This window comes from Variovorax davisae (genome assembly GCF_030316845.1).
GTDB lineage: Bacteria > Pseudomonadota > Gammaproteobacteria > Burkholderiales > Burkholderiaceae_C > Variovorax > Variovorax davisae.
Genome location: NZ_JASZYS010000001.1, coordinates 442,390 through 497,266 on the forward strand (window position 1 = coordinate 442,390; position 54,877 = coordinate 497,266).

The 54,877-nt window shown below is 69.9% G+C and carries 55 protein-coding genes, 1 pseudogene and 1 riboswitch (2 of these 57 running past the window's edge); of the genes and pseudogenes, 24 read left to right on the forward strand and 32 right to left on the reverse strand.

Translation table 11 applies throughout. From position 1 onward, the window contains the following. From QTI33_RS02175 to QTI33_RS02240, 14 genes are all read left to right on the forward strand, one after another. Positions 1-218, forward strand: partial view of an alpha/beta fold hydrolase gene (locus tag QTI33_RS02175; protein WP_286504532.1) — the 3' end only. It extends 640 nt beyond the left edge of the window; only the last 218 of its 858 coding nucleotides appear in the window; its start codon lies beyond the left edge, outside the window; the stop codon is at positions 216-218. 28 nt (positions 219-246) lie between these two features. Next, positions 247-1,095 (forward strand): IclR family transcriptional regulator, encoded by an 849-nt coding sequence (locus QTI33_RS02180; RefSeq protein ID WP_286504113.1) that lies wholly within the window; start codon positions 247-249, stop codon positions 1,093-1,095. 10 nt (positions 1,096-1,105) lie between these two features. Further along, positions 1,106-1,945 carry an SDR family oxidoreductase gene (locus QTI33_RS02185; protein ID WP_286504114.1) on the forward strand — a complete coding sequence of 280 codons (840 nt, stop codon included), beginning with the start codon at positions 1,106-1,108 and terminating at the stop codon, positions 1,943-1,945. Continuing rightward, positions 1,938-3,635: a thiamine pyrophosphate-binding protein gene (locus QTI33_RS02190; protein WP_286504115.1), complete on the forward strand. Its 1,698-nt coding sequence runs from the start codon at positions 1,938-1,940 to the stop codon at positions 3,633-3,635. The genes QTI33_RS02185 and QTI33_RS02190 overlap by 8 nt, the downstream gene beginning before the upstream one ends. 14 nt (positions 3,636-3,649) lie before the next feature. Further along, positions 3,650-4,459, forward strand: a complete 810-nt coding sequence (locus QTI33_RS02195) for an aspartate dehydrogenase (protein ID WP_286504116.1) — start codon at positions 3,650-3,652, stop codon at positions 4,457-4,459. 14 nt (positions 4,460-4,473) lie between these two features. Continuing rightward, the gene (locus QTI33_RS02200) at positions 4,474-5,949 is read left to right on the forward strand and encodes an aldehyde dehydrogenase (RefSeq protein WP_286504117.1); all 1,476 of its coding nucleotides are present in this window, start codon (positions 4,474-4,476) and stop codon (positions 5,947-5,949) included. 13 nt (positions 5,950-5,962) lie between these two features. Beyond that, on the forward strand, positions 5,963-6,934 hold the full coding sequence (locus QTI33_RS02205; RefSeq protein WP_286504118.1) for a VOC family protein: 972 nt from the start codon (positions 5,963-5,965) through the stop codon (positions 6,932-6,934). A gap of 11 nt (positions 6,935-6,945) precedes the next feature. Then, a complete protein-coding gene (locus QTI33_RS02210; protein WP_286504119.1) occupies positions 6,946-7,941 on the forward strand; it encodes a Bug family tripartite tricarboxylate transporter substrate binding protein in 996 nt (331 codons plus the stop codon). A 21-nt stretch (positions 7,942-7,962) separates the two neighbouring features. Next, on the forward strand, positions 7,963-9,111 hold the full coding sequence (locus QTI33_RS02215) for an FAD-dependent monooxygenase (RefSeq protein ID WP_286504120.1): 1,149 nt from the start codon (positions 7,963-7,965) through the stop codon (positions 9,109-9,111). Positions 9,112-9,163: 52 nt separating this feature from the next. Continuing rightward, positions 9,164-9,382 carry a recombinase-like helix-turn-helix domain-containing protein gene (locus tag QTI33_RS02220; RefSeq protein ID WP_286504121.1) on the forward strand — a complete coding sequence of 73 codons (219 nt, stop codon included), beginning with the start codon at positions 9,164-9,166 and terminating at the stop codon, positions 9,380-9,382. Positions 9,383-9,422: 40 nt separating this feature from the next. Beyond that, positions 9,423-10,445 carry a Rieske 2Fe-2S domain-containing protein gene (locus QTI33_RS02225; RefSeq protein ID WP_286504122.1) on the forward strand — a complete coding sequence of 341 codons (1,023 nt, stop codon included), beginning with the start codon at positions 9,423-9,425 and terminating at the stop codon, positions 10,443-10,445. 65 nt (positions 10,446-10,510) lie between these two features. Beyond that, positions 10,511-11,479, forward strand: a complete 969-nt coding sequence (locus QTI33_RS02230; protein ID WP_286504123.1) for a PDR/VanB family oxidoreductase — start codon at positions 10,511-10,513, stop codon at positions 11,477-11,479. Positions 11,480-11,517: 38 nt separating this feature from the next. Beyond that, complete coding sequence (locus tag QTI33_RS02235; protein ID WP_286504124.1) at positions 11,518-12,624, forward strand: porin; 1,107 nt, start codon at positions 11,518-11,520, stop codon at positions 12,622-12,624. Positions 12,625-12,648: 24 nt separating this feature from the next. Next, complete coding sequence (locus QTI33_RS02240) at positions 12,649-13,944, forward strand: MFS transporter (RefSeq protein ID WP_286504125.1); 1,296 nt, start codon at positions 12,649-12,651, stop codon at positions 13,942-13,944. A gap of 18 nt (positions 13,945-13,962) precedes the next feature. Here the strand turns inward: QTI33_RS02240 and QTI33_RS02245 are convergent, their stop codons facing one another. Both QTI33_RS02245 and QTI33_RS02250 read right to left on the reverse strand, forming a co-directional pair. Beyond that, a complete protein-coding gene (locus QTI33_RS02245) occupies positions 13,963-14,730 on the reverse strand; it encodes a class II aldolase/adducin family protein (RefSeq protein WP_286504126.1) in 768 nt (255 codons plus the stop codon). Between the two features lie 23 nt (positions 14,731-14,753). After that, on the reverse strand, positions 14,754-15,350 hold the full coding sequence (locus QTI33_RS02250) for an HD domain-containing protein (RefSeq protein ID WP_286504127.1): 597 nt from the start codon (positions 15,348-15,350) through the stop codon (positions 14,754-14,756). Positions 15,351-15,460: 110 nt separating this feature from the next. On the opposite strand from QTI33_RS02250, the gene QTI33_RS02255 reads away from it, so the two are divergent. Further along, a complete protein-coding gene (locus tag QTI33_RS02255) occupies positions 15,461-16,183 on the forward strand; it encodes a Crp/Fnr family transcriptional regulator (protein ID WP_286504128.1) in 723 nt (240 codons plus the stop codon). A gap of 4 nt (positions 16,184-16,187) precedes the next feature. On the opposite strand, the gene QTI33_RS02260 is transcribed toward QTI33_RS02255, so the two are convergent. Next, positions 16,188-17,108: a hypothetical protein gene (locus QTI33_RS02260; RefSeq protein ID WP_286504129.1), complete on the reverse strand. Its 921-nt coding sequence runs from the start codon at positions 17,106-17,108 to the stop codon at positions 16,188-16,190. A gap of 141 nt (positions 17,109-17,249) precedes the next feature. After that, positions 17,250-18,413 (reverse strand): ABC transporter substrate-binding protein, encoded by a 1,164-nt coding sequence (locus QTI33_RS02265; protein WP_286504130.1) that lies wholly within the window; start codon positions 18,411-18,413, stop codon positions 17,250-17,252. 228 nt (positions 18,414-18,641) lie between these two features. Between QTI33_RS02265 and QTI33_RS02270 the strand changes: the two genes are divergently transcribed. Next, positions 18,642-19,079 carry a hypothetical protein gene (locus QTI33_RS02270; protein WP_286504131.1) on the forward strand — a complete coding sequence of 146 codons (438 nt, stop codon included), beginning with the start codon at positions 18,642-18,644 and terminating at the stop codon, positions 19,077-19,079. A 16-nt stretch (positions 19,080-19,095) separates the two neighbouring features. Here QTI33_RS02270 and trmB read toward each other — a convergent pair whose 3' ends face one another. From trmB to QTI33_RS02290, 4 genes are read right to left on the reverse strand one after another with little or no spacing between them, the layout of a single operon-like run. Continuing rightward, positions 19,096-19,875, reverse strand: coding sequence for a tRNA (guanosine(46)-N7)-methyltransferase TrmB (trmB, locus tag QTI33_RS02275; protein ID WP_286504132.1), 780 nt, complete (start codon positions 19,873-19,875; stop codon positions 19,096-19,098). Beyond that, a complete protein-coding gene (gene gluQRS, locus QTI33_RS02280; RefSeq protein WP_286504133.1) occupies positions 19,845-20,759 on the reverse strand; it encodes a tRNA glutamyl-Q(34) synthetase GluQRS in 915 nt (304 codons plus the stop codon). Before gluQRS ends, trmB begins: the two co-directional genes overlap by 31 nt. 16 nt (positions 20,760-20,775) lie before the next feature. After that, a complete protein-coding gene (locus tag QTI33_RS02285; protein ID WP_286504134.1) occupies positions 20,776-21,846 on the reverse strand; it encodes an NAD(P)/FAD-dependent oxidoreductase in 1,071 nt (356 codons plus the stop codon). 42 nt (positions 21,847-21,888) lie between these two features. Next, a complete protein-coding gene (locus tag QTI33_RS02290) occupies positions 21,889-22,842 on the reverse strand; it encodes a LysR family transcriptional regulator (protein WP_286504135.1) in 954 nt (317 codons plus the stop codon). A 145-nt stretch (positions 22,843-22,987) separates the two neighbouring features. On the opposite strand from QTI33_RS02290, the gene QTI33_RS02295 reads away from it, so the two are divergent. The 4 genes from QTI33_RS02295 to QTI33_RS02310 are packed head-to-tail and all read left to right on the forward strand — an operon-like array spanning position 22,988 to position 25,707. Beyond that, entirely contained in the window at positions 22,988-23,689 is a 702-nt protein-coding gene (locus tag QTI33_RS02295) for a pirin family protein (protein ID WP_286504136.1), read from the forward strand. A gap of 36 nt (positions 23,690-23,725) precedes the next feature. Beyond that, positions 23,726-24,163 carry a DoxX family protein gene (locus tag QTI33_RS02300; RefSeq protein WP_286504137.1) on the forward strand — a complete coding sequence of 146 codons (438 nt, stop codon included), beginning with the start codon at positions 23,726-23,728 and terminating at the stop codon, positions 24,161-24,163. A 49-nt stretch (positions 24,164-24,212) separates the two neighbouring features. Next, positions 24,213-24,764, forward strand: coding sequence for a flavodoxin family protein (locus QTI33_RS02305; protein WP_286504138.1), 552 nt, complete (start codon positions 24,213-24,215; stop codon positions 24,762-24,764). Between the two features lie 28 nt (positions 24,765-24,792). Next, entirely contained in the window at positions 24,793-25,707 is a 915-nt protein-coding gene (locus QTI33_RS02310) for a pirin family protein (RefSeq protein WP_286504139.1), read from the forward strand. A 3-nt stretch (positions 25,708-25,710) separates the two neighbouring features. Here the strand turns inward: QTI33_RS02310 and QTI33_RS02315 are convergent, their stop codons facing one another. Continuing rightward, positions 25,711-26,496, reverse strand: a complete 786-nt coding sequence (locus QTI33_RS02315) for a sulfurtransferase (protein WP_286504140.1) — start codon at positions 26,494-26,496, stop codon at positions 25,711-25,713. 62 nt (positions 26,497-26,558) lie between these two features. Here QTI33_RS02315 and dnaE point away from each other — a divergent pair, with 62 nt between their 5' ends. Next, positions 26,559-30,059: a DNA polymerase III subunit alpha gene (gene dnaE, locus QTI33_RS02320; RefSeq protein WP_286504141.1), complete on the forward strand. Its 3,501-nt coding sequence runs from the start codon at positions 26,559-26,561 to the stop codon at positions 30,057-30,059. A gap of 8 nt (positions 30,060-30,067) precedes the next feature. After that, a complete protein-coding gene (locus tag QTI33_RS02325) occupies positions 30,068-30,622 on the forward strand; it encodes a phosphatase PAP2 family protein (protein ID WP_286504142.1) in 555 nt (184 codons plus the stop codon). 51 nt (positions 30,623-30,673) lie between these two features. On the opposite strand, the gene tolA is transcribed toward QTI33_RS02325, so the two are convergent. The 19 genes and pseudogenes from tolA to QTI33_RS02415 form a co-directional block, all read right to left on the reverse strand. Then, a complete protein-coding gene (tolA, locus tag QTI33_RS02330; protein WP_286504143.1) occupies positions 30,674-31,636 on the reverse strand; it encodes a cell envelope integrity protein TolA in 963 nt (320 codons plus the stop codon). Beyond that, complete coding sequence (locus QTI33_RS02335) at positions 31,637-32,074, reverse strand: ExbD/TolR family protein (protein ID WP_286504144.1); 438 nt, start codon at positions 32,072-32,074, stop codon at positions 31,637-31,639. It abuts the gene before it with no gap. 16 nt (positions 32,075-32,090) lie between these two features. Further along, positions 32,091-32,804 (reverse strand): protein TolQ, encoded by a 714-nt coding sequence (gene tolQ, locus QTI33_RS02340; RefSeq protein WP_286504145.1) that lies wholly within the window; start codon positions 32,802-32,804, stop codon positions 32,091-32,093. Further along, the gene (ybgC, locus tag QTI33_RS02345; RefSeq protein WP_286504146.1) at positions 32,801-33,253 is read right to left on the reverse strand and encodes a tol-pal system-associated acyl-CoA thioesterase; all 453 of its coding nucleotides are present in this window, start codon (positions 33,251-33,253) and stop codon (positions 32,801-32,803) included. The genes tolQ and ybgC overlap by 4 nt, the downstream gene beginning before the upstream one ends. A 4-nt stretch (positions 33,254-33,257) precedes the next feature. Continuing rightward, the gene (locus QTI33_RS02350) at positions 33,258-34,457 is read right to left on the reverse strand and encodes a pyridoxal phosphate-dependent aminotransferase (protein ID WP_286504147.1); all 1,200 of its coding nucleotides are present in this window, start codon (positions 34,455-34,457) and stop codon (positions 33,258-33,260) included. Beyond that, complete coding sequence (gene nusB / locus QTI33_RS02355) at positions 34,454-34,987, reverse strand: transcription antitermination factor NusB (RefSeq protein WP_286504148.1); 534 nt, start codon at positions 34,985-34,987, stop codon at positions 34,454-34,456. The genes QTI33_RS02350 and nusB overlap by 4 nt, the downstream gene beginning before the upstream one ends. Further along, positions 34,984-35,448: a 6,7-dimethyl-8-ribityllumazine synthase gene (gene ribH / locus QTI33_RS02360; protein ID WP_286504149.1), complete on the reverse strand. Its 465-nt coding sequence runs from the start codon at positions 35,446-35,448 to the stop codon at positions 34,984-34,986. The genes nusB and ribH overlap by 4 nt, the downstream gene beginning before the upstream one ends. Then, positions 35,448-36,608: a bifunctional 3,4-dihydroxy-2-butanone-4-phosphate synthase/GTP cyclohydrolase II gene (gene ribBA, locus QTI33_RS02365; RefSeq protein ID WP_286504150.1), complete on the reverse strand. Its 1,161-nt coding sequence runs from the start codon at positions 36,606-36,608 to the stop codon at positions 35,448-35,450. Before ribBA ends, ribH begins: the two co-directional genes overlap by 1 nt. Then, positions 36,605-37,258: a riboflavin synthase gene (locus QTI33_RS02370; protein ID WP_286504151.1), complete on the reverse strand. Its 654-nt coding sequence runs from the start codon at positions 37,256-37,258 to the stop codon at positions 36,605-36,607. Before QTI33_RS02370 ends, ribBA begins: the two co-directional genes overlap by 4 nt. Positions 37,259-37,301: 43 nt before the next feature. Further along, complete coding sequence (gene ribD, locus QTI33_RS02375) at positions 37,302-38,447, reverse strand: bifunctional diaminohydroxyphosphoribosylaminopyrimidine deaminase/5-amino-6-(5-phosphoribosylamino)uracil reductase RibD (RefSeq protein ID WP_444814792.1); 1,146 nt, start codon at positions 38,445-38,447, stop codon at positions 37,302-37,304. Between the two features lie 16 nt (positions 38,448-38,463). Next, positions 38,464-38,892 (reverse strand): type IV pilin protein, encoded by a 429-nt coding sequence (locus tag QTI33_RS02380; RefSeq protein WP_286504152.1) that lies wholly within the window; start codon positions 38,890-38,892, stop codon positions 38,464-38,466. Beyond that, positions 38,889-39,617, reverse strand: a complete 729-nt coding sequence (locus QTI33_RS02385) for a pilus assembly protein (RefSeq protein WP_286504153.1) — start codon at positions 39,615-39,617, stop codon at positions 38,889-38,891. The genes QTI33_RS02380 and QTI33_RS02385 overlap by 4 nt, the downstream gene beginning before the upstream one ends. A gap of 13 nt (positions 39,618-39,630) precedes the next feature. After that, positions 39,631-40,188: pseudogene (locus QTI33_RS35065) on the reverse strand (pilus assembly PilX family protein); the annotation flags it as partial. A 9-nt stretch (positions 40,189-40,197) separates the two neighbouring features. Continuing rightward, on the reverse strand, positions 40,198-40,971 hold the full coding sequence (locus QTI33_RS02390; RefSeq protein ID WP_286504154.1) for a prepilin-type N-terminal cleavage/methylation domain-containing protein: 774 nt from the start codon (positions 40,969-40,971) through the stop codon (positions 40,198-40,200). Further along, on the reverse strand, positions 40,958-41,512 hold the full coding sequence (locus tag QTI33_RS02395; protein WP_286504155.1) for a prepilin-type N-terminal cleavage/methylation domain-containing protein: 555 nt from the start codon (positions 41,510-41,512) through the stop codon (positions 40,958-40,960). Before QTI33_RS02395 ends, QTI33_RS02390 begins: the two co-directional genes overlap by 14 nt. Continuing rightward, complete coding sequence (locus tag QTI33_RS02400) at positions 41,506-42,060, reverse strand: GspH/FimT family pseudopilin (protein WP_286504156.1); 555 nt, start codon at positions 42,058-42,060, stop codon at positions 41,506-41,508. The genes QTI33_RS02395 and QTI33_RS02400 overlap by 7 nt, the downstream gene beginning before the upstream one ends. A 140-nt stretch (positions 42,061-42,200) precedes the next feature. Further along, positions 42,201-42,644, reverse strand: coding sequence for a transcriptional regulator NrdR (gene nrdR / locus QTI33_RS02405; RefSeq protein WP_286504157.1), 444 nt, complete (start codon positions 42,642-42,644; stop codon positions 42,201-42,203). Positions 42,645-42,659: 15 nt separating this feature from the next. After that, a complete protein-coding gene (gene glyA / locus QTI33_RS02410) occupies positions 42,660-43,904 on the reverse strand; it encodes a serine hydroxymethyltransferase (RefSeq protein WP_286504159.1) in 1,245 nt (414 codons plus the stop codon). A gap of 42 nt (positions 43,905-43,946) precedes the next feature. Beyond that, positions 43,947-44,074, reverse strand: a riboswitch (ZMP/ZTP riboswitch). A gap of 38 nt (positions 44,075-44,112) precedes the next feature. Continuing rightward, positions 44,113-44,955 (reverse strand): lytic transglycosylase domain-containing protein, encoded by an 843-nt coding sequence (locus QTI33_RS02415; protein WP_286504160.1) that lies wholly within the window; start codon positions 44,953-44,955, stop codon positions 44,113-44,115. 597 nt (positions 44,956-45,552) lie between these two features. On the opposite strand from QTI33_RS02415, the gene QTI33_RS02420 reads away from it, so the two are divergent. Continuing rightward, positions 45,553-49,371 carry a DUF748 domain-containing protein gene (locus tag QTI33_RS02420; protein ID WP_286504161.1) on the forward strand — a complete coding sequence of 1,273 codons (3,819 nt, stop codon included), beginning with the start codon at positions 45,553-45,555 and terminating at the stop codon, positions 49,369-49,371. Between the two features lie 90 nt (positions 49,372-49,461). Further along, on the forward strand, positions 49,462-52,266 hold the full coding sequence (locus QTI33_RS02425; RefSeq protein ID WP_286504162.1) for a DUF349 domain-containing protein: 2,805 nt from the start codon (positions 49,462-49,464) through the stop codon (positions 52,264-52,266). A 33-nt stretch (positions 52,267-52,299) separates the two neighbouring features. Here the strand turns inward: QTI33_RS02425 and QTI33_RS02430 are convergent, their stop codons facing one another. The 4 genes in view from QTI33_RS02430 to QTI33_RS02445 are tightly spaced (at most 17 nt apart) and all read right to left on the reverse strand, a layout consistent with a single transcriptional unit that may run on beyond the window. After that, entirely contained in the window at positions 52,300-53,094 is a 795-nt protein-coding gene (locus QTI33_RS02430) for a M90 family metallopeptidase (RefSeq protein WP_286504163.1), read from the reverse strand. After that, entirely contained in the window at positions 53,094-53,852 is a 759-nt protein-coding gene (locus QTI33_RS02435) for a UDP-2,3-diacylglucosamine diphosphatase (protein ID WP_286504164.1), read from the reverse strand. Before QTI33_RS02435 ends, QTI33_RS02430 begins: the two co-directional genes overlap by 1 nt. Before the next feature lie 17 nt (positions 53,853-53,869). After that, positions 53,870-54,379, reverse strand: a complete 510-nt coding sequence (locus tag QTI33_RS02440) for a peptidylprolyl isomerase (RefSeq protein ID WP_286504165.1) — start codon at positions 54,377-54,379, stop codon at positions 53,870-53,872. 16 nt (positions 54,380-54,395) lie between these two features. Next, positions 54,396-54,877: the 3' portion of a peptidylprolyl isomerase gene (locus QTI33_RS02445; RefSeq protein ID WP_444814793.1), read on the reverse strand. The gene runs 106 nt beyond the window's last position; 482 of the gene's 588 nt are visible here — the last part of the coding sequence; the start codon falls outside the window, past its right edge — the gene reads right to left on this strand; its stop codon occupies positions 54,396-54,398.

Genomic DNA, 54,877 nt, shown 5'->3' on the forward strand with positions numbered 1-54,877 from the left:
TGCTGTGCGGCGGCGACCTGCTGGCCGACCTGCCGCCCGCCATGCCGGTGCGGGTGGCCTGCGGCGCGCTCGACGTCGTCACGCCGCCGGCCGGCTGCGCCGAGGCGGCCCGCCGGTGCGGCGTTGTGCTCGAGCTGATCGCCGACGCCGGGCATGCCAGCTACGTCGAGCGGCCGGAAGCCGTGGCGGCCCTGCTGCGCGACGCGCTCGCCGCCTGACCGATCCCAGATCCAACAAAGAGACACCATGGCAACCAACGACATCGAATCGATCGAAGAGGGCGCGGACCGCTACAACGTGCCGGCGCTGGAGCGCGGCCTGCGCCTGCTGTGCGAGTTCAGCCGCGAGCACCGCTCGCTGTCGGCGCCCGAACTCGCGCGCCGCTTCGACCTGCCGCGCTCGACCGTGTTCCGGCTCCTGACCACGCTCGAGAACATGGGCTTCCTCGAGCGCGCCGAAGGCGGCCGCGACTACCGGCTCGGCCTGGCCGTGCTGCGGCTCGGCTTCGAATACCTGGCCTCGCTCGAACTGACCCAGCTCGGCACGCCGCTGCTGCAGCGCCTGTGCGACGAACTGCGCACGCCCTGCAACCTGGTGGTGCGCGACGGCCGCTCGATCGTCTACGTCGCCAAGGTCGCGCCGCCCACGCCTTTCGCCAGCTCGGTCACGGTCGGTACGCGGCTGCCGGCGCACGCCACCGTGCTGGGCCGCATCCTGCTCGAGGACCTGACGCTGGTGCAGCTGCGCGCGCTCTATCCGGAAGACAAGCTCGAGTCCTTCTCGCCGCGCACCCCGGTCTCGGTCGACCAGCTGTTCGACATGGTGCAGGCCGACCGCCAGCGCGGCTACGTGCTGGGCGAGGGCTTCTTCGAATCCAACATCTCGACCATCGCCGCGCCGGTGCGCGACCACAGCGGCCACATCGTGGCGGCGCTGGGTGCCACCATCACCTCGGGCCACATCGAGGAAAGCCGCATGGACGAGATGGTGCAGCGCGTGCGCCAGACCGCCGACGAGATCGCCGGCCTGCTCAACTACGCGCCGGCCGCCAAGGGCCAGGTGATTCCGCTGCGCGGCGGCGACCTCGCAGCCTGAGTCGACGACCATGACGACACCCCGACTCTCCCCCAACCTGTTCGCCGCCGATGCGCTGGCGGGCCGCGTGGCCGTGGTCACGGGCGGTTCCTCCGGCATCGGCCTCGCAACCGTCGAGCTGCTGCTCGACAGCGGCGCCGCCGTGGCGCTGTGCGGCCGCGATGCCGGGCGGCTCGACCGCGCGCTGGCCGGCCTGCTCGCCACGCGTCCCGAAGCGCGCCTCTTCGCCCGCACCTGTGACGTGCTCGACGCGGCGTCGGTGCAGCGCTTCGCCGCCGACAGCGCAGCCGCGCTGGGCCCGGCGTCGATGCTGATCAACAACGCCGGGCAGGGCCGCGTCTCCACCTTCGCCGACACCGACGACCAGGCCTGGAGCGACGAGCTGCACCTGAAGTTCTTCTCGGTCATCCATCCGACCCGTGCCTTCCTGCCGCAGCTGGTGGCGCAGCGCGCCGCCCTGGGCGATGCCGCGATCGTCTGTGCCAACTCGCTGCTGGCGCGCCAGCCCGAGCCGCACATGGTCGCGACCTCGGCCGCGCGGGCCGGCCTGCAGAGCCTGGTGCGCTCGATGGCGACCGAGTTCGCGCCCCAGGGCGTGCGCGTCAACGGCATCCTGATCGGCCTGGTCGAGTCGGGCCAGTGGCGCCGCCGCTTCGAGGCCCGGGCGCAGACCGAACTCGACTGGGCCGCCTGGAGCGGCCAGCTCGCCCACGACAAGCACATCCCGCTGGGTCGCCTGGGGCTTCCGATCGAAGCCGCGCGCGCGATCCTCTTTCTCGCTTCACCGCTCGCGTCCTATACGACGGGCAGCCACATCGACATTTCCGGAGGCCATTCCCGCCATGCATAACCCCAACCCCACCGTCACGGTCGGCGCCGTCGTCGCCGCCTTTCTCGAGCAATGCGGCGTCAAGGCGGCATTCGGCGTCATCTCGATCCACAACATGCCGATCCTCGATGCCTTCGCGCAGCGCGGCGCGATCCGCTTCATCTCGGCGCGGGGCGAAGCGGGCGCGGGCAACATGGCCGATGCCTATGCGCGCTCCACGGCCAGCCTGGGCGTGTGCATCACCAGCACCGGCCCGGCCGCCGGCAACATCGCCGGCAGCATGGTCGAGGCCCTGACCGCCGGCGCACCGCTGCTGCACATCACCGGCCAGATCGAGACGCCGTACATCGACCGCGGCATGTCCTACATCCACGAGGCGCCCGACCAGCTCACGATGCTCAAGGCCATCTCCAAGGCGGCCTTCCGCGTGCGCAGCGTCGAGACCGTGCTCGGCACCCTCAAGCGCGCGGTGCAGGTCGCGATGACGGCCCCCACCGGCCCGGTCAGCGTCGAGATCCCGATCGACATCCAGTCCGCGCTCACCCAGATGCCGGCCGACCTGTCGCCGCTGGCCATCGAGGCCGCCGTGCCGTCGGAGGCCGGCCTCGACGCACTGGCCGCGAGCCTCGCCAAGGCCAAGCGGCCGCTGCTGTGGGTCGGCGGCGGTGCCCGCCACGCGCGGGCCGCGATCCAACGCCTGCAGAAGCTCGGCTTCGGCGTGGTCACCACCACCCAGGGCCGCGGCACGGTGCCCGAGGACGATGCCGGCTCGCTCGGCGCCTACAACATCCAGAAGCCGGTCGAGGCCCTCTACCAGAGCTGCGACGCGATGCTGGTGGTCGGCTCGCGCCTGCGCGGCAACGAAACGCTGAAGTACGAGCTGAAGCTGCCGCGCCCGCTCTACCGCATCGACGCCGATGCCGCCGCCGAAGGGCGCTGCTACGCCAGCGAGGCCTTCGTCTGCGGCGATTCCGCGCTGGCGCTCGAAGGCCTGGCCGATCGCCTCGAAGCGGCCGGGTACAAGGCCGATCCCCAGCTGCTGCTCGACCTGCGCGCCGCCCACGACCAGGCGGTCGCGACCCTGCGCGACGGCCTCGGCCCGTATGCCGAGCTGGTGCGCCAGATCCAGTCGGTGGCCGGACGCAGCTTCAACTGGGTGCGCGACGTGACCGTCTCCAACAGCACCTGGGGCAATCGCGAACTGCGCATCTTCGAACCCAGCGCTGGCGTGCACGCCACTGGCGGCGGCATCGGCCAGGGCATGCCGATGGCGATCGGCGCGGCGATCGGCGCGGCCGTGACCGGCTCGGGCCGGCGGACCTTCTGCCTGGCCGGCGACGGCGGCTTCATCCTGAACCTCGGCGAACTGGCCTGCATGGTGCAGGAGAAGGCGCCGATGGTGATCGTGCTGATGAACGACAAGAGCTACGGCGTCATCAAGAACATCCAGGACGCGCAGTACGGCGGCCGCCAGTGCTACGCCGAGCTGCACACGCCCGACTACGACCTGCTGTGCAAGTCGATCGCCCTGCCGCACGCCCGCGTGCAGAAGCTGGACGACCTGCCGGCGCGGCTGGACCAGGCCCTGGCCGCCGACGGTCCCTTCCTGCTCGAGATCGACATGCTGTCCATCGGCGGCTTCAAGAGCAGCTTCGCCGGCCCGCCGACCAACACGATCACGCAGATCCCTGCGCTCGGCACGGCCAAGTGAGCGGAGCCCTTCGCATGTCCACCCCCACGCGCATGGCGCTCATCGGCTGCGGTGCCATCGGCAGCGCGATGCTCGCGCTGCTGCAGGCCGATGCGGCCCTGGAGATCCGGGCGATCGTCGTGCCGGCCGATGCGGTCGCCGCGGCCCAGGCCGTGGCGCAGCGGCTCGCGCCCGGCGCGCAGGTCGTGTCTTCCGTCCCGCTCGACGGCATCGACCTGGTGGTCGAGGCCGCGGGCCATGCGGCGATCGAGGCGCATGTGCTGCCCGCCCTGCAGCGCGGCACGCCCTGCGTCGTGGCCTCGGTGGGCGCGCTCTCGGCCCCGGGCTTCGCTGAACGGCTCGAAGCCGCCGCGCTGGCCGGCGGCACCCAGGTGCAGTTGATCGCCGGTGCGATCGGCGCCATCGACGCGCTGGCCGCGGCCCGCATCGGCGGCCTCGACGAAGTGCGCTACACCGGCCGCAAGCCGCCGCAGGCCTGGAAGGGCACGCCGGCCGAGCAGGGCCGCGATCTCGCATCCCTGGTGCGCGAGACCGTGATCTTCGAGGGGAGCGCGCGCGAAGCGGCCACGCTCTACCCGAAAAACGCCAACGTGGCGGCCACCGTGTCGCTCGCCGGCCTCGGCCTGGACCGCACGCTGGTGCGCCTGATCGCCGATCCGGCGGTGGCCGACAACGTCCACGTGGTCGAGGCCCACGGCGCCTTCGGGAGCTTCGAACTCACGATGCGCAACAAGCCGCTGGCCGCCAATCCCAAGACCTCCGCGCTGACGGTCTACAGCGCCGTGCGGGCGCTGCGCAACCGCGTCGCGGCGCTGGCGATCTGAACCGAGGAACCCCGATGATTTCTTTCGAACTGCTTCCCCTCAACATCGCGGGCGAATGGCGCCTGGGCGGCGGCGACGTCTACGAGAGCCTGTACCCGGCCACCGGCGAGCCGATCGCGCGCCTGCGGGCCGCCAGCCTGGCCGACGTCGACGAGGCCATCGAACGCGCGCACCACGCCTTCCTCACCAGCGGCTGGGCGCAGATGCTGCCGCACCAGCGCGCCAGCGTGCTGCACCGCGTGGCCCAGCTGATCCGAGAGCAGAGCGAGACGCTGGCCCAGAAGCAGCGCCTCGACAACGGCAAGCCGATCAGCGAAACGCGCAACCTGGTGGCCAGCGCCGCCGGCACCTTCCAGTTCTTCGCCGCCGCGCTCGAGACGCTCGAAGACACGATCACGCCCTCGCGCGGCCCCTTCGTGACGATGAGCGTGCACGAGCCGATGGGCGTGGTGGCGGCGATCACGCCCTGGAACTCGCCGATCGCGAGCGAGGCGCAAAAGCTGGCGCCGGCACTGGCCGCGGGCAATGCGGTGGTGGTCAAGCCGGCCGAGGTCACGCCGCTGATGGCGCTCGAACTGGCGCGCATCTGCGAAGAGGCCGGCGTGCCCAAGGGCATCGTCAGCGTGCTGCCGGGCAAGGGCTCGGTGATCGGCGACGCCATCACGAAGCATCCGCTGGTCAAGCGCGTGTCCTTCACCGGCGGCACCACGACGGGCAAGCACATCGCGCACATCGCGGCCGACAAGATGATGCCGGTCTCGCTCGAACTCGGCGGCAAGTCGCCGACCATGGTGCTCGAAGACGCCGATCTCGACCACGCGGTCAACGGCGTGCTTTACGGCATCTTCAGCTCGTCGGGCGAATCGTGCATCGCGGGCTCGCGCCTGTTCGTCGCGCGTTCGATCTACGACGAATTCCTGACCCGGCTGGCCGAGGGCGCCAATGCGCTGCGCGTCGGCGACCCGGCGGCCGAGAGCACCCAGATGGGACCGTTGATCACGGCGAAGCACCGCGAGGGCATCGAGCGCTACGTCGAACTCGGCGTGTCCGAAGGCGGACGCATCCGCACCGGCGGCGTGCGCCCGCACGGCAACGGCCTCGACCGCGGCTACTTCTACACGCCGACGATCCTCGAGGGGCTGAGCAACAGCGCCCGCATCAGCCAGGAAGAGATCTTCGGCCCGGTGCTGGTCGCGATGCCTTTCGACGACGAGGAAGCGCTGATCCGGCAGGCCAACGACAGCGTCTACGCGCTGGCCGCGGGCGTCTGGAGCCGCGACTTCAAGCGCGCCTGGCGGCTCGGGCGCGCGGTGCAGGCGGGCACGGTCTGGGTCAACACCTACAAGCAGTTCTCGGTCTCGACCCCGTTCGGCGGCTGGCGCGACAGCGGCCTGGGCCGCGAGAAGGGACGCGAGGGCATCTTCCAGTACATGGAGCAGAAGAGCATGTACTGGGGCACCAACGCGCAGCCGCTGCCGTGGGCCAACTGAAAGGACAACCATCATGAGCGTACTGGGCATCGACCAGATCACCTATGCGGCCGAGGACCTCGCGGTCTGCCGCAGCTTCTTCCAGGACTGGGGCCTCGTGCTCAAGTCGGAGGCCGCCGACCAACTCGTCTTCGAATGCCTCAACGGCTGCAAGGTGGTGGTCGCGGCGTTGGACAAGCCCGGCCTGCCGCCCGGCATGGAAGAAGGCCCGACCCTGCGCGAAGTGGTCTGGGGCGTCGAGAACGAGGCCGACCTCGCTCGCTACGCGGTAGCGATCGCCCAGGACCCTGGCTATGTCGAAGGCGAAGTCGATGGCGCCCGCCGGATCGGCTGCATCGACCCGAACGGCCTCGCCGTGCGGCTGCAGGTCAGCCGCAAGCATGCGGTCGAGGTCGACTGCGGTGCCATGAACACCTGGAACGCCAAGCCGCGCATCAACCAGGCCGCGCCGGTGTACGAACGCGCGACGCCGATCGAGGTCGGCCACGTGGTGTTCTTCGTCAGCGACGTGAAGACCACCGGCGCCTTCTACAGCGACCGCTTCGGCTTCGTCGCCTCCGACAGCTACCCGAACCGCGGCGCCTTCATGCGCTGCGCGGCCGAAGGCGGCCACCACGACCTGTTCCTGCTGCAACTGCCGTCGGGCAAGCGCGGACTGAACCACGTGGCCTTCACCGTGCGCGACATCCACGAGGTGTTCGGCGGCGGGCTGCACTTCTCGCGCAAGGGCTGGGAGACGCAGCTCGGCCCGGGCCGCCATCCGGTGTCCTCGGCCTACTTCTGGTACTTCAAGAACCCGGCCGGCGGCCTGATCGAGTACTACGCCGACGAAGACCAGCTGACGGCCGAGTGGCAGCCGCGCGAGTTCGAGCCCGGCCCGACGGTGTTCGCCGAATGGGCGGTCGACGGTGGCCTCGACGGCCACACGCGCCGCCAGAAAAATGCCGAAGGCCCGAAGGGCGCCTTCCTGACCGAAAAGAAATGAGTGCAATGCCAATGACACGACGCATCCCCCTTTCCCGACTGCTCGGCGTCGCCGTGCTGGCGCTGGCGGCCACCACGGCCGTGCAGGCGCAGAACGAGGCCCAGAAGCAGCTCGCGGGCGACCGCTTCACGATCGTCTCGCCGTTCCCGCCCGGCGGGCCGGTCGACACGCTGGCGCGCGTCCTCTCCGAAGGGCTGGCGAAGCGCTATGGCCAGCCGGCCGTGGTCGAGAACGCCGCGGGCGCCGCCGGCAACATCGGCATCGACAAGGTCAAGCGCGCCAAGGGCGACGGCCACACGCTGCTGGTGGTGCCAGCCGGCAATCTCACGATCAACCCGACCCTGATGCCGAACTTCCCGTTCAACATCGAGAAGGATTTCGTGCCGGTCACCATGCTCGCGACCGCCCCCAACGTGCTGGTGGCGACGCCGGCCTCGGGCTTCAAGAACGCGAAGGAAGTCGTGGCCCAGGCCAAGGCCAAGCCCGGCACCCTGTCCTATGCATCGCCCGGCGTCGGCAGCGGCCTGCACCTGGCGGGCGAGCTGTTCAAGCAGCAGGCGGCGGTCGACCTGCTGCATGTGCCCTACAAGGGCACGGCGCCGGCGCTCAACGACGTGCTCGGCGGCGTGGTGCCGCTGATGTTCAGCAACCTGCCGGCGACGCTGCCCTTCATCAAGAGCGGCAAGCTGGTGGCGCTCGGCGTCACCGAAGCCAAGCGCAGCCCGGTCGCGCCCGAGATCCCGACCTTGGCCGAGCAGGGCATCCAGGGCGTCAACGTGACTTCCTGGTACGGCCTGCTCGCGCCGGCCGGGACCTCGCCTGCCGTCGCCGCGCAGCTCGCCAAGGACGCCGCCGAGATCCTCGCCGCGCCCGCCGTGCGCGAGCGCCTGATGGCGCAGGGCATGACCGATGCGTCGATGAAGCCGGGCGAGTTCGCCGCCGCGATCCGCGACGAAACCGCCGTCTGGGCCAAGATCATCAAGGCCCGGAACATCGTCGCCGAATAGCCAGAACGCCAGGAGACTCCCATGCAATGCAATGAATCCACCATCGGCATCGTCGGTGCCGGCATCGGCGGCCTGGTCGCCGGCATCGCGCTGCAGCGCGCCGGCCACGACGTGGTCGTGTTCGAGCAGGCGAAGCAGTTCGCCCGCGTCGGCGCCGACATCAACCTGACGCCCAATGCGGTGCGCGCCCTCGACGGCCTGGGCGTCGGCGAGGCGGCCCGCGTGACTGCCGCGCGGCCCAGCCACCGCATCAGCCGCACCTACGACAGCGGCGAGGAAACCTCGCGTCTCGAGATGGCCGATTCGGCCGAAGCCAGGTACGGCGCGCCGCAGCTCACGATCCACCGCGCCGACCTGCTGGCCGCGCTGGCCGACATGTTTCCGGCCGAACGCGTGGCGCTCGGCAAGCGGGCGCAGTCGATCACGCCGGACGCCGAAGGCGTCGACCTGCGCTTCGAGGACGGCAGCAGCGCGCGCGTCGGCATGCTGATCGGCGCCGACGGCATCCATTCGGCGGTGCGCACCGCGATGTTCGGCGCCGAGAGCCCGCGCTTCACGGGCATCGTGGCCTACCGCGCGGTGGTCCCGGCCGAGCGCGTCGCCGGCGTGCCGAACCTCGGCGCCTTCACCAAGTGGTGGGGGCCGAATCCGCAGAGCCAGATCGTCACCTTTCCACTGAACCGCGGGCGCGACATCTTCATCTTCGCCACCACGCCGCAGGACACCTGGCATCTCGAGTCGTGGACCGCACCCGGCAGTGTCGACGAACTTCGCGAGCAGTACGTGGCCTACCACCCGGACGCCCGCGCGCTGCTCGATGCCTGCGACACGGTGCTCAAGACCGCTCTCTACGAGCGCGATCCGATGCCCGCCTGGGCCCAGGGCCGGATGGCGCTGCTGGGCGACGCGGCCCACCCGATGCTGCCTTTCATGGCGCAGGGCGCCGGCATGGCGATCGAGGATGCCGTGGTGCTGGCCCGCCACCTCGAAGGCGTGTCGATGCGCGACGCCGCGGCCGCGCTGAAGCGCTACGAGCTGGCCCGCATCGAGCGCGCCAGCCAGGTGCAGCTCGGTTCGCGCGGCAACAACTGGCTGCGCGAGGGCGGCAACGCCGACTGGGTCTACGGCTACGACGCCTGGGCGGTGCCCGTGGCGGCGCAAGCGGCCTAGGCACAGGCCTCCCATGGCCACCCACCAACCTCTTCTTCCGATGGAGCGAACCATGACCGACCGTTACCTCGATCCCCACCAGGCGCGCCAGCGCACCCCCACCACCTACGAGGACCTGCTCGGCGACGTGATCGAGCGCGCCTTCGCTGCCGGTGTGCACGACCTCGCCGGCCTCGTCGAGCGCCTCAACGACAGCGGTCTCGCGAGCCCGAGCGGCAAGGCCTGGACCGAGGCCATCTACCGCGAAGAGATGGCCGCGCTCGGCGCCTGAGCGCCGCGACGCTTCTTTTCCCCTCAAGAGGAACCCCACCATGACCCCCTCCCGCGAAGACCCCGTCGACCAGCTGCTCGAGATCGGCTTGAAGGATCTCTGGTATCCGATCTGCCCCACCGGCTTCATCAAGGAATCGCCCGTCTCGCTGCGCCGGCTGGGCCGCAAGTTCGCCCTCTGGCGCGACCACGGCGGCAAGCTGCATGCGCTCGAAGACCGCTGCCCGCACCGCGGCGCGCCGCTGTCGCAGGGCGTGATCCTCGGCGACCGGCTCTCGTGCCCGTACCACGGCGTCGAGGTGCGCTGCGACGGCGTCGCCGTGCGCGTGCCCGGCAGCCCCGGCTGCAAGCTCGAGGGCTCGCAGGCCACGCGCTTCTTCCATGTCGAGGAGCGCGCCGGCGCGGTCTGGCTCTACAACGCGAAGGAGTCGGTGGCGACGCCGCCGCCGCTGGTGCTGCCCGAGCAGCTGACCGACGACGACGAGTACTCGAGCTTCCTTTGCTATGCCGAGTGGAAGGGCGACTACCGCTACGTGCTCGACAACGTGATGGACCCGATGCACGGCACCTACCTGCACAAGCAGTCGCATTCGATGGCCGAGGGCGATTCGACCGCCAAGTTCGGCATCCGCGCGACCGACACCGGCTTCGTGTTCGAGAAGGAAGGCCAGCGCAACGTCAACTTCGACTGGACCGAGTGGGCCGACACCGGCCTGCACTGGATGCGCCTGGAGATCCCGTACCCGAAGACCGGCGGCCCCGGCGGCAACTTCATCATCGTCGGCAGCTACACGCCGATCTCGCCCACGCTGTCGTGCGCCTTCCACTGGCGCGTGCGCAAGCTGGCCAAGGGCTGGGAGCGCGACACCTGGCGCTTCCTCTACAAGAACCGCCTCGAGGCGCGCCACTGGCACGTGCTCGAACAGGACCGCGTCCTGATCGAGAACATGGAGCCCGACGCCAACCAGCACGAGCAGCTCTACCAGCACGACCTCGGCATCGTGCGCCTGCGCCGCCACCTGCGCGGCCTGGCCCAGCAGCAGCTCGAAGGCACGAGCGCCTGATGAACGCACGGGCTGCGACGTCGAGGCGCGCGGCCCACTGACAAACCCATCGTCGAGGTTTCCCCATGTCTTCCCCCACGCTGAACGCCCTGGTGCACACGATGCGCTACGAAGCCGACGGCATCGTCAGCGTCGAGTTCCGTCCGGCTTCGCCCGAGGTGGACTTCCCCGCCTTCGAGGCCGGCTCCCACATCGACCTGCACCTGCCCAACGGGCTGGTGCGCAGCTATTCGCTGTGCAACCCCTCGACCGACCGCCAGCGCTACGTGGTCGGCGTGCTGAACGATCGCAAGAGCCGCGGCGGCTCGCGCTACGTGCACCAGCAACTGCGCGTGGGCATGACGCTCGCGATCTCGCATCCGCGCAACAACTTCAAGCTGGAAGAGGGCGCCGGGCGCTCGGTGCTGGTGGCCGGCGGCATCGGCGTGACGCCGATCTGGTGCATGCTGCAGCGGCTGGCCGCGATCGGCCAGCCGGCCGAGCTGATCTATTGCGCGCGCTCGCGCAAGGAGTCGGCCTTCGGCGAAGCGATCGCCGCGCTGGCGGCCGAGAAGGCGATTGCGCTCACCTGGCATTTCGACGAAGAGCAGGGCGGTCCGCCCGACCTCGCCGCGCTGCTGGGCGGCAAGGGCGCCGACAGCCACTACTACTGCTGCGGCCCGACGCCGATGCTCGACAACTTCGAGAAGACCTGCGAGCAGCTCGGGCTTGCGAACGCCCACATCGAACGCTTCGCGGCCGTGCACGTCGAGGCGCCGAGCGCCACCCAGAGCTACGTGGTCGAGTGCGCGAAAAGCGGCAAGACGGTCGAGGTGCCGCCCGGCAAGTCGATCCTCGACAGCCTGATCGATGCCGGCCTCAACCCCGACCACAGCTGCAAGGAAGGCGTCTGCGGCGCCTGCGAAACCAAGGTGCTCGATGGCGAAGTCGACCACCACGACGGCATCCTGACCAAGCTGGAGCGGGCGTCGAACAAGACCATGATGATCTGCGTCTCCGGCTGCAAGCGCGGCCCGCTGGTGCTCGACATCTAGGCAGGCAAGAGAAGAATTTCAATCCCCGAGGGAGACACATGAAGAGAACCGTTGTGGCCATGGCCGCATGCACCGCCGTGGCCTGGGCCCACGCGCAATCCAGCGTGACCCTGTTCGGCGTGCTCGATGCCGCCGTCACCTACACCACCGGCTCCGGCCCCGCGTCGTCGAGCAAATGGCAGCTCAGCAACAGCGCCAACACCTTCAGCCGGCTCGGCTTCCGCGGCACCGAAGACCTCGGCGGCGGCCTGGCGGCGAGCTTCTGGCTCGAGTCGGGCCTGCAGAACGACACCGGCACCAGCTTCGGCAGCAACACCAACAACCAGCGCAACGGCAACGTCGGCGATGGCGGCCTGATCTACGGCCGCCGCTCGACCGTCAGCCTGTCCGGCGTGTTCGGCGAACTGCGGCTGGGGCGCGACTACACGCCGACCTTCTGGAACACGGCGCTGTTCGATCCCTTCGGCACCGGCGGCGGCATCGGCGCGAACCAGATCTACTTCTCGGGCCTGGGCGGCCTGACCGCGCCCACCGGCACCCGCGCTTCCAACAGCGTCGGCTACTTCCTGCCGCCCACGCTGGGCGGCTTCTATGGCCAGGTGATGGTGGCGACGGGCGAGAACGCCTCCAACGCGGTGCTGGCGGGGCCGCTGCCCCTGTCGATCGAGGACGACGGCGACTACGCCGGCGTGCGCATCGGCTACCTCAGCGGTCCGGTCAACATCGCGCTCGCGACCGGCCGCACCAAGTACGCGACCGGCGACCTGCGGGTGTCGAACTTCGGCGCGTCCTACACCTTCGCCTCGCTGATGAACCTCCGGGTGATGGGCGAGTACTACACCGAGTCCCTCGGCCAGGTCGACGGCAAGGGCGCGCTGCTCGGCTTCATCCTGCCGATCGGCGCCAGCGAGATCAAGGCCTCGTATGCGCGCTACCGGCGCGAGCCGGGGCTCAACCTGCCCAACCCGACCACGGGCAAGTTCGCGCTCGGCTACGTCTACAACCTCTCGAAGCGCAGTGCCGTCTATGCGACCGCCGCCTGGCTGACCAACAGCAACGGCGCCGCGCAAGCCCTCGGTGGCGTCCTGACCTCTCCCGACCACGGCTCGCGTGGCACCGAGTTCGGGTTGCGCCACGCCTTCTAGTCCCTTCCTGCAGGAGCGTTTGCCATGCATCCCAGAGCATTGCGCTGGTACGGCGTCATCACGCTGTTCGTGATCGTCGCCATCTCGTACGTGGACCGGATCAACATCGCGGTGCTGATCACCGATGCCTCGTTCCTGCAGCACATCGGCATCGCGCCGTCCGACCGGGTCAGCCAGGGGCTGCTGGCGACCGCCTTCATGGTCGGCTACGGCGTCTCGGCCTTCGTCCTGACGCCGTTCTGCGCGGCGCTGTTCGGGGTCCGCAAGAGCCTGGTGTTCGGATTGATCGTGTGGGGCGTGGTCACCTTCATCACGCCCTGGTTCGACGGCTACGGCATGCTGCTGGCGTCGCGGATTCTGCTCGGGGTGTCCGAGGGGCCGCTGTTCTCGCTGGCCTCGTCCTACATCAAGGCGCATTTCGAGGACCACGAGAACGGCAAGCCGAACTCCTTCGTCAACATGGGCACCGGGCTCGGCCTCGCGCTAGGCTACCCGCTGATCGGCTTCCTGCTGGCGAGCTTCGACTGGCAGACGTCCTTCCATGTGCTGGGCGTGCTGAACATCGCGCTCGGCATTCCGCTGGTGGTGGCCTTCGTGAAAATGCCGAAGTCCTATGCCGGGATGGCCAAGCCGGAGTCCTTCGGCGATGCCATGCACAAGGTCGGCGACATCGTGAAGGGGGCACTCCACACGCGCTACCTGGTGCTGGTCACGGTGCTGACCTCGGCCGCGCTGGCCTACCTCTGGGGGGCCAGCAACTGGCTGCCGGCCTATCTGAAGGAAGTGCGCGGCTTCTCGCTGCGCGAGATGGGCTGGCTGGCCTCGCTGCCGCAGTACGCCACCGTGCTCGCGGTGCTGCTGGGCGGGGTGCTGATCGACCGCATCGAGCGCCAGCGCGTGCCCTTCATCTTCATGGCGGCGAGCGCGGGCGTGGCGCTGTCGGTGCTGCTGGCGATCAACGTGCACGACCCTTATGCGGCGGCCTACTGCCTGATCGCGGCCAACTTCTGCTGGGGGCTGCAAAGCCCGGCGATCCCGAGCACGGTGCAGTACTGCGCCCGTCCCGAGCACGTGGCCAGCGCCTTCGGCGTCGTCAACGGCACCGGCAGCCTGGTCGCCGGCTTCATGCCGGCGCTGATGGGCGGCGTGATCAGCGCGGTGTCGGCCGGCCCCGGCGCGTCGGGCGGCGCGGCCCACGGCTTCTTCGCCGGCTTCGCGCTGCTGATCGGCACCCAGGCGGTGGTGTTCGTCTGCGGCTTCGTCCTGTGGTGGCGCGAGCGCTCGCCCAGAGCCTCGGGCATGCACCCGACCCCGGCCTGACCGGGGCCGCGTGCGAGGCTAGTCCCGGTAGCTGCGGTCGGTCCGGTCCAGCTTGCGGATCAGCGAGGGCCAGACGAAGGCCCCGCCCATGCCGCCCGTCTGCACCTTCATGGCGTGGCCGACGCCGTCGACGATGCGCGGGTCGACCTGGGTCAGTTCGCCGCCGCCGGCTTGCGCCGCGATCTGGATCTGGCAGGTGTTCTCGAAGGTGTACATGCTCAGGAAGGCATCGGCCACGGTCTTGCCGACGGTCAGCAGGCCGTGGTTGCGCAGCATCAGGAAGTTGGCGTCGCCCATGTCGGCCTGCAGCCGCGGCTTCTCGTCGTCGCGGAAGGCCACGCCCTCGTAGTCGTGGTAGGCCAGCGAGGCCAGCACGAAGGTCGACTGCTGGCTGATCGGCAGCACGCCGTTCTTCTGCGCGCTGACCGCGATGCCGGCGCGGGTGTGGGTGTGCAGCACGCACTGCACGTCCTCGCGCGCCGCGTGGACCGCGCTGTGGATCACGAAGCCGGCCGGGTTCACGGGGTAGGGCGAATCGATCACCTTGTTGCAGTTCTGGTCGACCTTGATGAGGCTGGAGGCCGTGATCTCGTCGAACATCAGGCCGTAGGGGTTGATCAGGAAATGGTGCTCCGGCCCGGGCACGCGGGCGCTGATGTGCGTGAAGACGAGGTCGCTCCAGCCGTACAGCGCGACCAGGCGGTAGCAGGCGGCGAGGTCGACGCGCAGCTGCCATTCTTCGGCGCTGACGAGTTTCTGGATTTCGGTGGGGGTGGTGGCGTTCATGGGGTTCTCCTCGTAGGGCCGCCTCAGGCGGCGTGGGTCTGGGCCGGCGCTTTCGCGGCCTTGTAGATGCTCTGCTTCGGCTGGGCCATCACGCGCCTGAGCATGGGCTCGAACTCGCCGATCGGCAAGGTCTCGGCCTTGGGGTCGAAGGCCGGGTTGTCGTAGAGCTCGCAGAACTCGGCGGTGCGCTCGAAGCAGGGATGGCTGCGGAAGTTCTCGCGCAGGTCGCGGTCGAGGCCGATGTGATGGAAGAAGTAGTGGCCCTGGAAGATGCCGTGGTGCGCCACCATCCAGTGGTTCTCCTCGCTCACGAAGGGCTTGAGGATCGCCGCCGCGATGTCCGGGTGGTTCATGGTGCCGAGCGTGTCGCCGATGTCGTGCAGCAGGGCGCAGACCACGTATTCCTCGTCGCGGCCGTCGCGCAGTGCGCGGGTGGCGGTCTGCAGCGAATGGCTGTAGCGGTCGATCGGGAAGCCGCCGTAGTCGCCTTCGAGGATCTGCAGGTGCTTGATCACGCGCGCCGGCAGGCCCTGCGCGAACTGCATGAATTCGCCGCCGATCAGTTGCCAGTCCTGCTGCGTGCTGTCTTGCATGCGGACGAAATTGGCTCTTGCATTCATCGTGTGTCTCCGTGGGTTTGCAGCCCACTGTAGACCCGCACTTGACGGCCAACTGTCAAGAATTTGACAATGGAGCGCTCTGGTAAACCCCCGGACCCGTCCGAACTTCCATGCCGCTGCCTGCCGGGCGCCCGCTGTCCGCCGCCCACCGCGCCTCGATGGAGGCCAATCCCTGGTTCGCGTCGATGCCGCGCGCGCAGCGCGAAGCCCTGCTCGCGGCGGCCGAACTGATCCATCTGCGGCGCGGCGCGATGGTGTTCCGACAGGGCGATCCGGTGCATGCGGCCGGCGGCGGCTTCTATGGCCTGGCGGCCGGCATGATCAAGATCTCGACCCTGCGCCACGATGGCCGCGAGGCCATCCTGGCCGTGCTCGAACCCGGCAACTGGTTCGGCGAGATCAGCCTGATCGACGGCTCGCCGCGCACCCACGACGCCACGGCCCTCAGCGCGCTCGACCTGCTGGTGGTGCCGCACCAGGCCTTCGCGCAGCAGATGCAGGGCGCGCCCTTCGGGCGGGCGATCGCGGCCTTGCTCGCGGCCCGGGTGCGCGGGCTCTACGGCCTGATGGAAGACGCCACGCTGCGCGGGCTGCGCGCCCGGGTGGCCCGCCGCCTGCTGGCGCTGGCGCGCGGCGACGCGACCCAGTCGCCCGAGCCGAGGGTCTCGGTGGCGTTGCCGCAGGAAGCGCTGGCGATGATGCTGGGCGTGACGCGCCAGACCTTGTCGAAGGAACTCAACGCGCTGGCGAGCGAAGGCGTGATCGCGCTGGGCTATGGCCGCATCGACCTGCTGTCGCCTGCGGCGCTGCAGCAGATGGGCCACACGGGATAGCGCGTCAGAACACGATCTTGTCGCCGAACGCGATGCGCCGGATCCAGGCCTTCTTGTCGGTGACGGTTCGCGAGTCGCCCAGGTTGAAGTCCACCGCGGGTGTCGGCGTGATGCCGCCGGCGGTCGGGTTCTGGAAGTTGTAGATGCAGGCCTTGGGATAGGCGGCGATCAGGGCATCGAGGCTCAGCGGGCCGCCGGTGGAGTTGATCGCGGCGTTCAGCAGCACCGGCAGGCCGGTGGCCGGGAAGGGCTTGCTGCCGGACCGGGCCCACTTCACGTCGGCCGGCGTGGCGCCGTAGCTGGTGTAGCCGTCCGCGTCGGTGGTCGAAGGCCCCATGTCGGTGGCGGTCGTGACCAGGTTCAGCCAGTCGTTGCCGTCGCACTGCAGGCTCACGGTGTAGGTCACGTAGACGTCCTGCGGCAGCGTGGTGTCGCCGGTGTTGAGCTTCATCGCGAAGCGGATGCCGGGGAACTCCGACAGCTTGACCCCATGGAGCAGGTTGATCCCGTAGACCGACTTGTTGCCGGTGACCGCGTTGTTCTTGCTGGGCACGCTGGCCAGCGGATGGGCGGTGGTCTGCATCTCGATCACCTTCAGGCCATGGTCGTCGGCGATCGCGACCGAGGCCTGGTTGTCCGAGAAGTCGGTGGTGCAGGCCGGCAGCGTGGCGGCGCTCTGCGTGCAGTCGGCGTCCTTCCAGGTCTTGGGCGTCGTCGGGTCGGGAGCGGGCGCGGGTGCCGGAGCCGCTTCGATCGAGAGCGCCGGGGCCGGCGCAGCGACAGCCTGCGCCGCCGCGGGTGCCGCGACGGCCGTCGTCGCCACCGGCCACGCGCCGCCGCCGCCGCCTCCGCCGCATGCGGCCAATGCCGCTGCCGCGGCGGTGACCAGGGTCGCTCGGAGAGGGAAGGAGGAGTGGAAGTTCATTCGATGGCAGGACGGGTGCGATCGAACGACTGTAATAAAAGGTACCCACTGGGCGACCGCCGAAGTCGACGACGGCGTGACTTAATCGTCCATCGCGGCGCAAACCCCGCGCCGGCGTCGCCGCCGCACAACGCCACCCGCTCAGCGCAGGATCCGGCCCTCCTTGGTGATGCTGATCAGGTCGATGCTGCGCCCGGGGTCGCGCAGGCCGGGGCGCAGGTTGATGCGGAAGCCGCCGACGTCGTAGTCCGTCATGCCGGCCATCGCGCGCTGCAGGGTGGCGGGGGTGTAGGCCTTGCCGGCGCGGCGCACGGCCTCGGCCGCGGCCTTGGTGGCGATGAAGCCCTCGAGGCCCTCGTACGAAGGCGCCTGGTCCGAGTTCTCGATCGCCGCCAGGTATTCCTTGACGATCGGGATCGCCGACGGGCGCGGCGAAGGCACGACCTGCGAAATCACGATCCCGCCGATGTCCTTGCCCAGTTCCGCGTAGAGCGGATCGATGCCGACGATCGAGAACGCCGTGAAGCTGCCGGCGTAGCCGGTCTTGCGCAGCCGCCGGATCACGTCGGCGGTGGTGCTCGAGAGCGACACCAGCACGATGGCCTGCGGCGACTGCTTCTGGACCGCGGCCAGCGCCGATTCGAGCTTGTCGCCGCTGGCCGGCACCAGGGCGCTCGCCACCAGCGGCGCCAGCTTCAGATCGGACATCGCCTGCTGCACCGCCGCCAAGCCGGCCCGGCCCATGGCGTCGTCGTCGCCGATCAGCGCGATGCGGGTCTGGCCGACCGTTTCGCACTGGCGCACGATCTTGTAGGCCTCGTCCGCCATGCTGGGCCGGACGTGGAACACGTTGGGATGCGCGGTGCCGCGCAGGTTGTCGGCCGCCGCGAAGGGCGCGAACAGGACGCTGCCCTGCTTGGCCGCGACCGCCGCCCCGGCGTCGCTGCTGGCGGTGCCGACGAAGCCGAACAGCATGTCGGCCTTGTTCGCGTCGAGCAGCGTGCGGGCGTTGGCCGCGGCGCGGGTCGCGTCGTAGCCATCGTCCAGCTGCACCAGCTTCAGCTGGATCCCGCTGGCGGCGTTGCTGTCGTTGAATTCGGTCGCGTAGAGCCGCGCGCCGGCCGCGAAGGCCAGTCCGATCTCGCTGGCCGCGCCGGTCAGGGGCACCGATTGGCCGAGGACCACGGTGCGCGCCCCTGGCGCAGGCGCGCGCGGCGCCGTCTGGGCCTGGCTGCCGGCGGCCAGGCCGCCCAGCAGCAGCGCGGCGCCCGTGTTCGCCAGCCAGGTCCTGCGAGTCAGCATCATTGGAAGCCTTTCACTACATTTATTGAAAAATGTAGCAACTTTGGTACCTCCGACGAAGGCATTAAGTCACGTTGAGGTGGCCACGGGCGCCGGATGGGCCGCCGGTGGGCCCGTGATGGCTTCCAAAATTGTTAACTTTTGTATTTGAGTTGTGGCTTTTTGCACAGCGGCCCAGCGCTGTCCGCTGGCAACATCCTGGCTGTGCCGGAATGGCTCCGGATGGATCACATGAAGCAAACGTCAACTGAAATCGCACTGCTGGAAAGCGCACTGCTGGCCATCGAGAAAGTGCTGGCCCACGCCGACAGCGAACTCCACGGCACCCTCTACCTCGGGCCCACCGCCAACCTGCCGCTGGAGGCGCTGCGCACCGCGTCGCAGACCGACGAGCAGCGATTCCGCGCCAGTGCCGCCCAGACCGCGGCCAACATCTGCCTCAGTTCGGCGGCCGCCCTGGTCGACGTCAGCCAGGCGCTGCTGAACCGCCGCAGCGACCGTTCCGACCCGGAACTGGAGCGCGAGTGGCAGGCCCTCATCACCCACACCAAGATCGCGAGCCGCTCGGCCTACCGTGCCGCGCTCATCATGGCGGCGCAGAGAAACGTGCTGCAGGCGCAGGGCGTCGAGCCCGCGCCGGCGGGCCAGTTGCCCAGCCTCGCGCACTGAAGACCGGCGACGTCGTTCAGCGGCGTTCGAACACCACGTCCCACACGCCGTGGCCCAGCTTGAGGCCACGGTTCTCGAACTTGGTCAGCGGCCGGTAGTCCGGCTTGGGCGCATAGCCGGCGGCGCTGTTGCGCAGCAGCGGCTCGCCCGACAGCACCTCGAGCATCTGCTCGGCGTAGGGCTGCCAGTCGGTCGCGCAGTGCAGGTAGCCGCCGGGCGCCAGCCGGTCGGCCAGCTTGCGCACGAAAGGCGGCTGGATCAGGCGGCGCTTGTTGTGCCGGGTCTTGTGCCACGGGTCGGGAAAGAACACGTGCACCCCCGCCAGCGAGGCCGGCGGCAGCATGTGGTCGAGCACGTCGACCGCGTCGTGGGCGCAGATGCGAATGTTCTGCAGCTGCTGCTCGCCGATGCGCTTGAGCAGCGCGCCGACGCCGGGCTCGTGCACCTCGCAGCAGAGGAAGTTCTTCTCGGGCATCAGGGCCGCGATGTGCGCCGTGGCCTCGCCCATGCCGAAGCCGATCTCGAGCACGGTCGGGGCCTGGCGGCCGAAGGCGGCGGCGAAGTCGAGCGGCTCGGCGCGATAGGACAGCAGGAATTGCGGGCCGAACTGCTCGTAGGCGCGGGCCTGGCCCTCGGTGGTGCGGCCGCCGCGCTTGACGAAGCTCTTCAGCCGGCGGTGCAGCGGATGGGCCTCGCCGGTGGGTTTGTCGCCCGCGGGCGGATCGGCCGGCGGGTCGGTGGGGAGGTGGGTGGGGGAAGGGGAGGTCACGGCGGCGGATTGTAGAGACCGCGCCATTCGACCACCCAGGCGGCGAGGGCTTCGGACAGCGTCGCCGCGCCCTCCGGCTGCAGGCCGAGCACCCGCGCCGCCGCCTGCAGGGCGGCCAGCGCCTCGGCCGGCGTGCCGGTCGCCAGAGGGGCCGCGCCGTTCTGCTTGGACAGCTTGTCGCCGTCGGCGGCCAGCACCAGGGGCGCGTGCAGGTAGCTCGGCGTCGGCAGGCCGAGCGCGCGCTGCAGCAGGATCTGGCGCGCCGTGTTGTCCGCCAGGTCGGCGCCCCGCACGACGTCGGTCACGCCCTGGTCGGCGTCGTCGACCACCACCGCCAGCTGGTAGGCCCAGGGTCCGTCGGCGCGGCGCAGCACGAAATCGCCGACTTCGTCCCCGACCGCCTGCTGCTGGGGGCCCAGGCGCCGGTCGTGCCACCGCAGCAGCCCGGGTGGCTGCGAGGCCTCGAAGCGCGATGCCGCGAAGCGCCAGGCGCGCGCCGGCTTGCCGTGCAGGCCATCGCGGCAGGTGCCGGGATAGACCCGTTCGCCGTGGCGGGCGTGCGGCGTGCCGCGCGCGGCCAGTGCGAGGTCGATGTCCTTGCGCGAGCAGCCGCAGGGATAGGCCAGCCGCCCGGCCGCCAGCCGGTCGAGCGCCTCCTGGTAGAGGCCGGTGCGGCGGGTCTGCCATTGCGGCGGGGCATCGGGCCGCATGCCGCAGGCGGCCAACTGCGCGAGGATGCGCTGGTCCATGCCGGGCAGGCAGCGCTCGGTGTCGGCATCCTCGATGCGCACCAGCCAGCGTGCCTGCGGGCCGCGGGCCCGGACGTCGAGCCAGCTGGCGAGTGCCGCGACCAGCGAGCCGGCATGCAGCGGCCCGGTGGGCGAAGGCGCGAAACGGCCGATCCGGCGCATCGGTCCGGGGAGCGGATCAGGCCAGCTTGAGCGCCAGCGTCAGGCCCGAGAGGAAGGCGTCCTCGACCCGGTGGCCGGTGCACCAGTCGCCGGCGATGCCGATGCGGGCCTTGGCGTCCCACAGGTGCGGCTTGCCCACCGGCACCTGGGTCTGCGCCTCGGGCCAGCAGCGGGCCTGGGCGTGCGAAGGCTCGGCGCGGATGCCGGTGATCTCGGCGAAGGCGCGCAGCAGCTTGGCCTCGACCCGCGCGGCATCGTCGCGCAGGTGCTCCTGCGACCAGGCGGCGCTGGCCTGCAAGGTCCAGCGCTCGATCGGGTCGCGCCCGGGCTTGGACGATTCGCGCGCCAGCCAGGCCACGCGATGGTGGGTGCTGCGGGCGGCGTTCCATTGCGGACCCAGGTGCGACAGCGTCGGCTGGTTGGCCTGGGGGAAGGCGATCATCAGCGTCCAGCAGGGCGCGATGCGAACCGCCTCGATCCGGCGGCTGAGCTCGGCCGACAGTCCGCCGTCGCCCAGCAGCGCGCGGGCCCGCGCCGGCGGCACCGCCAGCAGCACGGCGTCGAATCCGGAATAGACATGCTGCGAATCGTCGGCACCGGCCGTGCGCAGCTGCCAGCGCCGGCCGTCGAGGGCGTCGCGCTCGATCTGCGTCACCTGGGTGCGCGTCACGAGCGCGTCGCCGAGCGGCGCCGCCCAGTGGGCGACCAGCGCATCCATGCCGGGCTGGGCGACGAAATGCGGTTCGCGCGCCGGCAGGGCGGCTTCGGCGACGCGGCCATGGGCGTCGAGCACGCGCACCAGGTTGGCGCTCCAGGGCTTGCAGATCTGGGGGGTGGTTTCCAGCACCCGCGCGAAGCGCGGATCGCGCACCGTGAAGTACTGGGCGCCGCTGTCGAAGCGGCCGAAGGGCGTGGACTCGCTCGCCATGCGGCCGCCGACGGCGGCTTCGCGTTCGAACACGGTCACGCGGTGGCCGGCCTGCAGCAGCGTTCGGGCACAGGCCACGCCGGCGATGCCGGCGCCGATGACGGCGTAGTGGCGGGAGGCGGGGGATCGGTGGCGGTCGGCGTCGGGGCGCAGTGTCATGGCAGTCTCTCGGTTGTTGCCATGTGACTCTAACCGGGTTGGCTAGCGCCCACGGTGGCGTTCGAGCAGGGCGCGGCGCGTGCCTTCGTTGTCGAAGCGCTCCAGCCACCACTGCATCGCGCGGCCGGGGCTGCCGGCGCTGCGCACCCGCCAGGCGCAGTGCATGGTCGCGACCGGCAGCACCCGCTCGGTCTTGCGTTCGACCAGGTGGCCGGCCTCGATGCACGGGCGTGCCATCGGCTCCGGCAGGAAGCCGCCGCCCAGCCCGTGCAGTTGGGCCGCCAGCTTGGCCTGCATGGTCGGCACCGTGAGCACGTCCTGGCCGCCGACCAGGTTGACCGTCATGCTCGGGCCCGCGCGCGCCGAGTCGGCCGCGGCCACCGCGCGATGCTGGCGCAGCACCTCGTCGCTGAGCGGCTCCGGCAGCCGGGCCAGCGGATGGTGCGGCGCCACCGCGTAGACGAAGAACAGCTGGCCCAGTGGCCGGCTGCGGATGCCGGTGGCGGTGAAGGCCAGGCTGGCGGCATCGAGCACCGCGCCGACGGCGAGGTCGGCCTCGCCGCTGGTCAGGGCCTCGATGGTGCCGAGCAGGGTCTCGTCGCGCAGCTTGAGCCGCGTCGGCGGCTCCAGGGCGTAGAAGGCGCTGACCAGGTCGAGCAGCGGATCGCGCGCGATCACGCTGTCGACCGCGATCGTCAGCATCGGCTCCCAGCCGGTGGCGATGCGCTTGACCCGGTTGGCGACCGCGTCGATCTCGCCCAGCAGGCGGGACGATTCGCGCAGCAGCTCGACGCCGGCCTCCGTCACCTGCGCCTGGCGTCCGCTGCGGTCGAACAGCAGCACGTCGAGCGCGTCCTCGATCAGCCGCACCCGGTAGCTCAGGGCGCTCGGCACCAGGTTCAGGGAGCGGGCGGCAGCGGCGAAGCTGCCGGTGCTGGCCACGGTCTGGAGCATGGCCAGGGCATCCGGCGTCAGCACGTCACGGGCGGTAGGCATCGGGCTCGATCATTCAAAAAAATTGAATGATGCCATCAAAGCCGGACGCTTTCAGGGCCGGGCGCGAACCCTAAAGTCGGTACATCCGCTGCGCACAGGGCGCGGCATTTCGGAAGGCCCTCCACGAGAGGGCAGGAGTTCGACGATGTTGCAGGTTCGCAAATCCCAGGAACGCGGTTACGCCGATCACGGCTGGCTGCGCTCCTTCCACAGCTTCTCGTTCGCGGGTTACTACGATCCGGCCCACATGGGCTTCGGCAACCTGCGCGTGATCAACGAGGACCGGGTCGCCGCCGGGGCCGGCTTCGGCACCCATGGCCACAAGGACATGGAGATCATCAGCTACGTCCTGTCCGGCGAGCTGGCGCACAAGGACAGCATGGGCAACGTGGAGTCGATCCCGCCCGGCGACGTCCAGCGCATGAGCGCCGGCCGCGGCGTGATGCACAGCGAGTTCAACCACAAGGCCGACCAGACCACGCACTTCCTGCAGATCTGGATCGAGCCGAACGTGCGCGGCATCGCGCCGGGCTACGAGCAGAAGACCTTCCCGGCCGAGGAGAAGCGCGGCAAGTTGCGGCTGGTCGCATCGCCCGACGGCGCCGAGGGTTCGGTGCTGGTGCATGCGGACGCGCGGCTTTTCGCCGGCCTGCTCGACGGCGACGAACAAGCCAGCCTGGCGCTGGACCCGAAGCGCAAGAGCTACGTGCACCTGGTGCGCGGCGAACTCGAAGCCAATGGCACGAAGCTCGCTACCGGTGATGCGGCCTTGCTCGAAGGCGAAAGCCAGTTGACGCTCGGCGCCGCGAAGGATGCCGAAGTGCTCGTGTTCGATCTTGCAGCCTGAAACCCATCGTTTTTTCAACCTAGAGGAGTCCATCCCATGTCCACCACCACCGCCCCCTACGCCGCCGCGCCCAGCGCCGGCGCCACGCAAGATTCGCTCGCGCTGCTCGGCCGGGTGCTGATCGCCTTGCTGTTCGTGCCGGCCGGCTTCGGCAAGATCGGCGGCTTCGCCGGCGTCGTCGGCTACATCGGCGCCGTCGGCCTGCCGTTGCCGCAACTCGGCGCGGTGATCGCGATCGTCGTGGAGCTCGGTCTCGGCCTGCTGCTGCTGGTCGGCTACAAGACGCGCATCGTGTCGATCGTGCTGGCTGTGTTCACGGTCGCGACGGCGGTGTTCTTCCACAACTTCTGGGCCATGCCCGCCGACAAGGCGTACGTGAACCAGCTGATGTTCTTCAAGAACATCGCCATCGCCGGTGGCCTGCTGGCGATCGCCGCCCTCGGCGCCGGCCGCTTCTCGATCGACAGGAAGTAACCGGGCTTTTGCGTACGATGCGCCATTGTTTTCTTCCAGGAAGTCATCGATGGCGGACATCGTCGTAGTGTTTCATTCGGGCTATGGCCACACGCAGCGCATCGCGCAGGCGGTGGCCGACGGCGCCGAGGCCCACATGCTGGCGATCGACGCCGACGGCAACCTCCCGGCCCACGGCTGGGCGCTGCTGGCGGCGGCCGATGCGATCATCATGGGCGCGCCCACCTACATGGGCGGGCCGAGCTGGCAGTTCAAGAAGTTCGCCGATGCCTCCTCCAAGGTCTGGTTCGTCCAGGGCTGGAAGGACAAGCTCTTCGCCGGCTTCAGCAACAGCGCCGCCATGAACGGCGACAAGGACGCCACGCTCACCTACCTCTGGCATCTGGCGATGCAGCACAGCGGGCTGTGGGTCAGCCTCGGGATCATGCCGAGCAACGACAAGGCGGCGACGCGCGACTCGCTCAACTACGTCGGCGGCTACAACGGCCTGCTGACGACCTCGCCGACGGATGCGAGCCCGGCCGAAATGGCCCGTGGCGACTTCGACACCGCGCGTGCATTCGGCGAGCGCATAGCGGAAGTGGCAAGATCGCGGGCCTGATCCCGCAACCGCCCCACGGAGAACCCCGATGACCGCACCGCTTCTGCTTCAACCCCACGACAAGGACCTGGGCGGCGGCTTCAAGGTGCGGCGGCTGCTGCCGGCGGCGAAGCAGCGCTCGGTCGGCCCCTTCGTCTTCTTCGATCATTTCGGACCGGCCACCGAGACCCCGGGCTCCGAGCACGACGTGCGCCCGCATCCGCACATCGGCCTGGCCACCGTCACCTATCTCTTCGAGGGCGCGATGATGCACCGCGACAGCCTCGGCAGCGTGCAGGAGATCCGCCCCGGCGCGATCAACTGGATGACCGCCGGGCGCGGCATCGTGCACTCCGAGCGCAAGCCCGAGGCCTTGCGCGAAGCCACCTACGTGAACCACGGCCTGCAGCTGTGGGTCGCTCTGCCGCAGGCCCACGAGGAGGTCGAGCCCAGCTTCGCGCACACCGCGGCGGCCGACATCCCGGCGCTGGACGTGCAGGGAGTGCCGGTCCGGGTCCTGGTCGGCGAGGCCTTCGGCGTGCGTTCGCCGGTGGCGACCCTCTCGCAAACCCTCTACCTCGACATCACGCTGCCGGCCGGCGGGCGGCTCGAATTGCCGGCGCTGGCGCCCCAACTCGCGGTCTACCCGGTGGATGGCGACATCACGCTCGATGGCGAGCCGGTCGCGCAGCACCGGATGGCGATGCTGCCCGAAGGGCAGGGCGGCGTGCTGGCCGCACAGGGCCCGGTGCGGCTGGTGGTGATCGGCGGCGAGCCGCTCGACGGGCCGCGCTTCATCACCTGGAACTTCGTCTCGAGCCGGCGCGAGCGCATCCTGGAAGCCGGCGCCGACTGGGCCGCCCAGCGCATGGGCCAGGTGCCCGGCGAAACCGAATTCATTCCGCTGCCCGGGCATCCGTTCCAGGTGCAGCAGGCCGCAGACACCGGCACGACGCCGGTCTGAGCCTCAGCCTTTTCGCGCCAGGTCCGGATCTTCGGGCGCTCGCGCGCTGGCCCGGTTCGAACGCGCGCTCAGGTCCGGCGCCAGCGATTCGCGGCCGTCGAAGACGAAGCACTCGCCGTGGTAGTGGGCGCCGCCGACCTGTTCGAAATACTTGAGGATCCCGCCTTCGAGCTGCAGCACGTCGGCCACGCCGGCTTCGCGCATCAGGATCGCGGCCTTCTCGCAGCGGATGCCGCCGGTGCAGAAGCTGACCACGGTCTTGCCGGCCAGTTCGTCGGCGTGCTTGTGCAGTGCCTTGGGGAATTCGGTGAACTTGCCGATCCGCCAGTCGATCGCGCCGTCGAAGGTGCCGTGGTCGACCTCGAAGGCATTGCGGGTGTCGAGCAGCGCGACCGGCTTGCCGGCATCGTCGTGCCCCTGGTCGAGCCAGCGCTTGAGGGTCGGCGCATCGACCCCGGGCGCCCGGCCGGCCGCCGGCTGGATCGCCGGGTGGTCCATCCGGATGATCTCGCGCTTGAGCTTGACCAGCATGCGCCGGAACGGCTGCGCCTGCGACCAGCTTTCCTTGGCTTCGAGGTCGGCAAAGCGCGGATCGGCGCGCAACTCGTCGAGGAAGGTGCGGACGTGGTCCTTTTCCCCGGCGAGGAAGAGGTTGATGCCCTCGGGCGCGAGCAGGACGGTGCCCTTGAGGGCGAGCGCATGGGTGCGGGCCCGCAGCTGCTCGCGCAGCTCGGCGCCGTCGGCGATGCCGACGAACTTGTAAGCCGCGATATTCAGTATTTCTTGCACGGGGCGCGATTGTAGGGATGCCCGCATCACATCGTGGAGGCGGCGTTTTCTACAATGGCCGGATGTTCGTTCACCTGCGCCTGCACACCGAGTTTTCCGTCGTCGACGGCACCAACCGCATCGATGAAGTCGTCAAGGCCGCGGCCGCCGACGGCCAGCCTTCGCTGGCGATCACCGACCTCAACAACCTGTTCGGCGCCGTCAAGTTCTACAAGGAGGCGCGCGGCAAGGGCGTCAAACCGGTGCTGGGCGCCGAAATTTTCATCGAAGGCCTGGGCGCCGAGCCGGGTGCGCTGACCCGCATCGTGCTGCTGGTGCAGAACAAGGAAGGCTACCTGCACCTGTCCGAACTGCTGGCGCGTGCCTGGACCCAGAACGTCGGCCGCGGCCAAGCCCAGGCGGCCTGCAAGCTGACCTGGCTGGAGGAACTGCAGGGCGGGCTGATCGCGCTGTCGGGCGCGCAGGCCGGACCGCTCGGCGCGGCGCTGCTGCAGGGCCAGGAAGAGCGCGCCGCCGAGATCGCGCTGCAGCTCGCCGGCCTGTTCCCGCACCGCTTCTACATCGAGCTGCAGCGCGCCGGCCGGCCCGAGGACGAGCCGCACGTGATCGCTGCCGTCAAGCTCGCCGCGCGCCTCAGGCTGCCGGTGGTCGCGACGCATCCGGTGCAGTTCGCCACCCCCGACGATTTCGAGGCGCACGAGGCGCGGGTCTGCATCTCCGAGGGCGAAATCCTCGGCAATCCGCGCCGGGTGCGCAAGTTCACGCGCGAGCAGTATTTCAAGTCGTCGGCCGAGATGGCCCAGCTCTTCGCTGACGTGCCGAGCGCGCTCGCCAACACGGTCGAGATCGCCAAGCGCTGCAACCTCACGCTGGTGCTCGGCAAGCCGCAGCTGCCGAACTTCCCGACGCCCGACGGCATGCCGATCGACGCCTACTTCCGCGTCGCCTCCTTCGAGGGGCTCGAGGAGCGCCTGGCCCACCTGTACCCCGACACCGCCAAGCGCGACGCCGAGCGGCCGCGCTACGTCGAGCGGCTCGAGTTCGAGATCAACACGATCCTGAAGATGGGCTTCCCGGGCTACTTCCTGATCGTCGGCGACTTCATCAACTGGGCCAAGAAGAACGGCTGCCCGGTCGGTCCGGGCCGGGGCTCGGGGGCCGGCTCGCTGGTCGCCTATGCGCTCAAGATCACCGACCTCGACCCGCTCGAGTACAAGCTGCTGTTCGAACGCTTCCTGAACCCCGAGCGGGTCTCGATGCCCGACTTCGACATCGACTTCTGCCAGGGCAACCGCGACCGCGTGATCGACTACGTCAAGGACAAGTACGGGCGCGACGCGGTGAGCCAGATCGCCACCTTCGGCACCATGGCCGCGCGGGCCGCGATCCGCGACGTCGGCCGGGTGCTCGACATGAGCTACATGTTCTGCGACGGCGTCAGCAAGCTGATCCCGAACAAGCCGGGCAAGCCAGTCACGATCCAGTACCCGCCCGCGGACCTGTCGGAAGCCGACCGGGAAAAGTACGCGATCGCCGCCGAGCCGCAGCTCGCCGCCCGGATCGAGAAGGAAGAAGAAGTCCGCATGCTGGTCGAGCTGGCGCAGAAGCTCGAAGGCATGACCCGCAACATCGGCATGCACGCGGGCGGCGTGCTGATCGCCCCGGGCAAGCTCACCGATTTCTGCCCGCTCTACCAGCAGCCGGGCAGCGATTCGGCCGTGAGCCAGTACGACAAGGACGACGTCGAGGCCGTCGGCCTGGTCAAGTTCGACTTCCTGGGCCTGGCCACGCTGACCATCCTGGAGATCGCCAAGGACTTCATCGTCGCCCGCCACAAGGGGCAGGAGAACTTCGCCTTCGAGAACATCCCGCTCAACGACGTGCCCACGTACAAGCTGTTCTCCGAGGGCAAGACCGAGGCCGTGTTCCAGTTCGAATCGCGCGGCATGCAGGGCATGCTGAAGGACGCGCGGCCGACCCGGCTCGAGGACCTGATCGCGCTCAACGCGCTGTACCGTCCCGGCCCGATGGACCTGATCCCGAGCTTCGTGGCGCGCAAGCACGGTCGCGAGTCGGTCGAGTATCCGCATCCTTTGGTGGCCGAGATGCTGTCCGAGACCTACGGCATCATGGTCTATCAAGAGCAGGTGATGCAGACCGCCCAGATCCTGGGCGGCTACTCGCTCGGCGGCGCCGACCTGCTGCGCCGCGCGATGGGCAAGAAGAAGGCCGAGGAGATGGCCGAGCACCGCGAGATCTTCCGCAAGGGTGCCGCCAAGAACGACATCGACCAGAAGAAGGCCGACGAGATCTTCGACCTGATGGAGAAGTTCGCGGGCTACGGCTTCAACAAGTCGCACGCGGCCGCCTACTCGCTGCTGGCGTACCACACGGGCTGGCTCAAGGTCCACTACACGGCCGAGTTCTTCTGCGCCAACATGACGGTGGAAATGGACGACACCGACAAGCTCAAGGTGCTGTTCGAGGACGCGCAGAAGAACTTCGGCATCAGCTTCGAGCCGCCGGACGTGAACCGCGGCAACTACCGCTTCGAGCCGGTCACCGACCGCGTGATCCGCTACGGGCTCGGCGCGGTCAAGGGCACCGGCCAGCTCGCGGTCGAGGCGATCGTGAAGGCGCGCGAGGAGGGCGGTGCCTTCACGAGCCTGTTCGACTTCTGCGTGCGGGTCGACCGCCAGCGCATCAACAAGCGCACCGTCGAGGCCCTGATCAAGGCCGGCGCCTTCGACGCGCTGCAGCAGAACCGGGCCTCGCTGATCGCTTCGGTCGACCGCGCCTTCGAGTTCGCCAACGCGACTCAGGCCAACGTGGCGCAGGCCGACATCTTCGGCGACTGCGAGCACGGCTCGGCGACCCAGGAGCCCGGGCTGGTCGACGCCACGCCCTGGGGCGTCAAGGAGCGGCTCACCTACGAAAAGACGGCCGTCGGCTTCTACCTGTCGGGCCACCTGTTCGACGAGGTCGAGCACGAGGTGCGGCGCTTCTGCAAGCGCGAGATCGACGAGCTGCTCGACAGCCGCGAGCCCCAGGTGATCGCCGGCATCGTGAGCGACTTCCGGGTCATCAACGGCCAGCGCGGCCGGCTCGCGATCTTCAAGCTCGACGACAAGTCGGGCGCCATCGACGGCACCGCCGACGAGGCGCTCTTCAATGCCAACCGCAACGTGCTCAAGGACGACGAATTGGTGATCGTCAGCGGTCGGCTGCAGCCCGGCCGTGGCGGCTTCGAGGCCCGCTTCCAGGTCCAGCAGGTGTGGGACCTGGCCACGGCGCGCTGCCGCTTCGGCAAGTTCCTGCGCGTGGCGGTGAACGGCAAGGCGCCGGACATCGCGCGGCTGGTCAAGGACTTCCCGCCGCGCACCGAGCAGAGCGAGCACGGCGAATTGCTGCAGGGGCTGGGCGTGCGCCTGTCGATGGCGCGCGGCGGCGCCCAGGTCGAACTGCAGCTGGGCGAGCGGGCCAAGTTCTTCCCCACCGATGCGGCGCTGGCCAGTTGGACGGCGCAGGCAGAGGCGGGCAAGGCGGCGGTGGTCTACGAGTAGGCCCGGGCATGTTCAGCCTCGACCGCGATCTGTTCCTGCTGTTGAACGCCGACGCGAACGCGCAGGGCTGGCTGATCGCCATGGGCTATTTCCTGGCCGTCCATGCGCACTGGCTGTTGCTGGCGTTGGTGCTGGGGCTGGCGCTCCACCGCTGGCGGCCGCTGCTCAGGCCGCTCGCGGGCGCCGTGCTGGCGATCGGGATCGGCAGCCTGGCCTGCGAGCTGATCGTGCTGCTGTGGGATCGACCGCGGCCCTTCGAACAGGGGCTGGGCTTTACCCACCTGTTCCACGTCGGCAGCCCGTCCTTTCCGAGCAGCCACGCCACGGCGTACGCGGCGCTGGCCTTCTCGTTCCTGCTGATGGCGAACTACCGCCAGGTCGGCGCGATCCTGCTCGTGCTGGCGGGGCTGGTGAGCGTGGCGCGCGTGGTGGTCGGCGTGCACTTTCCGCTGGACATCGCGGTCGGCGTTGCCATCGGGTGCCTGGCCGCGGTCGCCGCGCATCGCCTGCTCGAATGGATGTTCGGCATTGCCCGATCCAGGGGGATTCGCAAAAGCTCGTAGGGCGCCGATGCGCCAGAAGGCGCGGCCGGCCCTGCCGCGACGTCGACGCGATCAGCGCTTCGGCCGCAGCGTCACGATCAAGCGCGCGGGCACCGTGCCGTCGATGTCGCGCGGCAGCTTCTCGGTCTTTTGCAAGGCGCGCAGGGCGGCATCGTCCCAGTTCGGCAGGCCGCTGGACTTGACCAGCGCCGGGGTGCCGACGATGGTGCCGTCGGGCGCCAGCCGGACGTCGAACTCGGCACCCGGATTGCCGCTCACCAGGTCGGCATCCGGAAACACCACGTTGGGCCGCACCGCGGCGGCGACCTTGCCGCCGTAGCTGCCCGACGGACCCGACGATTTCGCCGCGGCGCCTTCGCCGCCCGAGCCGGCCATGGCCTGCATCCGCTTGAGCGTGGCCGCCCGGTCGGCGGCCGCCTGCGCGGTCTGCTTGGCCTCGGCTTCCTTCTTCTTCGCGGCTTCGGCCTGCTTGGCGGCCTCGGCCTCCTGCTTGCGCTTCTGCTCGGCCAGCTTCTTCTGCTCGTCCTTCTTGCGCTCGGCCTCGTCCTCGGCGCGCTCGCGGGCCTCGGCCTCGCGCTTTTCCTGCGCCGCCTTCTTCTGGGCTTCGAGCTTCTTCTGCTGCTGGGCCTGCTGCTCGAGCTCGCGCTCCTTCTGCTCCTTCAGCTTCTTCTCGCGTTCGAGGGCGATGTCGGGCGTCTTCGGCGCGGGCGTCGGATCCGGCGGTCGAACTGCCTGGGGCGGTGGCGGTGGCGGTGGAGGCGGCGGTGGGGCCGGGGTCGGTGTCGGAGCCGGCGGCACCGGCACCGGTGCCACGGCGCGCGGCGCGGCCTGCTGCACGGTGGTCGACCACAGTTCGGCTTCGACGGCGTCGTTCTCGGCCTCGCGGCGCCAGTTGACGCCCCAGGTCAGGGCGGCGATCAGCAGCGCATGGGCGACCAGGGCCAGCGCGACGGCGCGCGGCGTGCCGCGCTGCGGCGGCGGCGCGAATTCGGGGCGGTCGGCGGCGAGCGACACTTACCGGGCGCCCGTGGTTTGGACCGACAGCCCGACCCGCTCGATGCCGCTGCGCTTGAGCTGGTTCATGGCTTTCACGACGGTCTCGTACTTGACGGTCTTGTCGGCGCTGATCACCACCGGCCGGTCGGCATCGCCGCCTTGGGCCTGCTTGGCGGCCGCGCCGATCTGCGTCATCGGGATCGAGTTGCCACCGCTGCCGGTCGAGGGGTCTTTCTTGATCTGCACCTCGTCGTCGCTCTTGATCACGATCTCGATCGGGCGGTCGGGCTGCTTGTTGGCCTTGTCGACGCTCGGCAGGTTGATCACGCTCGGCGTGATCAGCGGCGCCGTGACCATGAAGATGATCAGCAGCACCAGCATCACGTCGATGAACGGGACCATGTTGATCTCGTTGATCGTGCGGCGGCCGCGGCCGCGGGAGGACATGGCGGGCATGGTGCGGGGCTCCGGTTCAGCGGCCGGCCGGGGTCACCGTCGCCGGGTTGACGTGGGCCGTCAGGTTGCGCTGCAGGATGTTCGAGAACTCCTCGATGAAGGTCTCGAGCGCGATCGCGATCTTGTCGATCTCGCGGGCGAAGCGGTTGTAGGCGACCACGGCGGGGATCGCGGCGAACAGGCCGATGGCGGTGGCGACCAGGGCCTCGGCGATGCCGGGCGCGACGGTGGACAGCGTCACTTGGGCCAGTGCCGCCAGGCCGGTGAAGGCATGCATGATCCCCCAGACCGTGCCGAACAGGCCGACATAGGGAGAGACCGAGCCGACCGTGGCCAGGAAGGACAGGTTCTGCTCGACCGCGTCGAGTTCGCGCTGGTAGCTGGCCCGCATGGCGCGGCGCGAGCCGTCGAGCAGGGTGCCGGTGTCGGACACGTGGCGCTCGCGCAGCTTCTGGTACTCCCGCATGCCGGAGGCGAAGATGCGCTCCATCGGGCCGGCGAACTTGGCGTTCTGGGCCGCCGAGGAGAACAGCTCGTTGAGGCTGGTGCCGGACCAGAAGTCGCGCTCGAACTCCTCGTTGAGCGAGCGCGTGCGCTTGAGCGCGAAGTACTTGCGGAAGATCGCCGCCCAGCTGGCGACGGACACCACGATCAGCAGCAGCACCACGAGCTGCACCGGCAGGCTGGCGTGGAGCAGGAGGGAGAGTATCGACAGGTCTTGTTGATTCATGGCTTGAGAGGTTGAGACATGGAGCCGGCGAAGCGCTCGAGGGTTCCCGAAACTTGGCGCGGGATGCGTGCGGGCCGCAGGCTGGCCGCATCGACCCAGCCGATGCGGATCGTGCCTTCACACAGCAGGGCCGGGCCCGATGCCGTGAGTTGCTCTGAATTTGATAGCACGCGCTGGGCGATTATCAGGGACGCCGAGCCGATCTGGCGCAGCTCGGCTGTAACCAGCAGTTCATCGTCGAGCCGGGCCGGGCGGTGGTACTTGAGCTGCGTTTCGCTGACCACGAAGATGCCGCCGCTGTCCTCGCGCAGCTGCCGCTGGGCGATGCCCAGGGAGCGCAGCCACTCGGTGCGGGCGCGCTCCATGAACTTCAGGTAGTTGGCGTAGAACACGATGCCGCCGGCATCGGTGTCCTCCCAATAGACGCGGATGGGCAGCGCAAAGCTCATTCGGTCAGGCGGCAACGGCGGCGCCGGCCCAGGCGCGCAGGCGGGCCACCGACTCTTCGAGGTGCGCCATCGAGCTGGCGGTCGAGAAGCGGATGAAGCGCCCGGTCTGGTCGCTGCCGAAGTCGCGCCCGGGCGTGACCGCGACATGGGCCTGCTTCATCGCCTCGAAGGCGAAATTCCAGCTGCCGTCGATGCCGAGCTTCTCGGCGAAGGAGGCGCAGTCGGCCCAGGCGTAGAAGGCGCCGTCGGGCATCACCGGCACCTGCAGGCCGAGGCCGTTCAGCTGCGGAATGAACCAGTCGCGCCGCGCCTTGAACTGCGCCCGCCGGCGCTCGTACTCGGCGATGCTGTCGGGCTCGAAGCAGGCCAGCGCCGCGTATTGCGACACGGTGCTGGCGCAGATGAACAGGTTCTGCGCCAGGCGCTCGATCGCCGGCACCAGCGCATCGGGCACCACCAGCCAGCCGAGCCGCCAGCCGGTCATGTTGAAGTACTTGCTGAAGCTGTTGATGCTGATGACCTGGTCGTCGATCGCCAGCGCGGTCTGGCCGAACTGGTCGTCGTACGAAAGCCCGAGGTAGATCTCGTCGATCAGCGTGATCCCGCCGCGCGCGCTCACCACCTCGTGGATGCGGCGCAGTTCGCCGGGTGCGATCGAGGTGCCCGTCGGGTTCGAGGGCGAAGCCAGCAGCACGCCGCGGGTGCGCTCGGTCCAGGCGGCCTCGACCTTGGCCGCGCTGAGCTGGAAGCGCTCGGCCGCGGTGGTCGGCACCAGCACGGCGCGGCCGTCCGCCGCGGTCACGAAGTGGCGGTTGCAGGGGTAGCTGGGGTCGGGCAGCAGCATCTCGTCGCCGGCCTCGATCAGCGCCAGGCAGGCCAGCTGCAGCGCGGCCGAGGCACCGGCCGTGATGACGATGCGGCGGGCCGGCACGTCGACCTTGAAGCGCTCGGCATACCAGCCGCTGATGCGCTCGCGCAGGTGGTCGAGGCCGGTGGCCTGGGTGTACTGCGTGGCGCCGGCGCGGACCGCGCGCGCGGCCGCTTCCTGCACCAGCGGCGGCGCCGTGAAGTCGGGCTCGCCGATGTTCAGGAAGATCATCGGCCGGTCGGTGTGCGCGACTTCCCGCGCCAGCTTCGAAGCCGCCTTCGCCACTTCCATGACGTAGAACGGCTCGATGCGCTCGGCGCGCTGCGAAATCCTCATGGCTTGGCCTTGCCGCTCAGCCGGTCGGCTTCGACCTCGTCGGGCCGAAGCTTCGGTGCCAGGCCATTGAGCACCGCGTTGACGTACTTGTGGCCGTCGGTGCCGCCGAATTCCTTGGCCAGCTCGATGCATTCGTTGAGCACCACGCGCCAGGGCACGTCCAGGCAATGCTGGAACTCGTAGACGCCGATCCACATCACGCCGTGCTCGATCGGCGAGATCTCTTCCAGCTTGCGGTCGAGCAGCGGCACGATCAGGGCGTCGAGCACGTCGGCGTTTTCGATCGAGCCGTGCAGCAGCGCGTCGTAGTGGGCGGCGTCGGCCTTGTGGAAGCCGGCCAGGTCACGCGTGAACTGGTCGATCGAGGCCGCGTCGTTGCGTCCCACCAGGTGCTGGTAGAGGGCCTGCAAGGCGAACTCGCGGGCCCGGCTGCGGTTCGACTTGGCAGCCGCCTTGCGCGCCCCGGTGCTGGTGAGCCCGGTGCGGGTCTGGCGCGGCTTGCCGCTGGAGGGTTTGGTGTCTTCGGTCATGAAAGGGTGGCGAGCAGCTGCGCCATCTCGACCGCCACGCGCGCGGCGTCGCGGCCCTTGTCGGTCTGTCGCGCCACGGCCTGTTCGAGGTTCTCGGTGGTCAGGATCGCGTTGGCGATCGGAATGCGGTAGTCGAGGGCCAGTCGGCTCACGCTGGCGCCGGATTCGTTGGCCACCAGTTCGAAGTGGTAGGTCTCGCCGCGGATGATGCAGCCCAGCGCCACCAGGGCGTCGTAGCGCTCGCGCTCGGCCAGCGCCTGCAGCGCCACCGGGACTTCGAGCGCGCCGGGCACGCTCACGTGCTCGATGTCGTCGTCGGCGACGCCGAGTGCCGCGAGTTCATCCCGGCAGGCCTTGGCCAGCGCGTCCGTGATGTCTTCGTTGAAGCGCGCCTGCACGATCCCGATGCGCAGGCCCTTGCCGTCGAGCGCGACGTCGGCGCCCTTGTTTGCGTGTTGCATCAGCGTTCGTCTTTCGTGATGTAGCCGGCGATCTCGAGGCCGTAGCCGGCCGCCATGCTCGGCATGCGGCGCGGCGTGCCCAGCAGGTTCATGCGGTGGACGCCGCACTCGCGCAGGATCTGCGCGCCGATGCCGTAGCTGCGCAGGTCCATGCGGCCACGCTCGGGCGCCTGCGCCGGCCGCGCCGTGCCGTCGAATTGCGACAGCAGCTCGGCACCGGTCTCGCCGCAGTTCAGCAGCACCGCCACGCCCTTGCCCTGGGCCGCGAGATGCGCCAGGCTGGCGTCGAGGCTCCACGAGTGCAGCGCGCGGTTGAGTTCGAGCGCGTCGAGCACCGACAGCGGCTCGTGCACGCGCACGTCGACCGTGTCGTCGACGCTCCACTTGCCGCGCACCAGCGCCAGGTGGACGCCGTTGCTCGGCTTGTCCTTGAAGGCGTGGGCGGTGAAGGGGCCCCAGGCGGTCTGGATCTCTCGGCAGCCGACCTTCTCGACCAGGGTCTCGGTGCGGCTGCGGTGCTCGATCAGGGCGGCGATGGTGCCGATCTTGATGTCGTGCTCGGCCGCGAAAAGCTGCAGGTCCGGCAGGCGCGCCATCGTGCCGTCCTCGTTCATCACTTCGCAGATCACCGAGGCCGGCGAGCAGCCGGCCATGGCCGCCAGGTCGCAGCCGGCTTCGGTATGGCCGGCCCGCATCAGCACGCCGCCGTCGACCGCCTGCAGCGGGAAGATGTGACCCGGCTGGACCAGGTCGGCCGCGACCGCGTCGGGTGCCACCGCGGCCTGCACGGTGCGCGAACGGTCGGCCGCCGAGATGCCGGTGGTGACACCCTCGGCAGCCTCGATCGAGACCGTGAAGGCGGTCGAGTGCTTGGCGCCGTTGCGCGCCACCATCGGCGGCAGCTGCAGCCGTTCGCACATCTCGCGCGACAGCGTCAGGCAGATCAGGCCGCGGGCATGCCGGGCCATGAAGTTGATCGCCTCGGGCGTGACATGGTCGGCGGCCAGCACGATGTCGCCTTCGTTCTCGCGGTCTTCCTCGTCGACCAGGATCACCATGCGGCCGGCGCGCAGCTCGGCCACGATGTCTTCGACCGGAGAGATCGGCGCGGGGGCACGGCCGCTGCGCGGGGCGCCGATCGGCGTGACGGATGCATTCATGGGAGCTTGTCGGGGGTGGGTGGTTGGATGGCGCCGGCCTGGAGCATGCGCTCCACGTAGCGGGCAACGGTGTCGATCTCGAGGTTGACCCGGCTGCCTGCTTGCAGGCCGCCGAGCGCGGTGTTCTCGACCGTGTGGGGGATCAGGTTGATGCTGACTTCGCTGCCGTCGGCGACGTCGCTCACGCTGTTGACGGTGAGGCTGACGCCGTTGATCGTGATCGAGCCCTTGTAGGCCAGGAAGCGGGCCAGCGCGGGCGGCGCCAGCACGCGCAGCTCCCAGCTCTCGCCGACGGGCTCGAAGCGGCGCACCGTGCCGATGCCGTCGACATGGCCGGACACGATGTGGCCGCCCAGCCGGTCGCTGGCGCGCAGCGCCTTCTCGAGGTTGACCCGTGTCTGCGCTTCGGACAGGCCCGCGGTCTTGTCCAGCGATTCGGCCGAGATGTCGATGGTGAACAGCTTTTGCGCCGCGTCGAGGGTGGTGACGGTCATGCAGGCGCCGTTGAGCGCGATGCTGTCGCCGAGCCCGACGTCGTCCAGATAGCCGTCGGGCACCGCAATGCTGAGACGCTTGCCGTGGGAGGAAGAACTGCCGAGGTCGTGGACGGCGGCGATGCGCCCCACGCCGGTGATGATTCCGGTGAACATCTGCGCATTTTCGCAGAGATGCGGGGGCTGCCCGGCCCGGCGCCTAAAACTTGTCCCGGCCGGCGACGCGGGCGACGATCCGCAGGTCGGGGCCGATCGCATCGAGCGAGCGGAATTCGAGCGCCAGCACCTCGCCCAGCGCCGTCAGCGGGCCATCCGCATAGGGCCGGCTGGCGATGCCGAGGCCGTCGCCGATGAACTTCGGCGCCAGGTACAGCAGGATCTCGTCGACCAGGCCCTCGCGCATCAGCGAGCCATTGAGCTTGTGGCCGGCCTCGACGTGCAGTTCGTTGACCTCGCGCCGGGCCAGGTCGGCGAGCAGGGCGGCCAGGTCGACCTTGCCGCCGGCGTTGGCCAGGCAGCGCACGGTGGCGCCGCGGGCCTCGAGGGCCCGGGCCCTGGCTTCGTCGCGCGCGGCGGCGTAGATCCAGACCGGGCGTTCGATCTCGAACAGCCGGGCGTCGGGCGGGGTCTGCAGCCGGCTGTCGACGATCACCAGCGGCGGCTGGCGCGTCGTTTCGACCAGCCGGACGTCGAGGCGCGGGTCGTCCTCGATCACGGTGCCGACGCCGGTCAGGATGGCGCCGGCGCGGGCGCGCCAGGCGTGGCCGTCGGCGCGGGCCTGCTCGCCCGTGATCCACTGGCTGGTGCCGTTCTCGAGCGCGGTCTTGCCGTCGATCGAGGCCGCGGCCTTGAGCCGGACCCAGGGCGTGTGGCGGACCATCCGGCTGAAGAAGCCGAGGTTGAGTTCGCGCGCCTCCATCGCCAGCGGCCCGACCTCGACCTCGACGCCGGCGGCGCGCAGGCGCTCGAAGCCCTGGCCCGCCACCTTCGGATTGGGGTCGGCGAGCGAGGCGACGACCTTGCCGATGCCGGCCTGCACCAGCGCGTCGCAGCAGGGGCCGGTGCGGCCGTGGTGGGCGCAGGGCTCGAGTGTGACGAAGGCGGTCGCGCCCACTGTCGAGGCGCCACGCGCCGCGGCGTCGCGCAGGGCCATCACCTCGGCGTGCGGGCCGCCCGTGCGTTGGGTGTGTCCGCTGCCGACGATCCGGCCGTCGGCAGCCAGGATGACGCAGCCGACCGCCGGATTCGGAGGGGCCGTGGTGCGGGCCGCATGGGCCAGCGACAGGGCGAGGCGCATCGCCTCGTCGGCGGTCAGTGGCGAACTCGGGGAGGGCGACGGGTTCATGCGAAGGAGGGGTGTTTCAGCGGTTCCAGCATTCCGCCTTGAGTTCGTCCGAGGCGCCTGCGGCGGCGAGGCCGCGCACACCGGCGTGGTCGAGCGTGGAGCCGCCGCACCGGTCGCCGGCTTGGCTGCCCAGGGCAAGCGCGGTCAAAGTGTAGCCGCTGCCTTGCGCGTCGGCGGGCTCGAAGACGATCCGGTAGCGGCCTGAAGGGACGGCCCGGAGACTCTCGGGGAAGTCCGCGGCGTCGACGGGATAGGAGCCCGCGGCGGTGGCGGCGCGCTCGAGCCAGTGGGCCGCCTGCAGCAACCCGGCGCGGGCCTCCGCGCGCAGGCCGCGCTGCACATGGGCCTGGTAGTTCGGCAGCGCCAGCGCCGCCAGGATGGCGAGCAGCGCCACCACCCCCAGCAGTTCGATCAGCGTGAAGCCGGACCGGCGGTGGTGCGTCATTGCAGCTGCCGCCAGTTCGGGCGCAGCAGGATGCTCCCCAGGCGTTGCCTGGCCGGCGCCACCGGTTGGCCGGGCGCGGAGATCGATCGCTCGAGACGGTCGCTGCGGATGCCGATGCCGAGGCCGGCTTCCAGGCGCGACGGCTGGCCGTCGTTGGCGGCCGGCAGGTGGGCATAGAGCGTCGACCGGGGCGCCGAACCGTTGAGGATGTCGAGCGTGGTGCGCAAGCGCCTGGCCGGCGGCGGCATGTCGAGGCTGCCGTCGGGCGCGGGAACCTGGCTCCAGACATCGATCAGGTCGCCTTCGAACCAGCCCGGGTTCTGCACGACGCGCTCGCCCGACAGCGGCAGGTCGAGGAACCAGCCGCGCCGCGCTTCGCTGCCGGTGTACGGCACAGGGTTCGACGAGACGGCGCCGGCGTCGCCTGCGCCGCTCAGCTGCACGGTCTGGGCGACCAGGCCCAGGCGGCCGTTGGTGACGGGGCCCCGGCCGGCGCCGAAGCCCGGTGTCGGCTCGCCGGTCGGACCCGCCTTGGGATGGCGCAGGATCGGTGTGTCGTCGTGGATGCCGTAGATCGTCTGGCCCTGGAGACCCGGCCCTTCGCCGGGCGCGTCTCGACGGCCGGTGCCGAAGGCCACCAGCAGGCCGCCCTGCGGATGGGCCTTCCAGACCGGCGCTGCGGTGATCGGCTGGCGCACGGCCGCGGCGGACGCGTCCCGCGCCACGAACAGCGGCTTGCGTCGTTGGCTTGCGTCCCTTGGCCACGGCGGTGACTCGATAGATGTAGGGCTGGTCGGCATCGGGGGCCAGGCGCTCGGCCTCGCCGCCCGCCGTCGCCGCCGAAGTGTCGTAGGGCAGCAGTTCGACCCAGTACCAGCCCTGCGGCCGCGAGACCGCGACCTTCTTCATGGCCTCGAGCGCCGTGCGGTCGCTCCAGAAGCGCGGCGCGATCCCGCTGGGGATGCAGAGGCCCGCGGCGCACGAAGGGGTGAGCGCGTCGAGCGATGCCTGCAAGGCGAGCAGTTCGCTTCGGCTGCGGGGGTAGGCGTGCCTGCCGTTGGAATCTGCAGCGCCCACGCTGGCGTCTTCGCGCTGGATCCCTGACTCGGCAGCGCGAAGGAGTTCCTGCGCGCCTTCGAGTGCACGCTGGTAGTCGCTCTCGTTGCCGGTGGCGGCCTCGTCCAGCCGTACGGTTCGGGCGGCCGTCAGCACCAGCAGCGTGGCCAGCAGGGCCGTGACCATCACGACCGGCAGCGTGAAGCCGGCTTGCGATCGTTCGACGAACATGGCGCGCATGCTTCTGCCTTACCGGTTGCGCAGGTGGAAGAGGTTGCGAAAGACCAGGTGCGTTCGGCCGCCGTGCGGCCTTTCGTCGCCGCCGCAGCCGCGGTAGGCGCCGGCGGCCTGCAGGCCTTTCTCGTCGCCCCGCAGGTCGATGCACACTTCGACCGCCGTCACGGCGGGCCAGAGATTCGCCTTCTGGACCGCGCTCGCGTCCATGTGCCGGAAGCCCGCGCCGATGTCGACCCGGTAGTCGACCTGGAAATCGGCGACGTTGTCGATCACGGGTTGCGAGGTCTTCACGCCGCGGCACATCAGGTTGCCTTTGGCGTCGAGCGAAAAGGTAGCGCGGACCGAATCCTGGTCTTCGACATTGGTCCCGGTGCAGTCGTATTGGGCCCAGTGCCTCGGCGAGCCGCTGCCCGCGGGCCAGCGGCCTCGCGCGTAGGCGATCGATACGCTGTCGGGCTGGCCGCCCGCTCCCTCGGTGCCGGTGACCGGAGGCGGGGCGTCGCCGGGCTGGGCTGCGAAGGCGTACAGCGCGGTGGCGTCGTCGCGCCAGGGCTCCAGCGAGCGGGCCTGGCGCAGCTGCTGGCCGATGAGGTGCAGCGCATGCGAGCCCTGCTGCTGCAACTGGCTCAGCGCGCTGATGCCGGCGGCGGCGCTGCGCGTCAGCAGCAGCGTGGAGAAAGCGGTCGCGATGACGAGCAGGCCGACCGCCATGGCCGCCAACAGCTCGACCAGGCTCAAGCCGCGTTGCCGGCGGCGCTGGCCTGCGCGTGGATCAGGGATGGACATGGGCCAGATGACAAAGAAGGCCGGCGGGGCAGCGCTGGCCCGCGACCAGGGGATCGACTTTGAACGGCGCGTCGAGCGCCGGTTCGGACCCTGGATGCGCCTTGGCGCGCCAGGCGACCAGCACACCCAGCTTCCTCGCGGGATCGGCTGGCGGATGGGGGGGCGTCTCGAACACGATGCCGCGGCCCTGGGGCAGCGTGCCCGCAAGGGTCTGCTTCCAACCGAAGATGTCCCGGCGCGCGAGCGTGGCGGCGTCGCAGGCGGATTCTCGGCAGCCTGGCGGCGACGCGGGCAGCTCCCAGTGCGCGGCCTCGGCCGGCAAGGGGTTCATGCCGACGGGATGGGCGCGGATGCGCTCGGCCAGGTCCTCGATCAGCCGGACCGCCTGGGCCCGATGGGCGGTGGCTCGGGCATCGGCCAGGGCACGAAGCTGTGCGCCGAGCAGGCCGAAAGCGACCAGCGCGAGCAGGGCCAACGCGACCAGGGATTCGAGCAGCGTGAGGCCCTGCTGCAGGTGGGGGCGGCCGGCGAGGTTCAGCATTGGCTGCCTTGAAGGATCTGGAGCCGGCCGGCGGACGACATGCACAGGACGCGCGCGGCGCTGTCGTCGGTACTGCCCTGCGGCCTCAAGGTGAACCGGAAGGCGCCCAGGTTGTGGAAGCGGCCCATGCGGTTGAGGTTCAGGTAGGTCGAGGGGGAGGCGACGCTGACCGTCGCCTGGACGCCCTGGGGCGCTGTCCAGACCTGGATCGAGGCCTCGCCCGGGTCTTGCCGGCCGTTGCCGTCGGTGTCGGCGAACACCATCCAGCCACAACTCCAGTCCTGGTCGCCCGCCGGCGTGCAGCCGCCGCCCGAAGCCCGCCGCAACGTGACGCCGCCACCGCGCCGGATGGCCTCCGAGCGCGCCGCGTAGAGGGCGGCGCGCAGGCCTTCCTCGGCATCGCGCAGGCGGTAGCGCTCGAGGGTCCGGCCGAAGCCCGGCAGCGCGAGCCCGGCCAGGATCGCGACGATCGCGAGCACCACCAGCACTTCGACCAGCGTGAAGCCGGACATCGGCGCGAATCGGGACGGCGGGGCGGAGGCGGGCATGACGGCCCGGATGCTAGAAGCCGCAGCGGCGTCCGTGGCGTCGAGGCGCCTGCCGGGCCGCTGCCGCGGGCGAGCGGTCGCTGGCTGCGCCGCTGTGACGATTCAGGAAGAAGTTGGCGGCAACCTGACCCGCCGCGAACTCAGATGTCCCTGAGCAGCTGCCTGAACTCGTCCACGTCCTCGAAGCTGCGGTAGACCGAGGCGAAGCGCACGTAGGCCACCTTGTCGAGCCGCTTGAGTTCGCGCATGACCAGTTCACCGACCTTGGTCGAGTCGATCTCTCGCAAGCCGCTGGACAGCAGTTCCTGCTCGATGCGCAGCAGCGCGTTGTCGATCTGTTCGATGCCGACCGGCCGCTTGCGCAGGGCCAGCATCATCGAGGCCCGCACCTTGGCGGTGTCGAAGTCGGCCCGGCTGCCGTCCTTCTTGACCACCACCGGGAAGTTGACGTCGGGCCGCTCGTAGGTGGTGAAGCGCTTGTCGCAGCCACCGCACTGGCGCCGGCGGCGCACGAAGTCGCCGTCTTCCGAGACCCGGGTCTCCATGACCTGGGTTTCCAGATGACCGCAGAAGGGGCACTTCATGCGCTGTCGTGCCGGTTACTTGTAGACCGGGAAGCGGCTCGTGAGCGCGTGCACCTTGGCGCGCACCGCATCGATGTTCGCCGCGTCGCGCGGGTTCTCGAGCACGTCGGCGATCAGGTTGGCGGTGGCGCGCGCCTCTTCGTCCTTGAAGCCGCGGGTGGTCATCGCCGGCGTGCCGATGCGCACGCCGCTGGTGACCATCGGCTTCTCGGGGTCGTTCGGGATCGCGTTCTTGTTGATCGTCATGTGGGCGGCGCCCAGCACGGCTTCGGCTTCCTTGCCGGTGATGCCCTTGGCGCGCAGGTCGACCAGCATCACGTGGCTTTCGGTGCGGCCGCTGACGATGCGCAGGCCGCGCTCGGTCAGCGTCTCGGCGACGATCCGGGCGTTGGTCACGACCTGCTGCTGGTAGGCCTTGAACTCGGGCGAGAGCGCTTCCTTGAAGGCCACCGCCTTGGCCGCGATCACGTGCATCAGCGGGCCGCCCTGCAGGCCGGGGAAGATGGCGCTGTTGATCGCCTTCTCGTGCTGCGACTTCATCAGGATGATGCCGCCGCGCGGGCCGCGCAGGCTCTTGTGGGTGGTCGAGGTGACGACGTCGGCGTGCGGCACGGGATTCGGATAGACGCCCGCGGCCACCAGGCCGGCGTAGTGGGCGATGTCGACCATGAAGATGGCGCCGATGTCCTTGGCGACCTTGGCGAAGCGCTCGAAGTCGATGCGCAGCGAATAGGCCGAGGCCCCCGCGATGATGAGCTTGGGCAGGTGCTCGTGGGCCTTGCGCTCCATCGCGTCGTAGTCGATGGCTTCGTTGGCATCCAGGCCGTAGCTCACGACGTTGAACCACTTGCCGCTCATGTTGAGCGGCATGCCGTGGGTCAGGTGGCCGCCTTCGGCCAGGCTCATGCCCATGATCGTGTCGCCGGGTTTCAGGAAGGCCAGCAGGACGGCTTCGTTGGCCGAGGCGCCGCAATGCGGCTGCACGTTGGCGGCGTCGGCCCCGAAAATCTGCTTGATGCGGTCGATGGCCAGTTGTTCGGCGACGTCGACGTGCTCGCAGCCGCCGTAGTAACGCTTGCCGGGATAGCCCTCGGCGTACTTGTTGGTGAGCTGCGAGCCCTGGGCGGCCATGACGGCCGGCGAGGCGTAGTTCTCGCTGGCGATCAGCTCGATGTGGTGTTCCTGGCGGGCGTTTTCGGCCTGGATGGCAGCCCAGATTTCAGGATCGGTCTGTTCGACCAGGATGTTGCGGTGGTACATGGCAGTCCTTCGTGGACGTTGGTCCTTGTTCTTCAACCAAACAAGGGCTGCCCAGGCGAACGGCTGATCACCCGCAAGGTCACCGCGGGCGGCACGCTTCCCAGTGGTAGTCCACGTCAGCGCATTGCACCTGAAAAGGGTTGCGCCTATCGCCAGTCGCGTGCCGGCCGAGTGTAGCCGACGACGGGCGCCGGCGCGGCCCCAAGGGCTACGAATCCCCGAGCAGGGCGACTTGCTGGGGGTCCGGCTGGGCCGGCTTGGCCGCCGCCGGCGGCGCCACGACCTGGACCGGATTGGGGCGCGGCGCGGGCGTCGTCGTGGGCGGGGCGCGGCCGGCGATCACCTGGCGCAGGCGCTCGTGCTCGGCCAGCACCTTGCTGGTGTAGCCGCCGTCTTCGGTGAGGTTGGCGGCGCCGACGTAGTAGCGCAGGCCGCCCTCGAGGGAGCCGGCGCGGGCGATGCATTCCTGCAGCACCTTGACGCCGACGCGCATGTTGGTCACCGGATCGAAGGCGGTCAGCGTTCCGCCGGCGCTTTCGTACTTCTCGCCGTGGACCCGGGTCATGACCTGCATCAGCCCCTGGGCGCCGACCTGGCTTTGGGCGAAGGGGTTGAAGCTGGACTCGACCGCCATGATCGCCAGGATCAGGGTCGGGTCGAGCTTGGTCTTCTTGCCGAGGTCGAAGGCCTCGGCGACCAGCACGCTCAGCGGCTCGGCCGCCACGCGGTACTTCTTGCTGAGCCAGTAGGCCACCGCGGCCTGCTGCTTGGGGAGTTCGTGCGGGCTGGCGGCGGTGGTCCGCTCGATCGCGGTGGGCTCGAGGTCGCTGACCTCGATGACGGGCACGGGCTTGCGCGATTGCAGCCAGCCCATCAATTGCTCCTCGCCGGTCTGGCGCAGGTCCGGGCGGGCGGCCAGCGCCAGCACCGCGAACACGGTCGCCAGGCCGAGCAGGGCGAAGCTGTTGTGGGTGATCTCGAAGAAGCCGTCGACCACGTCGGACACGAAGGTCCTTAGCCCGCGGGCTGTGGCATCTAACGCCTGTTTCATCGCTCTTCCTTTCTGTGCGGCACCTGTTCGCAGCGCCACGAGGGCGAAAGCAGAAAGGAAGCGGCGCTTGGATTGGTACGAATCAGGCCCGCGCGAAAAAGAGGGGGAGAGCGCGGCCGCCTGATCAAGCCGGCAGATGCCGGCAGCGGATTGGGGGTGAGTCCGGCCACTCGGGGGCTCGGGAAAGGTTGGCATTCTAGGAGCGGCTAAATATCCGGTCAAGAATAAGAACTAGACCCAATATTCTAATTTCGATGTAAAGAAATGTATGAAATAGTGCACGAATCGGTGGCGCCAGGTCCATTGAAAACGCGATTTGCAATCCATCGGCGCAGCGCTTAGGCTCTAGTTGCCTGAGCTATCAGGCGTCTACCAAGGTCCAGTGACCCGACGAGCAAAATCCGACGGTCCAGCGGCTGAGGCCCAACGGTGGCAATCCCTTGCTGCCAGCATGATCGGAACGATTGAACTTCCGGTCGAGCGAAAAGATGGCATGGGTGTTTCGCCCGCCATCGAGCCCGGAGGCCTGACTTCGCGTCGAGCCGCCGGGCTTTCTCACTTTGGGGCAGCCATGGGTTTGGGGCACACTCCGCTTCGATGAATGCTGCTTTGCTGAAACAGAACAAATGGGTGCGGCGCGGGGTCTGGGCGCTGCTGATCCTGCTGGCGGTCTGGGTGATCGCGTGGCTAGCGGTGCCGCCGATCGTCAAGGGGCAGGTGCAGAAGATTGCCAGCGACAAGCTGGGCCGCCAGGTCACGGTGGGCAAGATCGAGTTCAAGCCCTGGACGCTCGAACTCGCGGTGAACGACCTGCGCATCGCCACCGCCGACGGCAGCCAGCCGCAGGTCGCGGTGAAACGCATCTACGTCGACGCCGAACTGCAGTCGATCCTGCGCCTGGCACCGGTGATCGATGCGGTCCGGATCGAGGCGCCGGCGATCCAGCTCACCCACCTGGCCGATGGCCGCTACGACATCGACGACATCCTGGCCCGGCTGACCCCGGCACCGGAGCCCGCCGATGCGCCCAAGAAGGACCCGCCGCGCTTCGCCGTCTACAACATCGCGATCACCGACGGCGCCTTCGACTTCAGCGACGAGACCGTCAAGCGCCGCCACGAACTGCGTGAGTTCGCGCTCAGCGTGCCCTTCCTGAGCAATCTGGCCTCCCAGCGCGAGATCAAGACCGCGCCGAAGCTGGCCTTCGTCCTCAACGGCAGCAAGTTCGATTCGGCCGCCGAGTCGACCCCCTTCGCCGACAACCGCAAGACCGACGCCCACATCAACTTCCAGGGGCTCGACCTGGTGCCCTACCTGGGCTACATCCCGGGCGGGCTGCCGGTGGCGCTGCAGGCCGGCAAGCTGGATGCCGACCTGAAGATCGATTTCGAGCAGGCGGCGACCGCCGGGCTCAAGATCACGGGCAGCATCGCGGCCAACGGCATCAAGGTGGCGGACTCGCAGGGGCGCGACCTGCTCGGCTTCGACGCGCTCAAGATCGCCCTGGCCGACGTCCGGCCGCTGGAGCGCGTGGTCCATCTGAGCGAAGTGGCGCTGGCCGGCCCCGACCTGGTCGTGGCCCGCGACACCGCGGGGCGCCTCAATCTGCTGGCGACCGACCGCCGCACCGGCGCGACCGAGAAGGCGGCGACCCTGCCGGCGCCGGCCGCCGACGGCGCGGCCGCAACGGCCGAGCCGCAGCCCTGGCGGATCCAGGTCGACAAGGTGGCCCTGACCGACGGCCAGATCGGCTGGCGCGACCAGACCACCCGGCCCGCCGCGGCCATCGACGTCAAGCAACTGGCGCTCGAGGTCCAGGCCGTGACCTGGCCGATGGAGAAGCCGGCCACCTTCAGCGGCTCGACCTCGGTGGGCGGCGCGCCCCTCAAGTTCAGCGGCGAGGCGACCGACAAGCGGGCCCGGGTCGCCACCGAGATCGAGGCGCTGCCGTTGTCGCTCGCCGCGCCGTACCTGGCGCAGAGCCTCGAACCCTCGCTCGACGGCAAGCTGAGCGGCAAGGTCGATGTCGAATGGACGCAGCCGGAGCTGAAGTTCAAGGCCCGCAGCGTGGTCGCCGATGGGCTGGCGCTGACGCAGGAGAAGACCGCGCTGGTCAGCGTCGGCCGCTTCGAACTGGTCGACGCCGAGGCCGACATGACGAAGCACACCCTGACGGTGGCCTCGTTCACCGCCTCGAACCCGAAGCTGCGGGTCGTGCGCGACAACGAGAAGCGCTGGATGTTCGAGCGCTGGCTGAAGGCGCCGGCGGACAGCAGCCAGGCCGGCACGGCCGACGCCAAGGTCGCGGCGCCCAAGGATCCGAGGGCGGCCGAGGGCGCGCCGCCGGCGGGCGCCAACACCACGCCATGGTCGCTTTCCATCGGCAAGCTGGCGGTCGACAACGGCGCGCTGAGCTACGAAGACAATGCCGGCGCCACGCCGGTGGCCTTCGAGATCAGCGCCTTCACCCTGAACGCGCAGAAGCTGGCGCCGAACACCGCCACCGTGTCGCCGCTCAAGCTGTCGGGACGGATCGCGGCCGGGCGGGCCGAGGCGGGGCGCTTCGAGTACGACGGCAACCTGGTGCTGAAGCCGATCGCGGCCGAAGGCCGGCTGCTGGTGGGATCGCTGCCGGCCCATGCCTTCAAGGCCTACTACGCGGACGCCCTCAATGTCGACATCCGCCGCGCCTTCGCCAGCTACCGCGGCACGGTCAAGGTCGCGACCCTGCCCGCGGGCCTGAGCGTCAATCTGGCCGGTGACACCGCGGTCGACGAATTCCGCGCCAACAGCGTCGTGCTGACGCAGGCGCCCGGCCTGTCGAGCAACCGGCAGTTGCTGAGCTGGAAGACGCTGGGCCTGCGCGGCCTGCAGGTGGCGATGGTGCCGGGCGCGCCGCTCAAGGTCGACGTCCGGGAGACCTCGCTGACCGATTTCTACGCCCGCGTGATCATCGATCCGACCGGCAAGCTCAACCTGCTGTACCTGGTCAAGCAGCCCGGGCAGCCGACGGCCGGGGAGGCGGCACCGGGCGTCGAGGTCGAGTCCAAGCGCAGCCTGGGCGGCACCACCACGACCACCGTCCGGCCGCGCTCGGCGCGGCCCCGCGCGCCGGCGCCGCCGGCACCGCCGCAGGAGCTGATGGTCGGCGGCGGCCCCGGCACCCCGGCCGCGGCACCGGCAGCGGCCGCGCCGGCGCCGGTCGACAACCCGATGGCGCCGGTCATCAATTTCGGCCCGATGAGCCTGGTCAACGGCAAGATCGACTTTTCCGACCTGTTCATCAAGCCCAACTATTCGGCCGACCTGACCGAGCTGACCGGCAAGCTGAGCGCCTTCTCGTCGAAGCCCCAGGGCGACAAGCCGGCGCTGGCCGATCTCGAACTGCGCGGCAAGGCCCAGCAGACCGCCTCGCTGGAGATCACCGGCAAGCTCAATCCGCTGGTCAAGCCGCTCGAACTCGACATCACGGCGCGGATGAAGGAGCTCGACCTGCCGCCGTTGTCGCCCTACACGATCCGCTTTGCCGGCCACGGGATCGAGCGCGGCAAGCTCAGCATGGACGTCAACTACAAGATCGCCCCCGACGGCACGCTGACCGCGAGCAACAAGCTGGTGCTGAACCAGCTGCAGTTCGGCGAGCAGGTCGAAGGCGCCCCCGCCAGCCTGCCGGTGCGGCTGGCGGTGGCGCTGCTGGCCGACCGCAACGGGGTGATCGACATCGACCTGCCGCTGCGCGGTTCGATCAACGACCCGCAGTTCAGCGTCGGCCCGCTGATCCTGAAGGCGATCGTCAACCTGCTCGCCAAGGCCGTCACCGCGCCTTTCGCGCTGCTGACCGGCGGCTTCGGCGGCGGCGGCGGGGACTCCAGCACGATCGCCTTCGCGCCGGGCAGCACCGCGCTGTCCAAGGAGGCGAAGGACAACCTCGACAAGGTGGCCAAGGCGCTGAACGACCGGCCGGGCCTGCAGATGACCGTGATCGGCACCGCCAGCCTCGACAAGGAGCGCGACGCCTACCAGCGCCAGCGGCTGCGCGAGATGACGCAGGCCGAGAAGCGCCGGGTCGCGATCCGCGCCGGCAAGGACGCGGCCGAGGTGGCGCCGGTCACCGACGCCGAATATCCGGAGCTGCTGACCGCCGTCTACAAGCGCTCGGAGGTCACCAAGCCGCGCAACATGGTCGGGCTGGCCAAGGACCTGCCGGTCAAGGACATGGAAGACCTGCTGCTGGCCAGCATTCCGGTCGACGAGGAGTCGATGCGGCAGCTGGCCGTGGCGCGGGGGGCCGCGGCCCGCGACTACCTGCTCGAACAGAAGCTGCCGAGCGAACGCATCTTCCTCGGCGCGGTCCGCACCAAGGCCGAAGGAGCCGACTGGAAACCCGGCGCCGAACTGAAACTGGCCACCCGTTGACCCGCAGCACCGCAAGTCGGTGAAAATGGAGCCATGCGCCGGCCTAATGCCGGCGCCTCGCTTTTTCCTCAAGATAACGACATTCGCTCAGTGACTTCAACTTCTTCCAAGCCTCACGACCTCCAGTCCCTCGACACCTTGACCGGGGGTGCCTTCACCGCGCCGACCTCCGGCGAGCGCGCCCAGCGCATCCGGGATTGGCTCGCGGCCAATCCGACGCCCGAGCAGATGCAGGACGTCTTCAAGGAGCTGAGCGGGCGCGACAAGGGCGCCGCCCGGCTGCTGCGCGAGAAGCTCGACGAGCTCAAGCGCGCCAAGGGCCAGGAGGCGATCGCCGTCGAATGGGCCCACAAGGCCGAGGCCCTTCTGGCGCAGCCGAAGCTCAACATCGCCGATGCGCTGGCCTGGCAGCGCGACGCCGCCAAGGCCGGCGCGCCGCTGTCGCGCGAGCCCCTGGCGGCTTTCAAGGCCCGGCTGGCCGAGCGCGTGAAGGGCATCGAGGACCTGCAGCACCGGGCCCAGGTCCATCGCGAAGCAGCGGTGCTGCTGGCGCAGCGCTTCGAGGTGCTCTCGACCAAGAGCTGGCGCGATGCCCAGGGCGTCGAGGAGGCCCTGCGGGCCGACGTGGCGCACTGGCAGCAGCAGGCGGGCGAGATCGCGGCCGACCCCAACTGGAGCAGTCTCGACGCCCGTTTCGCTCCCCAGCTGGAGTCGTCCAAGGCGCAGCTGCTGGTGGTGTCCGACGCCTTCCACGGCGCCCTGACCTTGGCCGTGGCCGCCGATGCGGACGCCGCGGCGCCGCTGCCGCCGGTGCCGGTCTGGGCCGACGAACTGCGGGTGGCCCGTGGCGGCACGCCCGAGGCCGCGCCGGCGCCGGCCAAGCCGCCCGCGCCCAAGGTCGACCCCGAGAAGCGTGCCGCGGCCCAGGATGCGGTCCAGGCCGCGCTCGCCAAGCTCGAGCAGGAAACCGCCGAGGGCCACGGCAAGGCCAGCGCCGGCGCCGCCGCCGCCCTGCGCGCGGTGCTCAAGGAACACGGCAAGCTGGTCGAGCCGCCGCTGGAGGCCCGCGTCCATGCGGCGCTGGTGGCCGCCGGCGAGCTCGAAGGCTGGCAGCGCTGGAGCGCCGACAAGGTGCGCGAAGACCTGGTCGCCAAGGCCGAAGGGCTGCTCAAGCGGCCCGAGGGCCAGGCGCTGGGCGGCCGCAAGATGCAGGAGACCCTGCGCGCCCTGCGCGATCAATGGAAGCAGGCCGACCAGGGCGGCGTGCCCAATCACGCGCTCTGGAAGCGTTTCGACGAAGCCTGCAACGAAGCCCACAAGGTGGTCGAGGCCTGGCTCGAGAAGGTGCGTGCCGACGCCGCCGAACATCGGGCGCTGCGCACCGCGCTGATCGAGGAAGTCAAGGCCTGGGCCGTCGAGCATACCCAGGCGTCCGACCTGAAGGCGCACAACCGCGCCCTGCACCAGTTCGCCGATCGCTGGCGCGATGCCGGCCATGTCGGCGAAAAGGTGTTCGCCGAGCTGCAGGCTCAGTGGAACGAAGCCTTCGGTGCCGCCCGCGCGCCCTTCGAATCGGCTCAGAAGGCCAGCGTCGAGCGGCGCCAGGCGATGATCGCCGAGGCGGCCGAACTCGGCGCCGCGCCGATGCTGCGCATCGACGCGGTCAAGGCGCTGCAGCAGCGCTGGCAGCACGAGGCGCAGTCGGTGCCTCTGGAGCGCCGCCACGAACAAAAGCTCTGGGACGCCTTCCGGGCCCCGATCGACGAGGCCTTCAATCGCAAGACGGCCGAGCGCGAGAAGGCCTCTGCCGCGATGAGCGAGCACGACCGCCATGTGCTGAATGCCTCCAAGGCGCTGGAGGCCGCCAACGGCACCGGCGATGCCCAGAAGATCCGCGCCGCGGTGGCGCAGCTCGAAGCCGCCCTGCGCGGCGAGGCGCCGCCGGCCGCGGCGCCCGCGGCCAGCGCGCCGAGCGACGGACCCGCGGTCGGTGCGACCGACGTGGTCGCCCCGGGGCAGGCCGCCGCCGAATTCGGCGAGAGCGCCGGCCAGGCGCCGGCGCCCGAGGATGCGGATGCGCTGCCGGCGACCGCGCCGGCCGACGCCCCCGCCGCGCAGGACCTGGTGGCGCCGGCCGATGGTGCCGACCCTTCCGCGCGTTCCGATGCCGAAGCGGCTCCGGCGCCAGCGGCGCCGCCGAAGCCGGCACCGAAGCCGGTGATCGCCGTGCGCGGGGACGACCGTCCCGGCAACAAGAAGGCCGAGGCCGTGCCCGCCGGGCGCGGCGGCAAGTTCGGCGACCGCCGCGATGCGCGCGGCGGCCCGGGCGGCCGCACCGGCGATCGCCCGGCACGGCCGGGCGAGCGTGGCGCGCCTGCCGGCGGCGGCCGCTTCGGCGACCGTCCGCCGCGCTTCGAAGACCGCGGTCCCCGCCTCGGCGACGCGGCGTTCCGGGCCCAGCGCGAAGCGCTGGAGCGGGCCGACTTCGCGCTGCGCAAGCTCGCGTCGCAGGCCCATGGCGAAGCGCTCACGCAGGTGCTCGGCGCCTGGGAGAAGCGCGACGCCGCGCAGCTGCCCAGCGTCCAGGAACTGGGCCGCGCGGTGACGCCGGCGGTGCGCAGCAGCTGGTCGCAGGCGATCGGCACTGCGCCGTCGGGCCAGGCGGCCGACGCCGCCGAAGCGCTGCTGCGGCTCGAGATGGCGGCCGAGGTGCCGACGCCGGCCGAGCAGCTCGACGCCCGCCGGGCGCTGCAGCTCAAGCTGCTGACGCGGCGCGGCGACCCGACCCCCGAACAGACCTGGGGCCAGGACGCCGGCAAGGTGCTGGCGGCCAGCCATGACGCCGCTTCGGCGCGTCGGTTGCAGAACGCCCTCAAGGCACTGCTGCGCAAGTGAGCGCGGCGGCCGTCCCGCAGGGGGCGGTCGTGCTCAGCGGCCTGGCGGCGTCTTGAAGAAGGCGTCGAACAGGCCCGCCAGGCCGGCGAATTCGGCCTCCAGCGCGGCGCGGTTCACGAAATAGGCCTCGCAGGCGACGGCGAAGAACTCGGCCGGCGATTGCGCGCCGTAGGGATCGAGCCACGGCGCCTCGCCGCCGAAGCGCTCGGCCACGATCGCCTTCTCGCGCAGGGCCTCGTAGGCCGGCTGCAGGGCCGCGAACCAGGCGGTGCGGGCCTCCCGCGCGCTGCGGGTGCCGAGAAAGCCGGGCGGCAGGGGCGGGCAGCCGTCGGCTTCGCCGCTGCGCATGTCGATCTTGTGGGCGAATTCGTGGATCACCACGTTGTAGCCCTCGGCCCGCGTGACGCTGCTGGCCAGCACGTCCTGCCAGCTCAGCATCACCGGCCCGCGGTCCATGGCCTCGCCGGCCACGATTTCGTCGTACTGGTGGACCACGCCGCTGGCGTCGGTGGTCGTGCGGTGCGCCACCACTTCGGACGGGTGCACCACGATGCCGACGAAATCGTCGTACCAGGCCAGCCCGCCCTTCAGGTGCAGCACCGGCAACACCGCCTGGGCGGCGATCGCCAGCGCCACCTCGTCGGTGATGACGAAGCCGTGGGCGCCATGGAATTCTTTGTCGCGCAGGAAGGCCGCCGCCAGCGCGCGCAGCCGTTCGAGGTCGGCCGCCGGGCGTTCGGCCAGGAAGCGATAGCGGGCCAGCGTGGCCTGCCAGAGGGCGTCGGGCAGGCGGGGGGGCGGGCGCAGCTTGCGCAGCCAGCCGAACATCAGCGCAGATCGACCCGCTGGGCGCCCGCGCTCGACAGGCACAGCAACTGGGCCCGCGGCGGATGGGCCGCCGCGTCCCAGTCGCTCAGCACGATGCGCCGCATGCCGTGCCCCAGGTCGTGGACCGCCGGCCGGTGGGTGTGGCCGTGCACCAGCGTGCTGGCGCCGGCCTGCCGCAGCCAGTCGCGCGCGGCATCGGGGTCGACATCGGCCCAGACCATGTCGGGGCTGCGCTTGCGGTCCTCGCTCTGGGCCCGGACCGAGCGCGCGAGCGTGCGCCGCTCCTCGAGCGGACGTGCCAGCAGCGCCTGCTGCCACTCGGGCGTGCGCACCTGGGCCCGGAAACGCAGGTAGTCCGTGTCTTCGAGGCACAGGGCGTCGCCGTGGCTGAGCAGCCAGCGCTCGCCGTGCAGCACCAGCACCGTCGGGTCGGCGACCAGCGTCATGCCGCAGCGCGCCGCGAATTCGGCGCCGACCAGGAAGTCGCGGTTGCCGTGCATGAAGAACAGCGGCCGGCGCGCGGATGCCGCCCGCAGCAGCTCGGCGCACTGGGCCTCGAAGCCGGGCAGGGCGGCGGCGTCGTCGCCGACCCAGACCTCGAACAGGTCGCCGAGGATGAAGACCGCGTCCGCCGGCGTCGTCTCCAGGTAGCCCTGCCAGGCCTCGACGGTGGCAGGCTCCGACGGCTGCAGGTGCAGGTCGGAGATCAGGTCGACCGTGCGCCACGCGGGTGGCGCGACGATCTCGGGAAATGCCATGCGCGGTCTCGTCAGGCTCAAGCCTTGACGACGGCCTTCTCGATCACGACGTCTTCGAGCGGCACGTCGTCGTGGAAGCCCTTGCGGCCGGTCTTGACGGCCTTGATGCCATCGACCACTTCCTTGCCGCCGACCACCTTGCCGAACACCGCATAGCCCCAGCCCTGGGCCGAGGGCGCCGTGTGGTTCAGGAAGCCGTTGTCGGCGACGTTGATGAAGAACTGCGCGGTGGCCGAGTGCGGCGCATTGGTGCGCGCCATGGCGACCGTGTAGTTGTCGTTCTTGAGGCCGTTGTTGGCTTCGTTCTGGATCTCGGCGCCGGTCGGCTTCTGGCTCATGCCGGGCTCGAAGCCGCCGCCTTGCACCATGAAGCCGGGGATGACGCGGTGGAACACGGTGTTGTCGTAGTGGCCCTTGGTCACGTACTCGAGGAAGTTGGCGACGGTGTTGGGCGCCTTGGCCTCGTCGAGTTCGAGCGTGATGACGCCCTTGTCCTTGATGTGCAGTTCGACTTGCGGGTTGCTCATGGCAGTGTTCCTTTGCTTATTTCGCCAGGGTGGCGGACTGGATGGTGATGGTTTCGAGCGGCACGTCCTGCATGCCGCCCTTGTTGCCGGTGCGCGCGGCGCGGATCTTGTCGACCACCTCGGTGCCCGAGACCACCTTGCCGAACACGGCGTAGCCATGGCCGTCGGGCTTCGGGGCGTCGAGATTGGGGTTGTCCTTGACGTTGATGAAGAACTGCGCGGTGGCCGAGTTCGGGTCGGAGGTGCGCGCCATCGCGATCGTGTATTTGTCGTTCTTGAGGCCGCTCTTGGCTTCGAGCGGGATCGGCGCGCGGGTCGGCTTTTCCTTCAGGTCGGCCGTGAAGCCGCCGCCCTGGATCATGAAGCCGTCGATGACGCGGTGGAACACCGTGCCGTCGTACTGCTTGTCCTTGACGTACTGCAGGAAGTTGTCGACCGTCTTGGGGGCCTTGTCGGGCGCCAGCTCGATCACGATGTCGCCGGCCGAGGTGGCGAGCT

Bases quoted from the DNA above. Each gene is read 5' to 3' on its own strand.
- QTI33_RS02180 (WP_286504113.1), top strand. From the start codon at position 247: ATGGCAACCAACGACATCGAATCGATCGAAGAGGGCGCGGACCGCTAC.
- QTI33_RS02185 (WP_286504114.1), top strand. From the start codon at position 1,106: ATGACGACACCCCGACTCTCCCCCAACCTGTTCGCCGCCGATGCGCTG.
- QTI33_RS02190 (WP_286504115.1), top strand. From the start codon at position 1,938: ATGCATAACCCCAACCCCACCGTCACGGTCGGCGCCGTCGTCGCCGCC.
- QTI33_RS02195 (WP_286504116.1), top strand. From the start codon at position 3,650: ATGTCCACCCCCACGCGCATGGCGCTCATCGGCTGCGGTGCCATCGGC.
- QTI33_RS02200 (WP_286504117.1), top strand. From the start codon at position 4,474: ATGATTTCTTTCGAACTGCTTCCCCTCAACATCGCGGGCGAATGGCGC.
- QTI33_RS02205 (WP_286504118.1), top strand. From the start codon at position 5,963: ATGAGCGTACTGGGCATCGACCAGATCACCTATGCGGCCGAGGACCTC.
- QTI33_RS02210 (WP_286504119.1), top strand. From the start codon at position 6,946: ATGACACGACGCATCCCCCTTTCCCGACTGCTCGGCGTCGCCGTGCTG.
- QTI33_RS02215 (WP_286504120.1), top strand. From the start codon at position 7,963: ATGCAATGCAATGAATCCACCATCGGCATCGTCGGTGCCGGCATCGGC.
- QTI33_RS02220 (WP_286504121.1), top strand. From the start codon at position 9,164: ATGACCGACCGTTACCTCGATCCCCACCAGGCGCGCCAGCGCACCCCC.
- QTI33_RS02225 (WP_286504122.1), top strand. From the start codon at position 9,423: ATGACCCCCTCCCGCGAAGACCCCGTCGACCAGCTGCTCGAGATCGGC.
- QTI33_RS02230 (WP_286504123.1), top strand. From the start codon at position 10,511: ATGTCTTCCCCCACGCTGAACGCCCTGGTGCACACGATGCGCTACGAA.
- QTI33_RS02235 (WP_286504124.1), top strand. From the start codon at position 11,518: ATGAAGAGAACCGTTGTGGCCATGGCCGCATGCACCGCCGTGGCCTGG.
- QTI33_RS02240 (WP_286504125.1), top strand. From the start codon at position 12,649: ATGCATCCCAGAGCATTGCGCTGGTACGGCGTCATCACGCTGTTCGTG.
- QTI33_RS02245 (WP_286504126.1), bottom strand. From the start codon at position 14,730: ATGAACGCCACCACCCCCACCGAAATCCAGAAACTCGTCAGCGCCGAA.
- QTI33_RS02250 (WP_286504127.1), bottom strand. From the start codon at position 15,350: ATGAATGCAAGAGCCAATTTCGTCCGCATGCAAGACAGCACGCAGCAG.
- QTI33_RS02255 (WP_286504128.1), top strand. From the start codon at position 15,461: ATGCCGCTGCCTGCCGGGCGCCCGCTGTCCGCCGCCCACCGCGCCTCG.
- QTI33_RS02260 (WP_286504129.1), bottom strand. From the start codon at position 17,108: ATGAACTTCCACTCCTCCTTCCCTCTCCGAGCGACCCTGGTCACCGCC.
- QTI33_RS02265 (WP_286504130.1), bottom strand. From the start codon at position 18,413: ATGATGCTGACTCGCAGGACCTGGCTGGCGAACACGGGCGCCGCGCTG.
- QTI33_RS02270 (WP_286504131.1), top strand. From the start codon at position 18,642: ATGAAGCAAACGTCAACTGAAATCGCACTGCTGGAAAGCGCACTGCTG.
- trmB (WP_286504132.1), bottom strand. From the start codon at position 19,875: ATGGCGCGGTCTCTACAATCCGCCGCCGTGACCTCCCCTTCCCCCACC.
- gluQRS (WP_286504133.1), bottom strand. From the start codon at position 20,759: ATGCGCCGGATCGGCCGTTTCGCGCCTTCGCCCACCGGGCCGCTGCAT.
- QTI33_RS02285 (WP_286504134.1), bottom strand. From the start codon at position 21,846: ATGACACTGCGCCCCGACGCCGACCGCCACCGATCCCCCGCCTCCCGC.
- QTI33_RS02290 (WP_286504135.1), bottom strand. From the start codon at position 22,842: ATGCCTACCGCCCGTGACGTGCTGACGCCGGATGCCCTGGCCATGCTC.
- QTI33_RS02295 (WP_286504136.1), top strand. From the start codon at position 22,988: ATGTTGCAGGTTCGCAAATCCCAGGAACGCGGTTACGCCGATCACGGC.
- QTI33_RS02300 (WP_286504137.1), top strand. From the start codon at position 23,726: ATGTCCACCACCACCGCCCCCTACGCCGCCGCGCCCAGCGCCGGCGCC.
- QTI33_RS02305 (WP_286504138.1), top strand. From the start codon at position 24,213: ATGGCGGACATCGTCGTAGTGTTTCATTCGGGCTATGGCCACACGCAG.
- QTI33_RS02310 (WP_286504139.1), top strand. From the start codon at position 24,793: ATGACCGCACCGCTTCTGCTTCAACCCCACGACAAGGACCTGGGCGGC.
- dnaE (WP_286504141.1), top strand. From the start codon at position 26,559: ATGTTCGTTCACCTGCGCCTGCACACCGAGTTTTCCGTCGTCGACGGC.
- QTI33_RS02325 (WP_286504142.1), top strand. From the start codon at position 30,068: ATGTTCAGCCTCGACCGCGATCTGTTCCTGCTGTTGAACGCCGACGCG.
- QTI33_RS02335 (WP_286504144.1), bottom strand. From the start codon at position 32,074: ATGCCCGCCATGTCCTCCCGCGGCCGCGGCCGCCGCACGATCAACGAG.
- tolQ (WP_286504145.1), bottom strand. From the start codon at position 32,804: ATGAATCAACAAGACCTGTCGATACTCTCCCTCCTGCTCCACGCCAGC.
- ybgC (WP_286504146.1), bottom strand. From the start codon at position 33,253: ATGAGCTTTGCGCTGCCCATCCGCGTCTATTGGGAGGACACCGATGCC.
- QTI33_RS02350 (WP_286504147.1), bottom strand. From the start codon at position 34,457: ATGAGGATTTCGCAGCGCGCCGAGCGCATCGAGCCGTTCTACGTCATG.
- nusB (WP_286504148.1), bottom strand. From the start codon at position 34,987: ATGACCGAAGACACCAAACCCTCCAGCGGCAAGCCGCGCCAGACCCGC.
- ribH (WP_286504149.1), bottom strand. From the start codon at position 35,448: ATGCAACACGCAAACAAGGGCGCCGACGTCGCGCTCGACGGCAAGGGC.
- ribBA (WP_286504150.1), bottom strand. From the start codon at position 36,608: ATGAATGCATCCGTCACGCCGATCGGCGCCCCGCGCAGCGGCCGTGCC.
- QTI33_RS02370 (WP_286504151.1), bottom strand. From the start codon at position 37,258: ATGTTCACCGGAATCATCACCGGCGTGGGGCGCATCGCCGCCGTCCAC.
- ribD (WP_444814792.1), bottom strand. From the start codon at position 38,447: ATGAACCCGTCGCCCTCCCCGAGTTCGCCACTGACCGCCGACGAGGCG.
- QTI33_RS02380 (WP_286504152.1), bottom strand. From the start codon at position 38,892: ATGACGCACCACCGCCGGTCCGGCTTCACGCTGATCGAACTGCTGGGG.
- QTI33_RS02390 (WP_286504154.1), bottom strand. From the start codon at position 40,971: ATGTCCATCCCTGATCCACGCGCAGGCCAGCGCCGCCGGCAACGCGGC.
- QTI33_RS02395 (WP_286504155.1), bottom strand. From the start codon at position 41,512: ATGCTGAACCTCGCCGGCCGCCCCCACCTGCAGCAGGGCCTCACGCTG.
- QTI33_RS02400 (WP_286504156.1), bottom strand. From the start codon at position 42,060: ATGCCCGCCTCCGCCCCGCCGTCCCGATTCGCGCCGATGTCCGGCTTC.
- nrdR (WP_286504157.1), bottom strand. From the start codon at position 42,644: ATGAAGTGCCCCTTCTGCGGTCATCTGGAAACCCAGGTCATGGAGACC.
- glyA (WP_286504159.1), bottom strand. From the start codon at position 43,904: ATGTACCACCGCAACATCCTGGTCGAACAGACCGATCCTGAAATCTGG.
- QTI33_RS02415 (WP_286504160.1), bottom strand. From the start codon at position 44,955: ATGAAACAGGCGTTAGATGCCACAGCCCGCGGGCTAAGGACCTTCGTG.
- QTI33_RS02420 (WP_286504161.1), top strand. From the start codon at position 45,553: ATGAATGCTGCTTTGCTGAAACAGAACAAATGGGTGCGGCGCGGGGTC.
- QTI33_RS02430 (WP_286504163.1), bottom strand. From the start codon at position 53,094: ATGTTCGGCTGGCTGCGCAAGCTGCGCCCGCCCCCCCGCCTGCCCGAC.
- QTI33_RS02435 (WP_286504164.1), bottom strand. From the start codon at position 53,852: ATGGCATTTCCCGAGATCGTCGCGCCACCCGCGTGGCGCACGGTCGAC.
- QTI33_RS02440 (WP_286504165.1), bottom strand. From the start codon at position 54,379: ATGAGCAACCCGCAAGTCGAACTGCACATCAAGGACAAGGGCGTCATC.